Genomic DNA, 57,671 nt, shown 5'->3' on the forward strand with positions numbered 1-57,671 from the left:
TGGCTTCTATGTAAAAAGTATCTACTACTTAGTAATAAGTAATAGACGGTTATATGTATTGTATTGACATTTAGAAATGTCAGTCGAGCACCGCTCAACCGCCATCCCTGCTTAGTTTTCAATGATCGCAAACTCAAACTCTAAGCCTTAACTCAAGGCCTATCAGCGTTTGTGGACGGGAATTATAGGGGAAAATATAAACAATGTCAAGAGGTTTTCAAAAGAAATTCAAAAAAAATGGAAAAAACGTATTTTTAATTGTATCTGACCGATACATAACCCGTTTCAGGCTGAATGGTAATCGTGGCATTTCCATCACTTTCATGTTCCATTTCAAAAATGCACGGTTGTGTAAGATATTTAAAATATGGATCGTTCGGATTATAGGAGACATCGCCATAGGGTCTTCCGAAATGATCAAATGCAATTTTTCCTCCTTGACCAATTCTACAGTTTGGAGAAAAATCCAATGCAACAATTCTATATTTTTCAGTAATGCTGACATCCTGATTGCTTGGCAATCCAACCCCGACATCCCCATTACCTAAATTTCTCTTTGTTAGTGGGTCTATCGCTTCTTCATTCGCATCAGAATTAGTTTCTTGATCTCGATCACTAAAGACTTCATAATAATATTTCCCTCCACTAATGCGAAACCAAATTTGCCAATTCGATGCAAACCATGTTGAATTGGTATCATCAAATTTATCATCGCTCATCGCAAGATGTTGTGTATATCGAATGTGTGAAGCAACTTGCTCTGCCGCTTGCTGAAGCGGGCTGGTTCTCATGTTCGGCATTGCAAGTACCGCCAAAATCCCTATCACTATAATAACAAACACAAGTTCAAGCAGGGTAAAAGCAGAACGTTTCATCACTAAAACCTTTAAAAACTAAATTCGATAAAAGATGATTATAACAAAAGAATAGAGAAAAGAAAGTATAAAAAGGGATGGCCCCGCCTTAGCGGGGGAAAAAGAGAAGTTTAGATTTCGTCTGCAAGTTCGACGTTGTAAAGGATATCGTCGGTTGGGTGACGATACATCGGCATACCGAGACGTTTTTCATCCAAGATGTGACCGATAAACCCGATAGAGCGACCGACAACAAAGAAGGCATTCAATGCACCCGCTTCGATGAATCCGTCAATCTCGTCTTCAGAGTATCCGAGTGCACGCCACATATCAACCATCAAGATACCGATAGTACCGTCAACGTTCAAGATAAGGTTATCTTTTTTCGACGTCGTCAATTTCTCAACTTCGAGGGCAAAATCAAGCAACGGAGTGCTTGGGAAATGCTCGGCGGCGTATTTTTTGAGTCCCGATACACGAAGGTCAGGGTTACGAACCGATTTGATACGGTGACCGATACCGGAGATCGTTTTCCCCTCTTTTTTCATGTAATCGATAAACTCAGCCGGAGACATACCACGGTCATTCGCGTATTTGAAATATTTCGCCGCATCGTCAATCGCTCCGCCGAAACGCGGTCCGATTGTCAAAAGTCCCGTTACGAGAGAACTGATAACGTCTTTGCCCGCACGAGCGGTAACTTTGGCATTGTGCGCACCCGAAACTGCCGGACCGTGATCCGCAACCGTTTTAAGAACGGTTTCAAGATAATCGGTTGCCCATTTAGGGTAACGTTTTTTGAACCAAAGAAGTGAGATAACATCACCGATACCGAATCCGGTATCCGGAGTTGCAACCGCACTGATCGGATAACCTGCATAGGTTGCTTCATCTCCACGGTCATCGCTGATCGTACAAATGAACTCTTTTTTACGGCGTACTTTCGGTACGGTACGAAGTTCAGGCTCTGCAATTTCACCGATAACACCCTCTGCGCGAAGTTTTCCGTATACTTCGGCAATTTTGTGCGGAAGATCATTGAAGCTTGCAGGAACATAGATACCTGCTGCCGCCATCGCTTCGTTTTTCGCTGCTGCCGTTTCCGCATCCGCGTTTGCCGAAGCACCCGCGTGACCGAATTGAACACCTGAGCTGAAATGTTTCGCGATCGTACCGATACACCATGCGATGATCGGTTTTTTGATTTTGCCCGATTTAACCGCGTCGATTACTTTATACTCTTCGGTTCCACCGACTTCCCCGAGCAGAACCATGTATTTGACCTGCGGGTTGTTCTCCATGCGAAGGAGGTTGTCGATGAATACCGATCCGACGAAACGGTCACCACCGATCGCTACACCCTCGGCAATACCGTCAGCGTTAATGCTGATGATATTGGAAAGTTCGTTGAACAGACCGCCCGAGCGGGTTACGAGTCCGCACGAACCGGCACGGTGAAGTTTCGAGTTAATGATGTTTTCGATCGTTCCGCCGACGTTCGCGATTTTGAATGCGCCCGGAGCGATACCGCCGACCGTTGCCGGTCCGATAACGATAACGCCGGCTTCACGCGCCGCTACGTTCATTTTGCGCGCCATACGCTCAGGGATACCTTCTGCGGTAACCATGATCGTTTTGAACTGCCCTTTGAGTTCGAGCGCTTCCATTGTCACGTCATACGCCGTACGGAACGACGCGAAGTTGAGGAGAACGTCTGCGTTCGGGAACGCCGCCGCCGCATCTTTGGTGTTCCGGAATACGGGTACCATGATCTCTTCGGGACCATAGAAAAACTTCTCGAATTTGTTTCCCGACGTCGGAGCGACGATTGCCGCTACGGAAGGTTTGGCACGGTTGATGACATAGTCATAATCGAGCATACGCTGGATCGCGCTTGCGTTGTTGTTCCAAAAAATCGCTTGTGTATCTTTGGTAAATAGAGCACCCATCTTTTTCTCCTTACTTCTCAAGCGCCATGCGCACGATGTCGGTTACGTGTGTTTCCGGTCCGTATACTTCGATATACAGTCCGAGGCGGTCTGCCGCTTCTTTAATGTCTTTAAGACCTTTTTCGTAGTTCGGCCCGCCGCGACGAACGTAGATACGCGTGTTGTGTTCTTTCATCCGCTCGGCGTACGTTTCGAACGACTGGATAATCCCGGTAAACGTTTTCGCAACATCGGTAAAGTTTGCGATCGCACCGCCGATGATGAGAATTTTGTCACGCCCTTTGGGGTCTTTGTGACGGGTCATCAGGTCGAGGACCGTATCGGCATAGAATTTGGTTTCGCCCGTTGTCGGTCCGCCCGAATACTCACCGTAGTTGGCAAGATCGGCGACGTTGCCCGACAAGTCGGCGATGGTGTCGGCGTAAACGACCGATGCCCCGCCCCCGGCGACCATCGTCCAGATGCGCCCCATCGGGTTAAGGACGGTCAGCTTCAGTGAAGCGCCCGATTTTGAGTCCGCTTCGGCAATCGCTTTTTCTTCGGGAGACTGATCTTCCATTCCGAAAGCCGTAGGGTATTCGGCATCGCACCACGCGTCGCCCATCATGAATCCCGCAGTGTCATCCAGACGGGCAACCAGGTCGAGAATCGCCATTTCGTTGTTGGCAAGCATTACGATCGGGTTGATTTCAAGGTACGCGAAGTTGAGGTCGCGATAGAATTTGAAAAACTGAATCGCGAACGAAGCAAACGCCTCTTTGTTGCCGGCCGGGATATCGGAAGGGATGTTGGCGCGAACGGCATGTTCCATGTCGGCATCGCACATTGTAATGGGGATTTTGACCTCGACAACTTTGTCCCAGTTCTCTTCGACTTCCATACCGCCTTCGGCAGACATGTACAGAACATCGTCTTCACCGACCGTAGTAGCGGAGATGTAGTATTCCTGTTCCTGAGTGTGCGGAGTGAACGGCTCTACGATAAAATGGGTCAGACGGCCATGTTGTCCCGAAAGCAACGTAACGTCGTGAGACATTTTCTCGTCGATCCATTTTGCGGCATCGTCGAGCGTAACGTCACCCGGTTTGTTCGTTTTGAAAAGAACCAGGTTGTTTTTACCGCGTTTACCGAACAGCATATCGGGTTTTGCGACAAGCGGCTCTTGTTTGAGCCATTCAAAACCGTGTTCCTGTGCTTTTGCACGCAGTTCATCACCGCTGGTTACCATTACCGATTTGAAACCGTAGTGAAAACCGCTGAAGTATTTCTCCCAGTGTTTAGAGAAAATTGCTTTACCGTCGTATTCACGAATCGCTCTTTGAGCCATTGCAACTCCTTCGAAAATCTATTTAGGAGCATTATATCACCCGGGAGTCTATTTCATCGGCAGAAAACGGCTCTTTTCGTACGACAAAGCTATTTTTTGTTTACTTTGGTAACATATCCGACAAACACCGGTGTATTTTTGTAACTTATTGTAACTTTATCCGATCCGCCTTGCGGGGTCTCCGTCAGACGATACGTATCGCACTGAGTTATTCCGTAAAAACGCAGACGCAGTTGTAACTTCTCGTCACTTGTCTCAACGCACGCAATGCCGCGGTGTTTGAGACTTGCGGCAAGTTCTTTGGCCACGTGCATCGGGTAGGCGAAATGGCGGCTCGGTTTCTCGAGCGCCGGATAGATCCACTGGTTGAAAAAAACGACGAGCGCGTTGAGGACCAGCAATGAAAAAGCGGTGTAAAACAAAAGACGATACCGTCCGCGAAATTCACGCAACCGGACACGATAGGTTTTGAAGAACGTCTGCGCCGCCATCGGAAGTGCCAGGAGCAAAAACGGCGCGAAACTCTGTACGTCCACTTTTTGACGGAAAGAGAGGAGAAGCGATATCAAAAATGCGCTCATCGCAATCATCCAGATCAGATCCCGCTCTTTGGCGATCAAACGGCGATAGAGGACGTAAAAAAGATAGACGAACACGATGGGCGAAAAGACGGCCGAATAGACGCCCAGCAGGTCCAGGAAGCGGCTTTCGGGCGTTCCGCCGATTCCCGTACCGTACAAATAGAACGAAACCGCCAATGCCCCGATCCCCGCGAGACTCCAGCGCACGTCGCGACGGGAAAGCCCGAATACGACAATCGCGACAAACAAATAGGCGAATGCCGGGTCAATCCATACGAGAACCGGCAGCATCCCCAATGCGTAGAAGCCGAACCGGAGATAAAGATACCCGAACAAGAAAAGCGAAGCGATCACCAACCCCGCATTGTCGACGATCAACGCGGAGCTGATCACTCCCGGCAGCAACACGTAGATCAAAACGATCCACAACCGGTCGGAGTCGCGGACGACGTAATATCGGGCGATCCGGTAGAGTAACACTACCGACAGCAGATGCAGTGCAATCATGGGCAGGCGCAATGTCCAGTCGTTGTAACCCGCAAGAGCAAATGAAAGATTCAGCCAGTACTGTAAGGGGGAGGGAGCGCCGTAGACGATTTTGGCTTCGTGATAACCGATTGAAAGCCCCGGAATCTGTGCCAGAAGCAAGATCAGGTCGATCCCGATCAGCGCGGCAAAAAGGGCTTTGGTTTTCATAGTTTCAAAAAGTTGTCGATGATCTCGTGCCCATATTCGCTCATGATCGATTCGGGATGGAACTGAACTCCGTAAATGGGTTTGTCTTTAATTTGCAACGCCATAATCTCATGGTCGTCTTCGCTGTACGCCGTCGGTACGATCGTTTCGGGAAGCGTCTCTTTTTTGACGATCAGCGAGTGGTAACGCGTCGCGGTGAACATTTCGGGGAGTTTGTTGAAAATGGGGGTATCCCCCTCCCGCACCACCTTGGACGTTTTACCGTGCATCATCCGCTCCGCGCGGACAACCTCTCCGCCGAAGGCTTGGGCGATACTCTGGTGGCCCAGACAGATTCCCAGAATGGGAACCTTATCGGCAAAACGGCGGATCACGTCGAGGGTCACCCCCGCGTCGTCGGGCGTAGCGGGGCCGGGAGAGATAATGATCTTTTCGGGCTTCAGCGCCTCGATCTCCTCGACGCTCAGTTCGTCGTTCCGGATAATTTTCAGATCCGCACCCAGTTCCAGGCAGTACTGGACGATGTTGTAGGTAAAACTGTCGTAATTGTCAATCATTAAAATCATCTGGTCATCCTGTGCGGGCAATCGTAACGGCCATTGTATCCTGTCATGGCTTATACGCCCTTTTGGGTTTGCATTTGCGCGTGGAGACGGTGTACCCTCTCGAAATCGGCACGCATTTCTGCGATAATCATCGCATACTCCAAAGGGATACCCTCGTGCGAGCTTTTTTCGAGCCGCGACGCCAGATCGCGTATGGTCCCCAGGTGGAGATTGGCCGCGGCCCCTTTGATCGCGTGGGCCTGGGCTTCGATCTCTTTGAGATCGTCGCGTGCGACCGCTTGTTCCAACGCATCGAGTCTTCCCGGTACGCTGGAACAAAACGCATCGAAAAGTTTCACAATGATCTCTTTTGGGAGTTTGAGAAACTCCAGTGCGCCGGCATAAATATCCTCTTTTTTCCCCGCTTCGGCGAGCGGGAGGGTACCCGAATCGCCCTCTCCCAAAAACCGTTCGAGCGTCAACGCAAGATCGTCCGCATCGATCGGTTTGGTCAGATGTTCGTTCATCCCCGCTTCCAAGAAGCGTTCGCGATCGCCGCCAAGGGCGTTGGCGGTGAGTGCTACGATCGGAACTTCGCGGTTTTGCCGACGGATTAGGCGGGTCGCTTCCATCCCGTCCATTTCGGGCATGTTGACGTCCATGAGCACCAGATCGTACGCAGCAGTACGAACTTTCTCGACCGCATCTTTGCCGTTGTCGACAAAATCGGGTTCGATCCCGTGGAGCTTGAGTAGCGCTTCGATCAGCATCCGGTTAACGTCATAATCTTCGGCCACCAATACCCGCTTTTCCGGCCACTGTTTGTGCAGGGTATCGGCGGTACCGAAAGAAATCCCCTCTACACCGGCGGAGAGGAGCGTATTGTAGAGTTTGGAAGGGCAACGCTCATAATCGGGGATCACGTGAACGGTTTCGGGATAAGCGTCCGCAGCTTCGCCGATCAGCACGATCCGTCCGACCTGCCTCGGCAAATCGCGTAGAACGTTCTGTACGATCTCTTCGTCAAACGCAATCAGCACGTCGCATCGACGATCCATCCGGGCGACCGCTTCCAGTACTTTACCGTCGCAGCGGGTGTAATCGATTCCGAACGACTCGAGCTGACTGATTACGTGGGGGTGGCTGGGCGAATCGGAATCCATCACCCCGATTTTCGTGTTTTCAAGGTTCAGCGCCAGCACCGATCCCCGGTCGCACTCCATCACGTCGATTTCGAACCAAAAACGGCTCCCTTTCCCTTTTTCGCTTTCGACTTTCAACTCCCCTCCGAAAAGGGAAACGAGCTTCGAACTGATGCTAAGGCCAAGCCCGGTCCCACCGAACTGCCGCGTGGTGGAACTGTCTTCTTGAATGAACGGCGAAAAGATGCTGGCCACTTTTTCGGGCGCGATGCCGATCCCCGTATCGGTAACGCTGAAACGGAGCCTATCGGGATTTTCACCTTGGCCGATCCGTTCGATTTCAACCCTGATTTTTCCTCCCGCAGGGGTAAATTTCAGCGCATTGGAAATCAGATTCCCCATCACCTGTTTGATCCGAAGGCTGTCAAGGCCGATACATTCGCTGATTCGGCTATCCAGCGCGACGCTGTAGTCAATCCCTTTTTCCTGCGCCACTGGGGCGAAGAGGGAAAAGGCCATCTCGAATTCGACAAACGGATTGATCAGCACTTTTTCAAGTTCGAGATGCCCGCTTTCGATCTTGGAAAGGTCGAGGATATCGTTAATAATCCCCAATAGGGTTTTGCTCTGTTCGGAAATAATTCTGGCCTGGCGATGGTGTTCTTCGGCCAGGGGAGCGTTTTCGAGCAATTTAGCAAAACCCATAATTCCGTTAAGCGGGGTCCGAATCTCATGGCTCATGTTTGCCAGGAACTCCATCTTGGCCGCTTCGCTGCGCTGAGCCTGGAAGCGGAGTTGTTCTTCGCGCTGAAGCGTCTCGTCGAGTTCGGTGATGTCGTGATAGGAAAAGATGATGTATTCTTTTTCGGTCAGGGAAATCGCTGCAAACTCCACCGCGAGAATCCGTTCCTCCCCCCGCTTGTCCCGTACCAGCACTTTTCGAAACTCTTCGGAACTCTCGGCGAGACGTTCGAAGAATTCTTCGAACGAAGGAGCCGATATGTACCCTTTTCGCTCCAGAAACATTTCGCATACACATTGGTGCTGCGCCAGGAAAGCGTTCAGGTCCGGAAAATCGAAATAGTCGAAAAAGCGGCGGTTGACCATTTCGATCCCCCCCTCTTTCCCGGTAAAAACGACGATGCTTTTCTGATGCTGGAAAATGGTATCGAAACGCCGTTTTTCGTCTTCGAGTTTTTTGGCCGCTTCAACCAGTTCGGTCACGTCTTCGCGCAGACCGATGTATTCGACGATCTGGCCGTTTTCGTCGACGAGGGGGTAAATGGTACTTTTGACGTAATACGCTTCCCCCGCTTTGGTCCGGTTTTTAATCTCCCCTTTCCAGATTTTTCCCGCTTTGATTGTTTGCCAAAGCTCTTTGAACAACGCCGAAGGGGTATCGGGATGGCGGATGATGTTGTGTGAGCGGTTCATCAGCTCGCTTTCACGGTATCCGCTCACCTCCGCGAAACGGTCGTTGACGTACGTGATGATCCCTCGGGGATCGGTACGCGAAACGATCATCGTTTTTTCGATCGCGTCGCGATACTGCTCGAGAAAAACGGTAGAACGGTGGTACCGGAACACATACCACATCAACAGGGCCGACAGTACCGCGATTCCCAGCCACAACAGAATGAACTCGCGAATACGGTCTTCGAAAAACGCATGATTGCCGGTCAGCTCGACCATATAGGCGGCCTGATTACCGTTAAATTCGTAAACGGGTTTGAGAATCAGAAGCGAGTATTTTCCCTCATGGTACAGTTTGATCCCCTGCAACGTCCCGCGGGCGAGCGCTTTGCGTATGAGATCGCCGTTGGAGCCGATCAGGGCTGCGATCTCCCCTTTATCAAACCCTTCGGCACCGATTAACAGAGTATCTTTGCGGTCTTCGAGATATTCGTCACCGAATAGGGATGGGACGTAGTGGCGTTTCAGATCGCTTTGTTTCGCTTTTGTTTCCTGGATGTCCCGTTTAATCAAAAAGGTATATGCGCCCCGTTTTTGATGGATGGCCTGTTCTTTCAGAGCCGAAAACGTGTAGGCGATTTCAACCGTTCCGACAAATTTTCGATCCCGAAAAAGGGGGTAGACGGTGCGAAATCCGTCGAAGAGTTTGCCCGTTTCAAAGGCCGAAATTTTTTGCTTTGTCTCTTGCGCATGAACGATCAGAGGGCGGCTTTTGGCCAGGGAGTCTCCGAATTTATCCGGTTCATGCACCCGCAAAAAGCCGACGGCACCGGGAAGATGGAAAAACAGCAACCGGACATCGTATTCTTGGAGGGTATCGAAGGGTTTGGCGGAAAGTTCCAAAAGTTCACGGCGCAACAGCGCCTGTTCTGCCGCATCGGCGTCGGCAGAGCGCTCCATGATCCGCCCGATCCGGGGGGAACTGAGAAACATCTGCTGATAGTTATCGATCATTTTCTGCTGCATCGTCCGGTAACTTTCGATCCGCTGGTCGAATTCCCGGACGCTGGCGCTGATGTAATTCCCCGTCAGCGTCTGATGGCGGCTGGCAAGCACGAGCGTTACAACCCCCATAATGAGAAGGTAGATTGCAAGATAGGCGTATAAACGGCGCTTGAACAGAGTGAACATGGTTTGTCCTTGCTTAGGATCGCTTAGGGTTATTCTACTGTGCCGCGGCTAAATCCGCGCCGCGGGTTCACCACTCTTTGATCACGTTGTAGACGCTGTCGCGCTCGACCGGAACGAAACCGCTGTTTTTGATCAGTCCGACGAACTCTTCGAGGTCGATGCCGTTGGCGCTTTTGGCACCCGCGGCGGAATTGATCGACTCGCGTTCGATCGTCCCGTCAAGATCGTTGGCCCCGAATTCCTGGGCGACGAGAGCGAGATTCACCGTCGAAGTGACCCAGTAGGCTTTGAGATTCGGAACGTTGTCGAGAAGAATACGGCTGATGGCGTACGTTTTGAGAATCTCGTGCGCCGTAATGAACTCTTTGACGTTGAGATAATTGTTTTCGCTTTGGTAAACCAGCGGAATAAAACAGTTGAACCCTACCGTCGTATCCTGGAGATCCCGGATCCGGAGGATGTGGTCGATCCGGTGGGCTCGCGTTTCGACGTGTCCGAAGAGCATGGTAACATTGCTTTTCATCCCCCGTTCATGCCATTTCCGGTGGATTTCAAGCCATTGCGCGGAATTGACTTTCCCTTTGCAGATGTAATCGCGTACCCCTTCATCGAAAATCTCGGCGCCGCCCCCGGGCATCGAATCGACCCCGTTTTGGATCATCAGGTCCAGAATCTCATCGTAACTTTTGCCGTACTCTTCCGCGAGGAAATGGACTTCCGCGGCCGTCAGGGCTTTGACGTGGAGCTGCGGATGGCGTTCCTTGATCTTGCGGAAAACGTCCAGGTACCATTCCAGCCCCGTATCGGGATTGTGCGCCGATACGATGTGGACTTCGCGAATCCCCCGCCCCACGATGTCGTCGGTAATGGCGAGGATCTCTTCGTGGCTCATCGTGTAGGGATTGGGGTTTTTACGGCTTGCGCTGTAGGCGCAGAATTTGCAGACGTCCTTGCAGATGTTCGTGGGGTTGATGTGGCGGTTGATATTGAAAAACGTACGGCGGTCATGGAGCGCTTTGCGCCGCTCGTCGGCAAGTTCGCCCAGAGTAAAGAGATCCAGGTCGTACAATGCCACCCCTTCTTCGAGGGTGAGCCTTTCGTGCCGTTTTACTTTTTCGATCAGTTCCATCATCGCCGCATTCTTTATTGTTGTATATTTTTCGCGCATTATACCGAAAGAAAAACGACAATAATCGGTTACAATATTTTCAAAAAAGCGTAACGACCATGAGCATCACCGTCCAGATCGAAGACCTCATCGAAAAAAAAGCCAGCGACTTCGAGATTTCGAAGCTCTTCAAAGCCCATATACACAACTACAAAAATTCGCTCGGCGAACTTTTCGAACGCAATCAGGGGAAAGATTTCCTCGTCACCCACACCAAAACCCTCGATTCGATCATCGGCCTGATGTACAAAACCGTCCTGCGGCGGCTGTTCGGGAACTATCTTCCCATGCGCAGCAACATCCCGATCGTTTTCGTCGCGCTGGGGAGTTACGGGCGGGAGCAGCTGTGCGTTCACAGCGACATCGACCTGATGATCGTATACGAAAAAAACGACGGCTACAACACCGCCGCCATCATCGAAAAATTTCTCTATCTTGCCTGGGACGCAGGGTTGAAACTCGGGCACCGCGTCCATGAAGTCGGCGATCTGCTGGGAGCGTCGCGCGAAGACATTACGATCAAAACGGCGATGATGGAATCGCGGCTCATCATCGGTTCCCCCTTTACCTGGAGCGCCGTACAAAACCGTCTGACCGCGATCCGCCACGACAATCCAAAGGCCTTCATCCTCGCCAAAATCGAAGAAGCGGAGCTGCGCCGTAAAAAATTCCCCTCCTCGATGCAGCCGCACATCAAAGAGGGCGTCGGGGGGCTGCGCGATTCGCAGCTGCTGTTCTGGATTGCCAAAACCCTCTACGGCGTCACGACGCTCAAAGAGCTCTCCGGGACCCTTTTCAGCGAAGAACAGTACCGCGAGTACCGTATCGCGCTGGAACTTTTGTTCCGCGTCCGCAGCGCCCTGCACCTCCTCAGCGGCAAACAGCAAGACCAGCTCGTCCTCGATTACATGCCCCGCATCGCCGAAATGCTCGGCTTCGCGGACGAACGGCGGCTGGTGACGAAACTCCTCGAAGCGCAATGGCGGATCAACAATTTCACCCGCATCTACGTTAAAAAAATGGCCCGTCCCTATCAGCACGATGCGATCACGTTTGCAAAATTGCGGGAGGGACGGATTCAAAAAGGATTTTATGCGTTCGACGGTGTCCTCTACGCCTCTTACCGGATGCCGACGCCACCGATCCATACACTGCTGGAAATGCTCAGCGGACTCGAAGACCGTCCCTGGACGTTTGATGCGAGCGTGCTGTTCCATTTTACCTACGTTCCGATTTCCCATCCTCTCCGCTCGAAAACCTACGCCCTGCTGCGCAAAATTTTCGAGAGGGAGCACCTCTATGCCCCGTTGCAGCTTTTTTACGATGCGGGGATCCTCCACCAGCTCATCGGGGCGTTCAAAAAAGTGCTCCACCTCCCCCAGTTCGACGGATATCATCACTATCCGGTGGATCTCCATTCGATCAAGTGCATCGAAGCGCTCGAAACCATCGCCGACCCGCACGTCCAAACGCTGTACGCGCAGCTTCCCTCCGCGGACAGGGTACTGCTCAAAGCGATCATTCTGCTCCACGACACGGGCAAAGGCCGCAAACAAGACCACAGCGAAGTGGGCGCGAAACTGATCGTCCCTTTTATCAAAAACCTCAAACTCGCTTCCCACCAGTTCGAAAGGGCTGCGCTGCTGGTACGCCACCACGTCCTGATGAGCCACGTCGCCTACCGCGAAAACCTCTATCACGAAAAGACCCTCTATCAGTTCATGTCGAAAATCAAAACCACCGACAACCTGACGCTCCTCTACATCCTCACCTATGCCGACATTAACGGTGTAGGACCGGGAACTTACACCAGCTTCGGCGCGAACCTTCTGCACGAGCTCTACGAAGCCTCGCTGGAAATCGCATCCCAAAACGACCGGATCAGCGATGCGCTGAAGCGGCGCAACAAGGAAAAAAAACTGGTCAACGACCCCGAATTCGGAACCTTTTCGAAAATCGAACAGAAAAAGATCCTCTCCATCGAATCGGATCTTTTCTTCCTCAAGCACGCTCCCCATGAAATCCTTTCGGTCTCGAAACAGGCGTTCGGGTGCGGCGATTTTACCTACCGCCTCGAACAAAACGGGGGGCTTGTGATCCATATTTTCCGCAAAATTCCGCTGAATCTGGGATACCTGCTGGGCAAGCTGAGCTACCTCGACGTCGCCTCGATGGATATTTTCACCCTGTTCGACGGCATCAAATATTTCAAGATCGAATTCTTGCAGCATCCCCGGGAAGGGACCCTAGAGGAGGTCGAGAGGATCGTCCACGAGGCATTTGATATGTCCAAGACGATCGAGCTGCCCAAACCGCACATCAAACCGGGCGAAATCACCCTCGACTGCGACCATTCGATCCACTACGCCCAGCTCAATCTGACCACGGCGAACCAGCGGGGACTGCTGGCCTATTTCGTGCGACTTTTCGACGAAGCCGACATCAACATCGCCACCGCCAAGATCCATACGAACAAAAACGTCGCCCGCGACCACTTCTTAATAGAAAAACAAAACAGGATGTGCGATAATGCGCGCGAAATAATTGCCAAATTGGTAGGAGAGTAGTGAATGTGCGGTATCGTAGGATATATCGGGGCTAAACCGGTTAAGAAAATACTGATCGACGGGCTTCGGGAACTGGAGTACCGTGGATACGACTCCGCCGGTATCGCCGTACTGCAGCAGGGAGGTTTTTCTCTCTTCAAAGCGGTGGGCAAACTGATCAACCTCGAGGAAAAAGCCAAAGAGTTCGAGAGTGAGGGTTTCTCGGTCGGAATCGGACATACCCGCTGGGCTACCCACGGCAAACCGACCGAGCTCAACGCCCACCCCCATCTGGGTCAAAACTCCTACGTCGTCCACAACGGCATCATCGAAAACTACCAGGAACTCAAAGCGATGCTCACCGCGCAAGGGGCACAGTTCCTCAGCCAGACCGATACCGAAGTGATCGTCCATCTGTTCGAACATCACCTCAAAACGGCGGAATCCCCTTTCGAAGCGTTCCGGCAGACCCTCGCGAGACTCGAGGGGGCCTATGCCGTACTCCTCGTCAACGGTTCGATACCCGACACGATCTTTTTTGCCAAACACGGCTCTCCGATGATTATCGGACGCAACACGGAAAACGACGTGCTCTTCGGATCGTCCGACGCCGCGTTGATCGGCAAATGCAGCGAAGTGATCTACCTCGAAGACGGCCATTACGGATACGCGTCGAGTGAGAAAGTGGCCCTCTACGACGCGCAGGACCGCGAAGTCGCTTTGCGTTACGTCCCTCTCAGCGACAACAAGCTCTCCGCCCAGAAAGAAGGGTACCGCTTTTTTATGGAAAAAGAGATCTACGAGCAAAGTACCGTTTTGGCCGATACCCTGATGGGGCGCCTGCGTGATGCGAGCGTCTATTTCGAAGAGATCGATCCCTCGTTGTTCGAAGGGATCAACGAAATCAAACTCTGCGCCTGCGGAACGAGTTACCATGCCGCTCTCGTGGCCAGTTATCTTTTCGAACGCCACGCCCACATCCGTACGTCGGTCGAAATCGCGAGCGAATTCCGCTACCGAGAACCTTTCCTGACGACTGACACCCTTTTCGTCGTCATCAGCCAAAGCGGTGAAACGGCCGACACCTTAGAGAGCCTCAAGATGGCCAAAAAGTCGGGGCTTAAAACCATGGTCGTCTGTAACGTCGACAACTCCTCGATGGTCCGTCTCGCCGACGCAAGCATCCTGACCCGTGCGGGGATCGAAAAAGGGGTTGCCTCGACCAAGGCCTTCGCGACGCAGGTGAGCGTCTTGTGGATGCTCAGTCTCTACCTCGGAGAAACGCGCAAAACGCTTCCAAATGCCGAAATCCAGCGCCAGATACAGCTTTTGCGCACCCTCCCCTCCACCGTTGCCGTCGATCCTTCCACCCACGAGCAGCTGCGCCGTCTGAGCAAACGCTACCTCCACGGTCACGGGTTCTTCTTTATCGGCCGCGACGTGTTCTATCCGCTTGCGCTGGAAGGGGCGCTGAAGCTCAAAGAGATCAGCTATCTGCACGCCGAAGGATACCCCAGCGGGGAGATGAAACACGGCCCCATCGCGCTGGCGGACCCCGAACTTTTCACGATCGCCCTGCTGCCGCAGCACAAACTCTACGACAAGACCAAAAGCAACATCGAAGAGCTCAGTGCGCGCGATTCGACGATCTGTTCGATCAGTCCGCTCGATTTCGACAAAGCCGACGACCACATCCGCACCCGGGCACACGACGATTACATGCTCGAATTTTTCGAGATGATGGTCGTCTTGCAGCTCTTGTCGATGGAGATCGCAATCCGTCTGGGCAACGACGTCGATATGCCGCGCAATCTTGCCAAAAGCGTTACGGTCGAATAAGCCGTAACGTCCTCCGCCCCTTCCCGTTTCAAAATAATTTAAAATAATTTTAGATACTCTCATTACATATAATTTTTTCTAAAACGTCAATCCCCCTCAAGGCAACGGACCGAATGAATACAAACCGCAAAATTTTATTGATCGTCGCACTCATGCTCATGGGGCTTGCCCTCGCCACCATCACCAACGTCGCCTTGAACTTCAGGGAATATGGCTACAACAATGCCGTCGAAAAATCGAAAATGACGGCCGAAATCGTCCGCGACGGCCTCACCGCGCACATGGTCAACGGCATGATGGACAAACGCGATTTTTTCCTCGCCAACATCGCCAACATCAAAGACGTCCAGGCGCTGTGGATCGTCCGGGCCGACAAAGTCGTCAAACAATACGGCGAGGGGATGCAAAACGAGCGCCCCCGCGATGCGATCGACAACAAAGTTCTCAAAGAGGGGACAATCATCCGTGAAATCCGCGAAGACTCCAAAAACGCCGTTTTGCGCGTTACGATTCCCTACATCGCGACCGCCTACGGCAATCCCAACTGTCTTACCTGCCACAATGTCCAGGAAGGGGACGTCCTTGGGGCCATCAGTATGGAATTCAACATCAACGAAATCCGTCAGACCGGGGCGATGACGATCGCGAAGATTTTTGCGATCAACGTCGTGTTCATCATCATCGCGCTGTGGGTCACCAACCACTATTTCAAACCCTACATGCAACTCTTCGAAAACCTCCAGCAGGGGATCAAACGGGCGCGGACGGGCGATTTCTCGTTCCGTTTCAAAACCACCCTCAAAGATGCCGGAAGCGAAGTCGCCGAACAGATGAACACCCTCTTCGAAAAAATCGAAGAGACCTTCGAGGGGATCAAGCATAACCTCAACACCTTCGTCGCCCGCTCGAGCATCGCGTGCTCCGATCCGCTCAACACGACAGGGACCATCATCCAGGAGCTCTCGGACGTTTACAAATTCAAGAAAACGATCGAGCTGGACAAGGACAAAGAGGCCATTTACGAACGTTTCGTCTACGTTTTGAAAGAGAAATTCCATTTCGACCATTTCGCCCTCTACGAAGTCGACAAAATGTCCAAAGAGCGCAAACTGATCTACATCACCGATTCGAAAAGCTTCTGTATCCCCGTAGCGGACATCAATGCCCTCGAATGCCGTGCCTACCGGACGGCAAGTGACGTTTATTCGACCGAGTTCCCGAACATCTGCAACAACTGCGCCGATGGGAAGGAGTACTCGTGCATCCCGTTCAACATCAACGACGACCTTTCGCTGATACTCTCGTATTCGGCCCAAGACGCCGAGGCGATCGAAGTGATGAACCTTTCGATTCCGAGCATCAAAAACTATTTCGAAGCGGCCAAAGCGGTCATCGAAAGCCGTACACTGATGGACAAACTGCGCGACTCTTCCCTCCGCGACGGCGCGACGGGGCTTTATAACCGACGCTTCCTCGAAGAGTTTATCGACAAAAGCGCCGAACAGGCGCTGCGTGCGAATATTTCGTATTCCATCCTGATGATCGACGTCGACTATTTTAAAATGGTCAACGACACCTACGGCCACGATGCCGGCGATAACGTCATCAAGACCCTCTCGGGCATTTTGCAGGAAAACATCCGCAAATCGGATCTGGCGATCCGTTACGGCGGAGAGGAATTCCTCGTCCTGCTCCACAACGCGACCGATGAGGGGACGCTGGGAATCGCCGAAAAAATCCGCACGCGGTTCAACGAGCAGAAATTCTTTTTCGGAAACGATACGGTACAAAAAACGCTCAGTATCGGGATCTCGTACTTCCCCTCCCATGCCGATTCGATCTGGAAAGCAATCAAATTTGCCGACCTGGCATTGTACGAAGCCAAAAATACGGGCCGCAACCGCATCATTACGTTCGAGGAACACATGTTCAGCGGCGGGGACAAATACTAAAATCTCTCTACGCCCGGCATGCGGGCACTGAACAAAAAGCGACGTAAACGATTAGGGGAGCACGCCGTACTTTTAAATCGCCAAAAAGCCGCTGCTAGAGCGGCATCGATTTGGGATCAAACGCCACTACGCAGTTGCCGCCGCGGTGTTTTGCTTCGAGAAGTGCCCTCTTGGCCAGTTCGATCGCTTCTTTCATGTCGCCCGTCTGGGCCGGGAATAAAGCCATGCCGATGCTCACGGTTTTGAGAATCGCGTAGGTATTGACGCGGATTTTCTTTTTGAACGAAGCACGGATCGCTTCGGCGACCTGCTCGGTTTCGTCGTGTTCGTAATCGTACAAAACGACGGCGAACGTGTCGACCCCGTAACGGATCACCATATCCCCCGGACGGGTCAAATCCTGGATATTGCGCCCGATTGCCTTGATCACTTCGTTCCCTACCTGGAGGTCGTATGCCTGGTTGATGGAGTGGAACCCGTCCATATCGACGATGAGCACCCCATAGGGGATGGCGGTACGTTTGGACTGCGCGACGATCAGGGCGGCGAATTCTTCGAGGAATTTGCGGTTGTACAGCCCGCTCAGCGAATCGATCCGAACGCTCTCTTCGAGTTTTTTATTGATGATCTGCAACCGTGAGGCACTGATGTAGTTGCCCAGTTGTTCCAGAACCGAACGGATTTTCGGAACTTCTCGCACATCCTGCGTAACGATCGAAATCACGATGTCCAGATCGTCGGCAACGGGGTAGCTGCGGCATGCGTACTGTGCGGCGGGATCGATCATTTTCGGGCATGCCGCTTCGCATTCGGTCGAATCGATGATTCCCGACGTCCGGTCCGCACGGCAGCCGCTGTTGAGTGCGTCGCACAGCAGGGTTTTTTCACTGTGTACCAGACGGGTGTATTTGGTCATCGGGTTCATCTCGAAGAGATTGAAATCGTTCAGTCCCCACCGCATCCGGATCAGGGCGACCAGGCGTTCATACACCTCTTCGAGATTGCCGTCTTTTTCGATCGATGCGCGGAAACGGTCGATGTCGTGGAGCTGGTTTATCCCAACATGAAGGGTGTAGAGCGGATCGTTTTTGGGCTGATCGATCCGTATCATCGCACCGATTTTTTCACCGCTTTCGTTTAGCGTCGTATCCAGTTTTTCAAGGATCGCGTTCGTCCACATCACCGCATTGTAGCCGTCTTTGCTTTCGGGGGCTTCGATCCGATGACCGTAATCTCCCCCCTCGGCTTTTTCCATCGCCTCGGCGATCTGCTCCAGCGGTTCTTTGTACGACGCGACGAAACGGCGGACGTTGCGCAGTGTCAGGGCACCGAGGATCAAAAGCATCCCCGATGCGGCGACGGCCGCAAGGATTCCTGAACCCTTGATGTCGTTTATCTCCATCTCGATCGAGACGACACCGAGGATTTCGCCGTTTTTGGCTTCATGACAGCTCATGCAGTCGATTTTTCCGTTTTCGCGGGCGACATAGGGAATGCTCAGGCGATAGAGGGTATCGGAGAAAAGCGTTCCGGTGATGTCATGATAGGGTTTCCCTTCCCGCAGAACCATCCGGTCGATTTCGTCTTTGGACTCCTGCGGATGCAGCCCTTTACCGTACTGTCGGACGATGCTCTCCCCGCGAACGACCCATGCCGAACGGACCCCTTCGATCGATGCGATCTGCTCCAGCAGTTCATTCTGGTAATCGGCACTTCCCGCCTTCATGTGCGACGTCAGTGATTCTCTGACCAGTTCGGCGCTCATCTGCGCCCGCGCATCGGCCCCTTCGTACCCCAGGTACCGGAATAGTAGAAGCGTTGCGGCACCGACGAGGGCAATCATCCCCCCTATGCTCAGCGCCAACGTCCAAAATGTCTTCGTGTTTTTCATTCTTCCCCGCAAGCTCACGCGTATCGTCGTCAGGACATTAAATAGTTTTGATTATACTAAAAAAAAAGATTAAGAGGAAGGAAAGGTTGAAAGAAGCGGCTCTTTCAACCCGAAATGGGGAAAATTCGTTAATGACAACCGCATCCGGTGCCGCAGCCGCCGCCCGAACTCTGCTGCGGAGCCGCAGCCGTCGAACAGGCCGATACGCCCGGAGGGGTATTGGGCTGAATCGCCTGATTGTCGACGCCTCCCTCTTCGTTGATCTTCTCGATCGTTGCCCAGAGCTGCTCGGCTGCTTTCATGTAGCGTTTTGCCGTCTCGGAAGCAGGAGCGTAATAGGTGACCGGTTTCCCTTCATCACCCCCGGTGCGGATCGCGGGTTCGATCGGGATTTCGGCGAGGATACAGGTCTCGAACTGATCGGCCATCGCCTTGGAGGTCCCTTTTCCGAAAATGTCGTACTCGACACCGGTGTCGGGAGCGATGAAACCGCTCATGTTCTCTACGACGCCCGCGATGGGGATATGGAGTTTCTTGAACATATCCAAAGAGCGGCGCGAATCGTCCAGCGATACCATCTGCGGCGTCGTCACGGTCACACCGACGGTCACCGGAACGCTCTGCGCCAGGGTCAGCTGCGCATCCCCGGTCCCCGGAGGCATGTCGATGACCAGACAATCCAGATCCGACCACATGATGTCGCGCAGGAACTGCTCGATCGCTTTCATGATCATCGCGCCGCGCCAGATCAGCGACTGCCCCTCTTCCATCAGTGAGCCCATCGACATCATCTCGATTCCGTATGCTTTGATCGGCAATACTTTGTTTCCGACCACTTCGGGTTTTACCCCTTCAACACCGAGCATACGGGGGATATTCGGCCCGTAGATATCGGCGTCCAAAAGACCTACTTTTTTCCCTTGCATGGCCAAAGCGACGGCGAGGTTGACCGACGTCGTCGATTTGCCGACGCCCCCTTTGCCGGAGCTGACCATGATGAAATTTTTCACCTGGGGAGCGATGTTCTTCCCTTTGGATGAGCTTTCGCGCGGCATTTTCGGAGCCGTGATGTTGATCACGACCTCCGCGGCGCCGGCGCGTTTGAGTTCATCGGTCGCTTCCGCGGTGATCTGGTGCGCCACTTCGGGGGCGCTGGAGGTGATGTCGACGGTAACGCTGACATTGCTCCCCTCACATTTGATCTCTTTGACGAATCCGAACGTTACGATGTCTTTCGTAAATCCCGGATAAGTGACTTTGCTTAACGCTGATTTGACAATTTCTTCCGTCATAAAATTTCTCCTTAGTGAATTTTGTACTTAGCTTGCGTTGGCTTTGACTTCGGCCGCAATCTGGGCGATTGCATCGGCGTTTTCCATGATGTTCTGCGTAATCTTGTACGAACAGAATTTCGGTCCGCACATGGAGCAGAATTCCGCTTCCTTGAATACGTCCTGAGGAAGCGTTTCATCGTGATATTCACGGGCGCGTTCGGGGTCGAGGGCGAGTTCGAACTGACGGTTCCAGTCAAACGCGTAACGCGCGTCGCTCATCGCGTCGTCAATGTCACGCGCCCCTTTGCGTCCCCGGGCGATATCGGCTGCGTGGGCCGCGATTTTGTAGGCGATGATCCCCGCCCGGACGTCTTCGGCGTTCGGCAACCCCAGATGCTCTTTGGGGGTGACGTAACAAAGCATCGACGCCCCGTGCCATCCGCCGACCGCCGCACCGATGGCCGAACTGATATGGTCATACCCCGCCGCAATATCGGTCACGAGCGGCCCCAGAATATAGAACGGTGCCTCGTGACAGTATTCGCGCTGGATTTTCATGTTCCGCTCGATCTGGTTGAGGGGGACATGCCCCGGCCCTTCGATCATCACCTGGACGTTTTTCTCCCACGCCCGCAGCGTCAGTTCACCCAGTACCTTCAGCTCGCCCAGCTGCGCTTCGTCCGAAGCGTCGGCCAGACAACCCGGGCGGAGGGAATCGCCCAGCGACAAAGAGACGTCGTAGCGGGCGCAGATGTCGAGAATCTCATCGTACGCCGTATAAAACGGGTTCTCGCGGTGGTAGTGCATCATCCATGCCGCCATCAGCGATCCGCCGCGGCTGACGATCCCCATTTTCCGTTTGGCAACCTTGGGCATCGTCTCAAGGAGGAATCCGGCGTGGATCGTGAAATAGCTCACCCCCTGCTGCGCCTGGCGTTCCAGGACTTCGAGCATTTTTTCGATGGTGAGATCCTCGATTTTGTTATTCACGTCGTGGAGGATCTGGTAGATGGGGACGGTTCCGATGGGAATTTTGGAATTGGCGATGACCGCTTTGCGGATCTCATCCAGATCGCCGCCGGTCGAGAGGTCCATTGCGGTATCGGCTTTATAGTGCTGGGAAACCTGGATCTTCTCGATCTCCCCCTGCACGTCGCTGGCGATCGCGGAGGAACCGATGTTGGCATTGATCTTGCAGCGTGCGGCGATTCCGATCGCCATCGGCTCGAGGTTGGTATGGTTGACGTTGGCGGGGATGATCATCCGGCCGCGGGCTACTTCGGAGCGGACCAGTTCGGGGTCTAAATCTTCTATTTTGGCAACGTACGCCATCTCTTCGGTAATGATGCCCTGTTTGGCATAATACATCTGAGTACGGACGGCATCGTTTTCTCTTTTGGCGACCCATGCGCTTCTCATCGTGTGCTCCTTGCATTTCTCAAAGCTGTTTCGGACTTATAAATAAGACCCCCTAAAAGGGGCGTATCAGTTTGAATGTATGTTAAAAATTTCAAGATGGTTTAGGAAAAGAGCCTCTCTTCGCACCCTTGATTCTTCTAGAATTTAACACAAACAAGATAAAAAAAAGCTTTTTGAGTGTATAATTTCGTAACAGTTTTTCAAATAGGATACAATTTGTCTGATTTGACCCTGATTTTTCTTGCCGCGGGCAACTCGAGCCGTTTCAAAATTGCCGTAAAAAAACAGTGGCTTCGAATCGGGCACGATCCGCTGTGGCTTCATGTTACCAACCGTATCAAAGAATCCCTGCCGGGTGTCAGGATACTCATCGCCGCCCATCCCGAAGAGATCCCATTCATGCGCTCCATGTGCGATTTCACCCTCATCGGGGGAGGAGCAACCCGCCAGCAATCGCTCAAAAACGCCCTCGAGCATGTTGATACCCCTTACGTCATGGTCAGCGACATCGCCCGCTCCTGCATCGACCCCTCGCTCATCGGGCGGCTGCTCGACGCAAAAGAAGAAGCCGACTGCATCGTACCGGCGCTCGATGTCGTCGATACGGTCGTCTACGGCGGCGAAACGATCGAGCGAGACCGGGTAAAACGCATCCAGACGCCCCAGCTCTCCCGTACCGAAGTATTGCGGCATGCGTTGCAAAGCGACATCGAATATACCGATGACAGCAGCGCGATCGTCGCTGCCGGAGGTACGCGCCGTTTTGTCGCAGGGGATGAATCGGCGGCCAAAATCACCCATGTCTCCGACCTCGCGGCGGGAGAATGTCTCCCTCCCCCCTCTTCGGCCGTCTTTACGGGCAACGGGTTTGATGTCCACGGTTTCGAAGAGGGCAAACCGATGATGCTCGGCGGGGTCCGCATCGATTCCCCTTTCGGTTTCAAAGCGCACAGCGACGGCGACGTCGCGATCCATGCCCTGATCGACGCGCTGCTGGGTGCGGCATGCCTGGGCGACATCGGGATGCTTTTCCCCGATACCGACGACACCTACAAAAATATCGACTCCAAAGAACTTTTGCGCGAATGCGTCGCGAAACTTCACCGTTTCGGGTTTGTCATTCTGCACGCCGATGTGACGATCATCGCCCAAACTCCGAAACTTGCACCCTACAAAGAGGCAATGCGCCAAACTTTGGCATCATTAATGCTTCTCCCTCCTGCATGGGTCAACGTCAAAGCGACGACCACGGAGCATCTGGGGTTTGTCGGGCGCAAAGAAGGCGTCGCCGTCATGGCCACAGCATCGGTACACTATTTTGATTGGAAAAACGGATGAACGTATTAATTATCGAAAATGAGATCTATCTCGCCCAAAGCATCGCTTCGAAACTGAGCGACCTGAACCACAACTGCGACATCACCAGTTCGGTCAAAGAGGGGCTTCGCGGCGTCCCCTACGACGTTGTCCTTTTGTCGACCAACATCAGCGGGCAGGACATCTATCCCGTCATCGAGACGTACAAAAATTCCGTCGTCATCCTGATGGTCAGCTACATCAGCAACGACACGGTTTCCAAGCCGCTCGCCGCGGGGGCCAAAGACTACATCCTCAAGCCCTTCATGATCGAAGAGCTGATCCGGAAAATCCAGCATTTCCAGCAGCACGAACGGCTCAAACGCCAGAACCAGACGTACGAACGCTATCTCACCCATACGTTCAACGCCATCAACGTCCACGAAGATCTCGATAAAATCGAACTCCCCCTTTTCATCTGCAGCAGTTACCAAAAATACGCCGACGCGTTCGCGTTCCGCTACGCCGCCCATCACGACAAACCGATCCAGTTCATCTCCCTCTCTTCGGCCAAAGCATTCAGTGACATCGCCGCCATCGGGGAGGATTCGGTCCTCTACATCACCGATTTTCAGAACCTCAAAAAAAGCGAACACAAAGCGTTTTACGATCTGATACAGGAACGCTCCTGCATCATCGCCAGTACCGATCCGGTCGACCATCCCCCTTTCCGCGTCATCGAGATCGAAAGCGACAACCACCTCTTCGACCAGGGAGAGATCCTTCCGATCGAAGAGTACGTCAAATACATCATGATCCATTTCCAAAACCGGTTCCCCGACACCGAGCTGTCGAAGAAACTGGGAATTTCGCGCAAAAGCCTATGGGAAAAGAGAAAGAAATATGGCATCGTCAAGAAAAAATAGATCTCTCTACATCGACCAGGAAGCGGTCTCGGCCCTGACACTGCTCAAGGCGGGAAAACTCGACCCCGTCAACCGCCTTATGAACGAGGAGCAAAGCAAAGAGGTCCTCAGCAGCGGCATGTTCAAAGGGAAAACCTTCCCCTTCCCCCTCATCCTCTCCCCCAGCGGGCGGGTGAACGAAACGGTTCTCACCAGCGCCAAAAAAGGGGAACTCCTCGAGCTCGTATGCGACGGCTCGGTCGTCGGCGAACTGTGCGTGGACGAAGTGTTCCAGATCGATCCCAAAGAGCGTCTCCGGCAGATTTACGGCACCGACGATCTCTCCCATCCCGGGGTCAGCGCCACCTACAAACGTCTCGGGAAATACGCCATTTGCGGCGATTATACGATTGATCTCTCTCCCGTGGAAGCGCTGCAAACAATGATCGACGAAGCCAAAAACGAGATCGGCGCGCAGCACGCGACGGCGATGTTCATGGCGGCCAATCCGCTTCACCGTGCCCATGAACGGCTGATCCGCCAGACTCTTGAGGGGACGGACATGATCATCATTTTCCTCCTCAAACCCTACAACAACGCGAACCTCAGCTACGATCTGCGCTACGAAACGCTGAAGTTTTTCGTCGATAACTATCTCCCGCGCGGTCGCGTCGTCGTCATTCCGCTGGAGAGCAGTTATATCTTCGCGGGGTGCAACGAAGTGATCCTCGATGCGATCGTTGCCAAAAACTACGGGTGCGACCGCCTCATGATCGGCCAGAACCATGCGGGAATCGGGATGTATTACGACCACAACGCCAACAAATCGGTCGTCGACCGGCTGGTGGGCATCGACATCGAAGTGGGCGTTTCGAGCGAATACGTCTACTGCAACCAGTGCAAAACGCTCGTCAGCGTCCAAACCTGCCCCCACGGCCACCATCACCATATTTCGTACCATTCCGAGTCGATTCTCGAGCTGATGCAGCAGGGGCTTTTGCCTCCCGCCGTGCTGGTGCGCAAAGAGATCTCGTCGATGATCGTCGCGTCGCTCTATCCGGGACGGTTCAAAAACCTGGCCAAACTTTATTACGACATCATGCCGGTCAACGGGCTGCTCGAAGAACATACCGAAAAAGATTTCTACGTCGAGCTGATGCGGCTTTACCAGACAACGTCGCTGAATTAAAAGGAGTGGTATGAATTTTCGATGGTTTTTTCTGACGGGCGCCTACAGCGGTCTTTTCCCCAAAGCACCCGGAACCGCGGGAACCCTCGCGGCATTGCCCGCCGGTGTCGCGGTTCTCGCCTATTTCGGCTCCCAGACTCTTTTTCTCGCATCGCTTCTGATCACCCTCATCGCCCTCAAAGCGATCAACGCCTACGAAGCCCAAAGCGGTATCCACGACGATAAACGGATCGTCATCGACGAAGTCGTCGGGATGTGGCTGGCTCTTTCCATCGCGCCCGGTGCCACGTTCGCGTGGCCGGAACTTGCCCGGTGGGAGAACGGCCTGATGGTGCAAATCGTACTCGCGTTCCTCTTTTTCCGTCTCTACGACATTAAAAAACCTTCGGTCATCGGCCGTATCGACCGTGAAGCCAAAGGAGGATGGGGCGTCATGGGCGACGACATTCTCGCCGGTTTCGCCGCGGGAATCAGCTCGGCCATCGTCTGGCAGCTGCTCCTCAAAACACCCCTCTTTAGCTGACGACCCGGTTTCTTCCCCCCTCTTTCGCGGCATAGAGTTTTTCATCGACACGGTGCAAGAGGCTGTCGGAGGTCTCCCCGATATGCCATTGCACGACGCCGAACGAGCAGGTCAGACGTTCAAGCGGTGCGAAACGGTGCGCTTCGATCCGTGCGCGAAGCGTTTCGGCCAGTTTTGACGCCGAAGCAAGCTCGTTGTCGGGCAACAGTACGACCAGCTCTTCTCCCCCCCAACGCGCGACGATATCACTTTTCCGAACGCTCTGCGAGAGGAGGCGTGAGAGCTCTTTGAGCACTTCGTCGCCCACTAGGTGACCGTAACGGTCGTTAACGTCTTTGAAATGGTCCACATCGACGAGAATCAGCGAAAAAACTCTTCCGTATCGGCTGGACATATGGATCGAATGCTGCAGCGCCTTATCAAACTGAAAACGGTTGGCAAGCCCCGTCAAAATATCCTGCGTCGCCAGTTCGTTGAGACGTGTGATGTCGGTGAATACGACGACGTGGCGGACGTTTCCTTTGTATTCCATTTTTTTCGAGTTGACCCGAAAAATCGTGGTTTCCCCGTTGATCGTCATTTTCACCTGATTCTCTTTGTTCTCGTTCGCCAGCAGATAATCGGTCCAGATCATCCCCTCCATCACCGGCATCAGGTACTGTTCGGTCTCTTCCGATTCGAAAAAATTGCAGATGCACTGATAGGCCTTTTTGAATTCGGCCAGGGTTTTAAACCGGAAATAGTCGAAAAAGGCCCTGTTGGCGTAAATGATCTCTTTCCCGTCGGTGACGATGACGATGTTTTGCTGTGAATCGAGAATCGTATTGATGTAACGCTCCTGCAGATCCACTTTGCCGATCAGGGCGCCGAAGGTGTATTCGATGACCCCCCAAAGCAGCGCCACCATCGTCAATGTAACCAGCAGGCTCCCGATCAGTGCGTCCGAAATCGACTGATTCGCCCCCGTCACGTCGTTGATCGTCACGATCATCCCGAAGGTACGGCGTTTCGTATCTTTGAGAAACAGCGGTGTGACTTCGTATTCGCGGTGTTTGTAGCGGACGGTGCGGGGGAGAAGTCCCGGATTTTTCTGTGCAAAGAGCTGCATGATCTCTTTTTTCTCCGGGAGCACGCTGCTGTAATAAAAGCTGTCGATCCCTTGAGAATAGAGTTTGCGGTCCGCTGCCCCGAGCCATTCGCGGTGCAGCAATACGATACTCTCCGACCCGGTCGAATCTTTGATCTTTTTGACGAAGTAACCGCTGTCGACCCCGTATTCGACCGCACCGATGTATTTTCCCTGATCAAAAATCGGCATGATGACCCGGAATGCGATCCCTCCGAGCCCACCTTCGAACCCGGTGACCATTTTGTGTTCGCGGTGGATCTCCTGAAGCATCGGGCGGCGTGATGCGATGTCGTCGCCGTATTTCTCTTTCAGGTGGACCCGCAGGATGGAGCGCCCGTCGGCGGCATGAAACTGCATGATGTGCAGATAGGGGTTCTCTTCCTGCAGAGCTTTGTATCGGGGGAGAATGAGGCGGTAGAGCGTTTGCGTATCCCGCGCTCCGATCGCTTCCATCACGCCGGGTGTTTCAAGGGTGGCGCGGGTGCGGAACCGGTAAAGCTGTTCGGTGTCGTGTACGATCGAATCGAACGAAAGGCGGATGTTCTCCGAAGAGCGTTCGCTCCGTTCTTTGGCGAACTGTTTCTCCTGCGAGATATGGTAGAAAGTCAGTGTGGCCGAAACGACGATGACGATCAGCGCGATGATCAGTTGTACGCGTAACTTGAAATTCATCCGCCCTCCACCTTTTTTGGCACTATACGGTTTAGATCAACATCGGTTCGTCGGTCGGTTCGATCTCTTCGAAATCCTGAACGATCTGATCAAGCATCGCCTGTGTCTTTTTTATTTTACTGATATTTTCATCAAAAATCGACTTGGACGCGGGAAAAGCTTCCGAAAGTTCCTGATAAATGAGGATCCGCCCCCCGAAATGGCGGTTAAACTCGTCAAACGCCCTGCGGAGATACTCTTTGGACGTCGTATGGCGGAAAAGAGCTTTGATCATTTTTTTACGCTCTTTGATCGGCAGAGACTCGTCGATCGCTTCGGCGACACGCTTGATGTCCAGACGCGAAAAGTAAACTCCGCTGTGGTAGGGGGCCAGCAATTTGTCCGCGAGTTCATCGACGAATCCGGGGACCGGCTCTTCCACCTCTTCGTGTTCTTTGGTCGTATCGCAGCTGTCGCTGTCGCACTTTCCGCGTATAAACTGGTCGAATTCGGCTCTCAGATCGCTCAGGTCGTGTTGGTTCATTGTCGTTTCTCCTCTGTAATTAGATCGTAAAAATAACGGGTTGCCGCCATCAGGGCGACATCTTCGTCGAATGCTTCGGCGTATTTTTCCAGCGCCGTGGGAGTGATCAGATCGCCGATCAGCTGCCCCTCTTCGATGCGGATCAGATCGCAATACCCCTGCGCCTTTGCCGCATCGGTCGCACCGTCAAGCAGCGCGTACGCTTCTGCCTGGTACTCGTTGGCGATCACCGCGCCGCTGAGCTTGGACGAGCGCATCTGCGAAACGGTAAACGTTACGTCATCGGGGCGGATGTTCATCGGGATAATCATCGCGTTCATACCGTTTTCTTTAAACAGTTTGTTACTCACGGCCGCAAAGCGGCTGCTGTGGGCATTTTCGGCGATGTAGCCGAACAGTTTCGTCTCAACCGTAATCGAATTGTCGTTGTTCATCATGGTTTCAGTCCCCACAATTCCATAGCTTCTTCCTCTTCCAAGCGGCAACGGCGGCAGATTTTTTCTCCCCCCACCGAGCTGAACAGACCGCTGCATTCGTCGCATCGTCGGACCGAAAACGTCACCAGGTTCTGTACGGAGGGTTCGTACCACTCTTTGAGGTTGTATGACGTCGATACGCTGATCGCGCCGCTCTCGCACACATCGTGGCACAGATGGCATTTGACGCACAGAAACGGGTCGAAATCGATTTTGCTGTTGCGCAGGTCCGACGTGAGTGCTCCGGTAGGACAAACGCGGTAGCACATTTCACAAGCGGTGCATTTGGCTTCGTCGAGCAGTTTCTGCGACGTGAAACTCACCGCGTCGGCCGAAACGACATGGTACGTCTCCGGCCGTTCGGTTCGTTTGAGCGCCGTAAAAAAAAGTTTCCGACGGTCGGTGATTTTTTTGGTTCGCAGCCCCTGGGTATCGAAGCTCCCGATCGAACATTCGACGAATTCGTCGGTCGATTTCTGCACTTCTTTTTCAAAATCGGCTTTGACCTTGGCGATCCCTTTGAGATGGAAATGCCTGAAAAAATCGCGCCGCTGCGCTTCCCCCGGATCAGGTTCCGTCTCATCGACGTATCCCAGCGGTACAAGGGCGAGCGCGTTTTCCGATCCCACCGCTTCGAGCAGGTAGGCGACGTTTTCGACTCGCTGCTCAAGCCGCCGCAAAATCGCCTCGCCGATTTCGCACGCCCCGCAATGTCCCGTATCGAGCACGACGTTTTTTTTGAGTTGGGCCAATGCGATCAGATGTTCGTCGCTCAGCGCCCCCAGGCAGGGAACGTTCTTCTGGCACGATACCGTATTCCCCGGCTCGGCGGCAAACGAAAAGAAAAACTCGGTAGCGCTGAAATCTTCCAACGCAAGAGCTTCGGTCGGGCAGACGGCAGCGCACGCGTTGCATCCGACGCAAAGCGAATGGTTGATGGCGGGCAGACGCCCTTCCAGCGACACGGCATGCGTCGGGCAGACTTCGGCACAGCCGTTACAGGCCGAGTTGACGCTGAGGGCGCGAACGCATCGGGCGGGAGTCAGATGTAAAAGGCCCATATCATTCCGAAACGGTTTTACTCAGCATCTCGTTGTCCGAGAGGATGAATTCGAGCGCCATCTCCGCCGCATCGTAATAAAGCGGGGTACGTGCTTCGTATTTCATGTTGATCAGGTACATCGGCGCCCATTTGAGCAAGTGGGTGTTTAAAAATCGGTGCTGGATTTTCATCAGCTCCGCCGACGCCTCAAGATCGTCTTCGCCCAGGGCTTTTTTCTGCGCTTCGCACAGGTGGTGCATGAACTCCAATTCGATGCCGATGTGGTCGGCCGAAACGACGCGGGCGATCTCGTAATCGACGATAAAGCCGTACGCGCTGTACATGTCGGTAACCGGGTTCGCCCCGCCTGTTTCGATCATCTGGTCACTGCGGGTGTAAAAGGTCTCGTAGGGGACCAGATGCAGAATCGAGAGGTTGACGAAATCGGGGTTGAGATACTCATCCAAAAGCTGCTGGTTTGGGAGACTCAGACGCGGTTCCCACTCTTTCCAATGGGGAAGAAAATCCAAAACCGTTTCGTCGGTTTTAAACGTCTGAAGCGTCTGCGCGTCCAACTCTTGGAGAAGTACCCGTGACAACAGTCCGTAAATATTGCTTCGTGCGATGATTTCATCCATACGGTATTACCTTTAAAAATATACTGGTGGGATTTTAGCTTATCGGGCTGAAAAGCTCATAAGAAGAGGCGCCTACTCCCCGGAGGAAGCCTCCGGGGAAGTTTGGCTTAGCCTTTGATGGAAACGTCGTACGCGGTTGGGTCAAGGCGGACCCAAGGACGTTTAATGTGGCGTGGACGACGGATGGTCGATCCCGCATCCAGACCGCGGCTGAGCTGGTCACGCCACGCCTGGTAGACTTTGAGATTGTTTTCGTAGTTGACGAAAATATCCCCGATTTTGTCTCCCGCCTGCGCCGGTTCGAGGAGAACCTTGTGGTGCCAGCAGTGCATGCCCGATACCGGGTCCGGATGGGCCGCAGCCACGGCATTTTGCCATGAGCCCGAAAGACCGTCCCACCATACGTTGACGGAGTCTGCGTTGTACTGACCGAAACGTTTCGTTTCGAACGGCTTGATCCCTTCGACGTATTTGAGTTTTCCGACTTTTCCGTCCATCTGAACTTCGGCGACCGGAACACCGAAGCTGTTCAGACCGGTGGTGCCCTCGTAATCGTCGATGACCGTCTGGGCACCTGCACGTCCGGCATTTTCCGGAGACTCTTTGAGGAACTCTTTGTTGTTCAAATCGCGCGGTGCCGTACCGGTAGCGACCTTACCGTCGGAAACCCCGTTGGGAACCGCAACGGCGTTGGTCAGTTTCCAGCGTCCGCCGTGGTGGGAACATGCGAGAGTACCGGGGAGAACGCCCTCGGTCGGAACCGCCATCGCAACGAAGAATCCGCTCTCAAGACCCGAAACGGTGTCGACGATTTTGACACGGATCGCGTCACCGCGTTTGAATCCGAGACGTTTCGCGTCGACGGTATTGATCCAGATCGGATCGTGGTTCTGGCTGATCTCCATCAGGTGTTTGGAGTTCGCCGAACGGGTGTGAATGTTGTACGGCAGACGGAAAACGGTGTTCAACGCGAACGCGTTTTCTTCTTTCATGTACATGTGGTTGACGTGCGATACGATGTGCTCCATCTCCGCTTTCTCTTTGTCGTTACGCGGATAGAACGGTACGGCGTATTCCGCCCATTTCCACTCGGCAAACCACTGAGAATAGAACTCGAGTTTTTTCGACAGCGTCGCAAAACCTTCGACTTTTTTGCCGTCGACTTCGACCCCGATCGCCGAGCGGTGACCGTGGTGATCCGCAGCGGTGATGACGCCGCCCGCACCCACGCTCATCGACGCCGCGTCGAATTTGTGCCCGTGAGCGCTTACTTCGCCGTTTTCAACTTTGAGTTCGCGTTCCATCGCATGGTAGATTTTATCCTCTTCCATCCAGACACCGTGGTCGCGCAGATAGGCATAAACCGGGAATTCCTCGTTCATGTAGCGAGGATCGTTCGTTGCCGTCTCTTTGAGTTTCGGGAGGTTATCCCCGAATGCCGCGTCGTACCACTCGGCAATCGTAACCGGTTTGCCCGGATGGCGTTTGGATTCCCACATTTTTCGGACACCGAGGCTTCCGTCGGGATCGACGTAGTTGACGCACAGGTCAAACCAGAACTCGTTCTCTTCCCATACTTCGCCCAATCCGGCTTTGATGTGCGCTTCGAGCGTCGCACGGACCGGATTTTTCGGTTTCCAGCCCGATTTTTCGAGCGCTACACGCAGTACCGGCTGGCGGAACGACGTCCAGCGTGCCGGCATCGTCGCTTCGGAGTGCTGGTCGTGACGTTCGCCTGCCAGACCGACGGGGAGAACATAGTCCATGTACCAGTTCGACTCGGACCATACCGGAGAGAGGTTCATGGTGAGTTCCATAATCTCTTCGTTTTTCAGCACTTCGATCCAGCGGAAACCGTCCGGGTTGATCCACACGGGGTTGTACATACGCGGGATATAGACGGCGAGCTTGCTCGGAACGTTCAATCCGCGGTCGTTCCATTTTTTCTGCCACTCTTTATCGCTCAAAAGGTGCGGCAGCAGGTAAGAGAGTTCGTACGTCGACAAAGGCCATTCCGGCGGCCATGTCAGTTCGTTCCACACTTTGACCTTCGGTACGTCCGCACCCGCGACACCCTGTCCGACGGTTGCGCTTCCGCCCTTGCCCGAAACAGAGATAACGTGCCAGTGGTGGAAGAAAGTTCCCCCTTCCGTTCCGATACCGCCGCGCAGGGCGATCGCCAGATACGCCGCCCGTCCGCTCATCCATCCGCCGCGGTTCCCCGCTGCGGTCGCACGCCAGATGTACGTCGAAATCGCGTCTCCGGCCCAGATGAACATTTCGTAGAGTTTCTCGAGTTTGTACGCCGGTACATGGGTCTCTTTGACCGCAAATTCAAGCGTATACGGAGAGTAAAGCTCTTTCATCAACTCCATGTAGCTTTCGAAGCTTTTGTCCGCCGGTAATTTAGAGATATACCCTTTTTCGACCATCAGGCTCAGCTGGCGGTCGTCGTTCATCAGAACGTCCCAGTTGAACCATTTTTTGACGAATTTTTTATCGGCTTTCCCTTCCTGGAGGATGCGGTTGACCAGATAAAGGTAAACAACGGGCTCGGTTCCCGGCCATGCCGCGATCCAAAGGTCCGCCATCCCCGCCGAGTTCGACATACGCGGGTCCATAACGACCATTTTCGCACCTTTTTTGCGTGCGTCGGCGATAAAAGCCGCAGACTGCGCAAAATAGTGTCCCGCATCCGCTGCGTGCGACGAGTTGAGGAAAATCAGTTTGGCGTTCGCCCAGTCGGGGCTCGTACGGTCGTCGTTCGCCCACTGGATCGTCGGTGTACGGCCGTTGGATGAACAGATGTTCGTGTGGGAATTGTACGAGTCAACCCCGAGCGTTTCCCAAACCTGCGGAACGAAACCGTTTTCGTTCGGGCGCCCGACGTGGTACATCACCGATTTGCGCGAGAGGTCGTCCCCTTTGCGGAGGGTGTCTCCCATTTTTTTACCGATGGTGGTCATCGCTTCGTCCCAAGTCGTACGGATCCATTTACCTTCTCCGCGCTTGGAACCCGGAGCACGTTTGAGCGGGAACGGGATACGGTCGGGATCGTACATCTGCGACTGAACCGCGTACCCTTTACCGCAGTTACGTCCGCGTGATGCCGGGTGGAGCGGGTTACCCATGTATTTTTTGACGACAAAAGTCTTTTTGTCGATCCATGCCGTCAGACCGCACGAAGCTTCACAGTTCGAACACGCCGTAGGGACGATCATGTAATCGTTGACGTAGATACCTTCGGGGTTCTCTTCGCTCTGAACGCCGTGGCGGTCGATACCGCCCCGTTTCCAGTCGACGCCGTCAAGCTCCTGGAAATGGTTCCACTGATCCAGCGGCGGATAGAACGAGAGGCTGTCCGGCGTATTGGTAAATTTGCTCTTTTCGACCGATTCGGCGACCGCGTCGGCGGTAAACACCCCTTTCGCGATCGCGGCGCCCGTTACGGTTAACGCGGCGCCTTTTAAAAATGTTCTTCTACTTTCCAAATACATCATAATTTGACCCTCTTTAGCTCATTGGTAACAATTGGGGGATAACCAGCCAAACGTGTTTGCTGACCCACAATCCGATCAATGCCGATACGGCAGCGATTTTCAACAGATAATACGACTGGTTTTTAATGCTCAGGCATACGAGTACCATCGGTACGATGAATGCCATCACCTGCCCGATCCAGAACATTACGGTGTACTCGCCGCCTTTGACGTAATGGAGCACCGCAGCGACCTCTTCGGCTTTCATCGGTCCGAAAATCAGTTCGGCCATGTAAAGGATAAACGCTGCCGCGGCGCTGAGTCCCAGGACAACGGCGAGATCTTTTTTGATCGCGTCGGAAAACTTGTTTCCGCCCAGCAGCAGCATCGTTGCCGATCCCGCCAGCAACGCGGCGAGGATCATCTGCGCCGACTCAGTCGGCATCTGCCAGATTTCACGCGCCGTCGACTGTGCCATCAGACCCGCGGTATACAGGGTGACGGGAACCGCCAGAAGGGTTGTCCATCCGAGCAGTTTGTCGTAGAGCGCTTCGTCTTTTTTCAGATAGATCGCGTACGCCATACCGAAAAGCAACCCGACGAAACCTGTCGCCATCCATGCGCCGATCGTAATCGCCGACGTAAGGTGCGGGTAGAAAAAGATGTGCCAGAAGCGGAACATCTGGTGCAGGTCGATCACCGTAAAGAACAGGAAGATATGGATAAAGACGATCGAAATCGCCACTACCGGGAAACGGATGAACCCTGTCTGCTCCGGGTGTTTTTTCAACAGGTAAAACGCAAGGAAAATAATACCGGTACCGATACTTTTCGCCCACATGTTCATCGTGATGATCCAGCCCCACACGATACCGGGAAGGGCCACGTCAAGAACTACGACCGCATTGGTCGCTGCAATTGTTTCATGTACCATTAGTGCCCTCCGACGGGAAGATGTGTGATGTTGTTGAAGAGGTTATGCCCCTCTTCGCGTACCGACGCCAGAGGATTGAGCGTCACATTGCCGCCGCCGACGTAGTAGTGGTGCGGGAACGTTCCGCGCTCAGGCTTACGCACCTGTACGTTGCCCTGATGCGACTGGATGTATTTGCTGATGTTCGAGGTCGGATCGTCGAGGTCTCCGAAAATGTTCGCTTCGACCGGGCATGCGACGACACACGCCGGCATCATTGCGCTGGCGATACGGTGGGCACAGTAAGTACATTTGTCGGCAGTTTGGGTTTGCGGATCGATGTAAATCGCACCGTACGGACACGCCATAACACATCCGGCACAGCCGATACAACGCTCTTTGTCGATATTGACGATGCCGTTTTCGAGGTAGTGCAGCGCACTGACCGGACAGATGCGTTCACACGGTGCGTTGGCACAGTGGTTACAGCGAAGCGGCGTAAACGTCCGTTTTGTTTCGGGGAAGGTCCCTACGTCGACATATTTAACACGGAGGCGCCATGTAGAGAGCGGAACTTCGTTTTCCACTTTACAGGCGATCTCACAGCCCTTACAACCCATACAGAGGCGAAGGTCTACCAAGAAACCCAATTGCATATATTCTCCTTATTCCTGATTCACGTCCTGTCGTCCGCATCATTACCTGAGCGAATAACATTTATAATATGCCGTGATTACAGGCATTTGACGGCATTACTGCTGGGTTGATGGTAGCCAAAGTTGCTTTAACCGAAACTAAATGGGTCCGGGATTTTGCTATAACTTTTTGATATGTGTAACCAAACGGGATTCCCCCGCGGGAAGGGAAATTTTATTGAAGATTATGTGCAGTTTTTTTGATCAATCGTCCAAACGGACGCGGACCGATGCTTCGTGTGCTCCGAGCCCTTCGGTATGGGCGATCAGGGCGCACGCACCCCCGATTTCGTTGATCGCGGCGCGCGAAAACGCGATGATGGACGATTTTTTCATAAAGTTCTCGACTCCCAGCGGAGAGTAGAACCTTGCGGTTCCTCCCGTGGGAAGAGTGTGGTTGGGACCCGCAACGTAGTCGCCGATCGCTTCGGGGGTATAGTGTCCCAGGAAAATCGCCCCCGCATGCTTGATGGAGGGGAGAAGCGCGAAAGGGTTGTCGGTTGAGACTTCGAGGTGTTCCGGGGCGATCTCGTTCATCAGCTTAACCGCCTCTTCCATCGTTTCGGTCACAATGATCGCCGCACGTTCATCGATTGATTTGCGTGCGATCTCCTCACGCGGGAGCTTGGACAACCAACTTTCGATTTCCGCGGCGCAGGCGTCGGCAAACGCACGGGAAGGGGTGATCAAAATCGAACTGGCCATTTCGTCGTGTTCGGCCTGTGATAGCAAGTCGATCGCGATGTGGTTCGGATTAGCCGAATCGTCGGCCAATACCCCGATCTCGCTGGGGCCTGCGATCATGTCGATGTTCACTTCGCCGAAGACCATCTTTTTGGCCGTCGCGACGAAAATATTCCCCGGCCCCGTGATGACGTCGACTTTGGGAATCGTTCGGGTTCCGTACGCCATCGCCGCGATCGCGCTGGCCCCTCCGACTTTGAATACCTGGTTCACGCCGCACAAATGGCAGGCGGCGAGGAGCAGCTCGTTGGGCTCGTTGTCCGGGGTGGGCGTCGCGACGACGATCTGCTCCACCCCCGCGACCTGAGCGGGGATGACGTTCATGAGCAGCGAGCTCGGATAGGCCGCTTTGCCGCCGGGGATATAGAGCCCCGCACGATCGACCGGCGTCACTTTCTGCCCCAGGATCGTTCCGTTGGCTTCGGTATCGAACCAGCTCTTGGGGAGCTGCTTTTCATGGTAGGCGCGAATACGGTCGTACGCGAGGTGGAGCGACGCTTTGAGATCGGCGTCGAGGGCATCGTACGCTTTTTTCATGTCGGCGGGATCGATCCGCAGCTCTTCCCCGCTTTTGGGGGTCCAGCGGTCGAATTTGGCGATGTGACGGATCAGGGCATCGTCATTGTCCGAGCGGATCTCGTCGATCAGCCCCTTCACGATCGAAGAGACGTGCTCCATGTCCATTTTACCCCGTCCCAGGAGTTCCTCGAAGACGGCGGGGAACGTCGAATCGTTTGCGTTGATAAGGGTCATTGCTATCCTTTATTTTTTTGATGCCGGAGCGGCGTACTCTTTTTTGACGGTGTCGAGCGCGTACAGAAAATCTTCGACGCCCACCGCCCCCATAACCGGTTCGAACATCGGGGTTTTCCCTTTGATAAACCATGTCGCGGGGGTACCGGGGGTCATGAGCGACTGCGGGACTCCGCCCTCTTCCATCACCCCTTCGTACGCGACAAAATCACGGTTCACAATCGCTGAAACTTTGGGGTTTTTCAGGGTCTCTTTTTTCAACACGTCGCACCATTTGCACCCGTACTTTGTCACCACGACCATCAGGGGTTTTTTCTCTTTCGCGGCGCGTTCAATGGCGCCGGAAAGGTCTTTTTCCCATTTGATCTCACCGCCGAACAATACCGCCGAACCCAGTAAAAGCGCCGCTACGATCTTAATCATCTTTTTTCACCTTTTTGAGAATTTCCTTGGCGATCTGGGGGATCTCTTTTTCGCTCACGTCGATCACGATATCGGCCGCTTTTTTGTACAGCGGCGAACGCTCTTCGTAGAGCTTTTTGGCTTTCTCGATATCCTGGAACAACGGGCGTTTGCGCAGTTTCTTTTCCGCGTTGGGGTGTTCGAGGATACGGCCGTAAATCGTCTCGAACGGAGCGTACAGATAGACCACCGTCCCGATTTTCGAGAGATTGGGCACTTTAAAAAATCCCCCGCCCGTCGAAATCAGGGTACTTCGCACCTCTTTTTGAAGCCACAGGGCCACTTTACGCTCGAGGGCGCGAAAATACTCTTCCCCTTCCTCGGCGAAGATTTTTTTGATTTTACGGTTTTCCATGCTTTCGATAATATCGTCCGTATCAAGGGCGATCATATCGGAGAGTTTGACGATCTCGCGTGCGACCGAGCCTTTGCCCACTCCCATAAAACCGATCAGTACAATATTTTTCATCTTCCGTCTTTATTCTATGGCTTATAATAGCGAAATCATATCACGCATTAACTTAGGAGTGTTTCTTGATACGTCCGTCCAATCTTTTTGAAGGGCCCGTGCCGCCCGAAAACGGCGAAGTGTTTACCCCTGTGTTCGAAACCTCCGGTCTTCGGATCGAAGCGATACGCTCCCGTCTTAAAACGCCCGGCGAATGGTACGATCAGGTAGAAAACGAATGGGTAATGCTCGTTTGCGGGGAAGCGATGCTCGAGATTGCGGGCGAGGTGCTGCGGCTGCGGGGGGGAGACCATCTCCTGATCCCCGCCCGTACCCCGCACCGGGTGTTGTCGACGGCCCAAGACACCTATTGGATCGGTGTCTTCAGCTCTTGAATTCGTTGATGCGCGCCGAAAGTGACTGCGCCACTTCGAGGAGCTGACGGGAGTCGTTTTCGATCTGTTCGACACTGTGGCGGTTGTTTTCGGAAACGACGTTGATCTGCGAAATTTTCTCGATGATCCACTCGATGTGACCGACCACCTCGATCGAGTCGTTGTACGAACGCTGCGCCACGGCGACGGAGCGCTCCATTTCTCCGGACGTTGCCGAGATTTTCTCTTCGACTTCATTGGAAATCGCGGTCAGTTCATTCATGTTTTTGGCATTTTCGCCCATTTTGTCGCTGACGTCGTTGATCGCCTGAACGATCGTACCGACGCTGATCTCGATTTCGGTGAGGCTTTTCTGGGTCCGTTCGGCCAGCTTGCGCACCTCATCGGCAACGACGGCAAACCCGCGCCCGTGTTCCCCAGCCCGTGCCGCTTCGATCGCGGCGTTAAGCGCAAGGAGGTTTGTCTGGTCCGCGATGTCCTTGATGACGCCCAGAACGTTTTTGACCTGGTCGGCATCCTGGCGCAACGAGATCAACTGCGACGCCATGTCGTGTTCCGTTTCGATGTAACCGTCCACTTCGCTGACGAGTTTGTACAGGGCATCTTTGGCGGTCACCAGCTCTTCGTTGGCGTTGGCGACGTTTTTCTGTGTCTGTTCGGAGATGGCGATGGCACCCGAGAGGATCTCTTTGATCGAATGGCTTTTTTGGGTAGTCGCCTCGACGATTTGGCGCTCTTGTTCCACACCGGCCGAAATTTTGCGGGTAGCGTCGGTGATGGTCGTGGCGATCGTCGAGTTTTGACGTCCGAGTTCCTTGACCTCGTTCACGGTCTCCTGTACCATCCCTACGAAACGGTTCACCGCAAGGGCCGCTTCGGAAAACTCGTCTTCTTTGGTCACTTCCAGCCGCTTGGTGAGGTCTTTGTCGCCGCTGACCAGCGATCCGATCCGGTTTCGCAGCCCTTCGAGCGGATTAAGAACCTCTTTCCCGAAAAAGATATTCAGTACCGAGACGAACGTAATCACGACGATCCCCAGCGCGATGAGGAGGATCGTTTCGGTCTTGCTGATCTCCGCATCGTTTTTCTCGAGCGAAATAACCAGATCCATGACCCCCAGCACGTCCCCGCTTTGGATATTGGTATGGCACGCCAGACACCGTTCCTCGGCGACAAGCGGCTGCAGAAGGCGGATGGTATGCGAACCGTTCGTGTTTTCGGTCACGACCGGCTGTTTGTTTTTGAATATCTCCTTGACCATCGGCTCATTCGTGAATTTGGCATCGAGCCCGAACAGATCGATGACGGCCTGCGATTTCTCGACTTTGAGTTTTTCGATCCCTTCGATCGTCTGTGCGTTCTTGATCGCCTCTTCCACGACTTTGGGATCACCCGCGAGCATGCTTTGCGACAGGGTCTGGAAAATCGACTGGCTCAACATGTTCAGCGAACGTTTTGCCGTTTCGTTCGAAAAATCGTGAAACGTCGTCGTCAGGTACCAATAAATGGCACCCAACCCCATAAAACTGAACAGAAGCGTCGAAAAGATGATTTTGGACTTGACGGTTTTAAGCATACGTACCCCATAGTGTGATTCTCATGCGTTTATTGTACCGTATATCTGTCCCCTTTTTGTGGCAAAGTCACAATTCCTTCTCGGGTTTGAATTTTTACCGGAAGGTTCATCGGGCGGCGCATCGTCACCGGGTCGACTTTGCTGATGCTAAAATGCAGATGCGGCCCGCTGCTGTAGCCGGTGTTGCCCGAATAGCCGATCAGGTCTCCCTGCGCCACTTTCTGCCCGATGCGCACGGCCGCTCCCCCCCGCTTCAGGTGGTAATAATTGGCCATCGTCCCGTCGCTGTGCTCGATGATCACGTAATTGGCGTACTGGCGAAAATCGGGACTCAATCCTCCCCTGTCGTGCGATCCTTCGGCACCCACGACCGTTCCCTCCCGGGCGGCATGAATCGGCGTCCCTATGGGAACGGGAAAATCGATCGCGTAGGCCGAAAGCCCCTTGTGAGTGATCCCGCCGTGGTACCCTTGCGAAACAACGATGTTCGACCCTTTCGCAAAAGGGAGCGCGTAACGGTAATGGTCGTCATGAACGGCGAACGCCGAACCCCGCACCCACCCGTATGCCGCACGGTAATTGACTCCCTGCGCGGCAGAAAGTCGCGCGAGGGCAAGTACTTTTTTCCGGCTGTTTCCGGGGATTTCGATGAAAAAAGGGATTTTCGAGGAGGGCTTGAGATTCTCGATCGAAGCAAAATCGATGTTCAGCGTTACCGTGTAGGGATTAAGATTTTCGGCTTCGAATTCGAATCCCCCCTTCCCGTCGGATTCGGCACTGAGGATAACGCTGTTACGCGATCCGATTTGGGCCGTTTTTTTGACGGCGGCCGCCTCGGAGCGTTTGAGAATCTTCAGATGCTCTTCGTATGCCTGTTCCTGCTCCAGGGCCATCTGAATGCTCCGGTTTTCCAGAGCTTCTTCTTCTTTGAGCTTTTCGAGGGGAGGAAGCGATTTTTTCGGATAGTTCCGATCGTAAAACGCTATCGCTTCGGAACGGATGCGGGGATGGTGGAGCGGCTCGAGAGGGATCGAAACCAGCTGTTCGAAACCGTTCTTGTCTTCGCTCTCCATCGCGCGCAGCAGCGACTTTCGGTAGAGGGAGTCGATCGATTCCTTGCTGCGGGCAAGCTCTCTCAATTCCCGCAGATATGCGGCAAGACGCTCCTTTTCAGGTTGCGGTAGACGGGCGATTCGGGAACCCTCCGCCAGGGTCGAGCGGATTTTTTCGACAAACTGCCGCAACGAAGCGCTCTCTTGTTCCATCACCGCTTTTCGGCTCAACCGTTCGACCGACTCCGCGTTTTTCTCCAGCGGCCCGGCAAGGGTGTAATAGGGAAGCGTATCGCCGTTTCCGGCAGCCAGAACGAACGAAAACAACACCATCAGAACCGTCCGCACGCCGACACCGCCCTTTTGCTTTTTGATTAATTGTATCATTATTGCTCTGAGGCTATAATATCGTCTATTTTAACTGTGAGGTCAAGGCATGTCCAAACGTATTTTAGAAGTGATCAAGCCGGGCGTCGTGTTCGGCGACGATGTCCAGAAACTTTTCGAAATCGCCAAAGAAGAAGGGTTCGCCCTCCCGGCGGTCAACGTCGTCGGAACCGATTCGATCAACGGCGTCCTCGAAGCGGCCAAGCTGGTCAATTCCCCCGTCATCATCCAGTTCTCCAACGGGGGAGCGAGCTATTACGCGGGGAAAGGTCTGAGCAACGACAATGAAAAAGCGGCGATTGCGGGAGCGATCAGCGGTGCGATGCACGTGCACATGATGGCCGAAGCCTACGGCATTCCCGTCATTCTCCATACCGACCACGCGTCGCGCGAACTGCTCCCGTGGATCGATGCCCTTTTGGATGCGGGGGAGAAACACTACGCCCAGTACGGCAAACCTCTTTTCAGCTCCCACATGCTCGATCTTTCCGAAGAGAGCCTCGAAGAAAACGTCGCAACGTGTGCCCTTTATCTCAAGCGGATGGACAAAATCGGCATGACCCTCGAAATCGAGCTGGGCGTTACCGGGGGTGAAGAAGACGGCGTCGACAACACCAACATCGACAACGCCCTTCTCTATACCCAACCCGAAGACGTGGCGTACGCGTACGAAAAACTGAGCGCCGTGAGCAAACGTTTCACCGTTGCCGCCTCTTTCGGTAACGTCCACGGGGTATACAAGCCCGGAAACGTCGTCCTAACCCCCATCATCCTCGACAACTCGCAAAAATACATCAAGGAAAAATTCCACACCGCTTCAAACAAACCGGTCGATTTCGTCTTCCACGGCGGTTCGGGTTCAACCCTCGAAGAGATCCGCGAAGCAATCAGCTACGGCGTCATCAAAATGAACATCGACACCGACACCCAGTGGGCCACCTGGGAAGGGGTCAAAAACTACTATGAAAAGTACAAAGACTACCTCCAGGGACAGATCGGAAACCCTGAGGGTGAAGACAAACCGAACAAAAAATACTACGACCCGCGCAAATGGCTCCGCGACGGCCAGAAAACCCTTGTCGAACGGGTCAAACAAGCATTCAGCGACCTCAACGCGATCGACCGCAACTAACGTTCCTCCGCTTCTGGGCGGAGAGGTTGGATCTTCGCCGCTTCCGGGATAGAAATGTTTCCCGCATAATTCAATCGATTGTTTTTACCATTGCAGTACTTCCCCCGCTGGAGGAAGAGAAGAAAAGAAGCTTTATTTGGTGTAGGTAATTTTGGCTTTTTCGCGCAGGGAGTTCATTTTTTTCTCCATGTGCGCTTTGAACTTGTCCATTTTCAACCGCTGCTCGATAAAGTTTTTCACTTCATCGAATCCGAGTTTTTTCGCCGCTTTTTTGTCTTCGATGTAGATGACATGGTATCCGAACTGGCTTTGGACCGGAGTCGCCGACATTGTCCCTTCTTTCATCGCGAACGCGGCATCGTTAAACGAAGGAACCATCTGCCCGCGCGGGAAATATCCGAGGTCTCCGCCTTTTGCCGCGCTCGGTCCCGTCGACTTCGATTTGGCCTGGGCGATGAATTCGTTGCGCAGTTTGTCGCCGCTGAGCCCTTTCATGCTTTTGATCACCGCTTCGGCTTCCGCTTTGGATTTGACCAGGATATGACGCGCGCGGATTTTTTCTTTATCGATGAACTCGTCGGCGTTTTTGTCAAAATATTCTTTGACCTCTTTGGGATCGACTTTGATCGAATCGAACTGCTCTTTCTCCCAGATTTTGGCCGCGAGCTGTACCCGAAGACGGCTCATCAGCGCTTCGAGCTCTTGCTTGTACTCTTTGGATTCGAGGACCCCGGTACGTTTGGCATCGTCGTATACCAGTTCCTGCGCGATCATCCCTTCGATGATCCGCTGCCGCAATTCGTTTTGTTTCTCTGCCGGGAGTGAGTCAAACCGCCCCTGGGTCCCTTCCATCAATACCTTGTTGACTTCCTCGGAGGTGATTTCGTCACCGTTGACCGTTGCCAAAACACCCGCGGATGCCATCGGAGCACCCAACAACAAACCCAAAACCCAAGCGGCATAAAAACGCTTCATTGCTTTCCTTATATTCCCTGTCTGCACAGGGATTTTGATTTCGGCATTATAATACATTTGAGAGTATAGTACGCAAAAAATAACCGAAATTAAACGGCGTTCTCCAGCCGTTGCGATTGGGCCGTTTTGAGATAGCGTTCAATCGTCTGGAGAAGGAAATGTTTGTCGATCGGTTTGGCCAGGTGCGCGTCGAGCCCGGCCGCGACGATCCGTTCGCGGTCCCCGATGAGGGCGTGTGCGGTGAGGGCGATAACGGGGACGAATCCCCGCTGGTCGCGTTTGTCGATCTCTTTGATCAGTCTCGTCGCCGTCAGACCGTCCATGACCGGCATGTCGATGTCCATCACGACGAGGTCGAAGGGTTCTTTGAGATAGGCATCGACCGCTTTTTGGCCGTTATCGACCGCAACCACCTGGAAACGTTCCTGTCGCAGAATCGTTTCGAGCAGCTTCAGGTTGATCAGGTTGTCTTCGGCGATCAGGATCTTGATCTCTTCCTGCCGCGGAATACTCTGCACCTCGGGACTGCGGGAGATATATTCTTTGGGCATTTTGTTCCACACGACCGCGAGCGTTTTGTGCAACGCGCCGGGCAGAATGGGGAGCGTGACGATCGATTCGACCGATTCGACGATCGCATCGGCCTGTTCACCGTATTCGAATTTCATGATCGGAACGACCTGAAGGTTCGGGTAGGTCGATTTGATCGCATCCACCTGCGACGGGGAGAGATGGGGAACGTCCAAAAACAGGACGTCGCTTTCGTGCAGCGCCGTATTGACCAGATCGTGTATCCCCTTGACCCGCACTTTGAAGAGTTCAAGGTATTTGTACAGCAACGCTCCCTGGGTCGAAAAATGGTGGTCGTGGGTATAGATGAGAGAACGGGTCCCCTCGACAAAATCGAACGCCCCCGCTTCGGTAATCTCGTGCACGATCCGGAACGAAAACCGTGACCCTTTGCCCGGTTCCGAAGCGAGCATCAGATGCGAATCCATCATATCGACGTATTTGTGGCTGAGGCTCAGCCCGATCCCCATGCCGTCTTTTCCGCGACGCTGGTTCTCCCACGCCGATGCGAAGGGACGCAGCAGGGTTTTGATTTTTGCGGGTTCGATCCCGATCCCGGTGTCGCTGACCGCGTACTCCACTTCAATCCGCCCGGCTTCTTCCTGAACGATCAGAATCTCGACGAGGACCTGTCCCCCTTCTTCGGTAAATTTGATCCCGTTTTGGATCAGGTTTCGCATCACGGTCAGGATCTTGTCCTGATCTCCCACCATCTTTTTGGGGAGATGGGGATCGATCAGGAACATCAGCTGGATCTCTTTGGCCGATGCAAGGTCTTCGAACTGCATCGAGAAGTTCTCGTATATCTCCAGCGGACTGAAAGGGGAGAGGTTCATGTAAATGCTTCCGCTCTCAACCTGCATCAGTTCAAGGAGATTTTCGATGTTGCGCATCATCGAAAGGGCACTTCGACTCGTCATATCGACGTATTCCTGCTGCCACGATCCCAGAGGGCTGTTTTTGAGCAGATCGGTAAACCCGATAATGGCATTCATCGGCGTACGGAATTCATGGGAAATGTTGGTGAGAAATTTCTTTTTGAAATGTTCGAAATAACGTTCCGCGGCTTTGGCCCTCTCGAGCACCGTCGTATCCTGAAAGACGACCCCGATGATCGGCGTGCGTCCGATCATGATCACTTCGGATTTGACCGCGACGCTGTATTCGGCTTCCCCGGCTCTCATTTTCCCGCGATATCGCCCCGGCTGGGACAGCAAAAACGATATTTCGACTCCGAAGGGTTCAAACCACTCCAGCAACGATGGGAGCGAAGCGACATCCTTTCCCCCCAGCAGATCGAGCAGCTGGGCGTTGCACCCGACAACCCCGCCGGACATATCGGCATACATCATCGGGTCGGTATGCAGTCTGGCGCAGGAGGTCAGCAATTCGATGGTTTCCGGATAAGCTTGATGAAAACTCTCGATGTAGTGCATGGTTGCTCCTTACAACGGATCGTGCAGATATTTCCGGAGAACGTACTCCAGTTTTTCGCGCGTGAGCGGTTTGGAGAGGTAGTCGTCGAGTCCCCGTTCGAGGATGTATTCCCGGTCTCCTTCCATCGCGAGGGCCGTCAGGGCGATGATGGGCATACGGCGCAGGGGGCTCTCTTCGGCTTTGATCTCCTGCGTCGCCAGAATGCCGTCTTTGATCGGCATATCGATGTCCATGAAAACGATGTCGTAACGGTGGGTACGACACGCTTCGACTGCTTCGTCGCCGTTGGACACCGCGGTGACCGCAATGCCGTACTCGCGCAGCAGCAGTTTGATCAGCCGCTGGTTGATCAGATTGTCTTCGACGACCAGCGCGCCGACCCCGCGCTGAAGTTGTGTGGGTGCCGCGACCGCGGGGCGCGGCAGGTTCAGGACTTCGGATAAGTGTGCATACAACATACCGGGGAGTAACGGCTTATGCAGCGCCTTGTCGACGACGTGCAGCATTTTGGCCTGCAGCCGTTCGTTCGCTTCGAGCACCAAAACGGTCTTGCAGGTACGGTTCAGCCGCTCGAGCTTCATCACCCATTCCCCTTTCTCCTGCGACGCAATCAGGTAAATCACCTCGGCGTTCTCGAACAGCGTTTCGTCGATCAATTGTACTTTGGTCACACTGACACCGAAACTGCGGAGATAGTTGGTAAGGTGGTTGGCATCGTCGAGCCGCTTTTCATCGATGAGCACCACCTTGACGCTGTGGGCGTTGATCATCGAAAGAGCGTGATCGGACGAACCTTCCATCGTCAGGGCGAAGCTGAAAGTGGACCCTTTCCCCTCCTCGCTGGCGATTTTGAGATCGCCGCCCATCAGGGCGATCAGGCCATGCGAAAGGCTCAGCCCCACGCCCAGCCGATTGTCCGCATGATCCCCCGAAACAAACGGACGGGTGATGTTCCCGAGCTCGGATTTGCTGATCCCTTTGCCGGTATCTTTGACGCTGAAACCGACGTTACAACTCCCCGACGTATTACGTTTGAGCAGCTTTACCTCAACCGTAATACGCCCTCCCGAAGGGGTAAATTTGAGGGCGTTGACGTAAAGGTTGTTCAGAACCTGCCTGATTTTGCGGATATCCCCGATCAGGCGGCTTGGAAGTTTGGGATCGATGAAAAACGACACGTTGATCCCCTTGTCGCTTCCGGTCGAAACGCAGTTTTTCCCCAGTTCCTCCATCTCGGCGATGACGTCGAATTCGCTGTCGTTGAGGCTGAGACGGCCGTTTTGCATCTGGGCCAGGTCCAGAAGGTTTTCGATGTTGGACATCAGGTTGCGGGCGGAGCTTTGAACCGAACGGATGTACTCGGCCTGCGTTTCGCTCGGCGACGTTTTGGAAAGGAGTTCGACGAATCCCAGAATGCCGTTCATGGGGGTTCGGAATTCGTGCCCGATGTTCGAGAGAAACTTGCTTTTGAGCTGTTCGGTCCGTCTTACCTCTTCTTGGAGATCGGTCTCCGCGGTTCGGTCCTGAAGCCGCAGGAGATAGAGTTCGGCCCCGTCTCCTTCCAGCAGCGTCGCGGTCGCCGAGAACGAACGGGATTTCCCCGAACGGTCGGTAATCCCGACGCCGTATCCGAGGGGGCAATGGGTACGGATGTAATCAAGCCAGCTTTTGTCGTATTCGGTAAAGACCTCTTCGTCTTCATGATCGAAAAGTTCGCGGATGCTCTCGTAGCCCGAGCGGAGCTGTTCGATGTTTTGCAGGGGAACCAGATTGAAGAAAGTTTTGTTCGCTCCGATCCAGCCCCCCTCTTTCGTAAAAAAGAGGACGGCGGAAGGATCGGCATCGAGGATTTTGTAAAACAGCGATTTATTGATGATTTGTTCGTTCTCTTGCGCAAAGCGGCTCTTGCCCGCACCTCTTAGTTTCCGAAACCAGCCCGTCAATCCCAAAACCTGCTCCCTTTCCCGAATACACCGCGTGTGGATTGGTATGAAAAGCAGCTATTGTAACACAAAAACATCGTGGTTCATGTTTTTTTTTCGATCATGCTACAATACGCCCCAAAAACGGAATCGGACGATGAAAAAAGCGACCAAAAAAGAGATAGAAGCGATCCACTCGGCTCTTTTGGAGCGCTATCCCGAAGCGGTAACGGAACTCTCCTACGCCAACCTCTATGAACTCGTCGTCGCCGTCGCCCTCTCCGCCCAGTGCACCGACAAACGGGTCAACCTCATCACTCCCGCCCTGTTCGACGCCTACCCCACCCCGGCGCACCTCGCACGCGCGAATCTCGAAGAGGTAAAACAATTGATCCGGAGTTGCTCGTTCTTCAACAACAAGGCGATCAATCTCGTCAAGATGGCGCAGCGTGTCGTCGACGTGTACGGAGGAGAGATTCCCCTGGATGAAAAAGAGCTGACGACCCTGGCCGGAGTAGGCCAGAAGACGGCCCACGTGGTCCTCATCGAATACACCAATGCCAATCTGATGGCCGTCGACACCCACGTTTTCCGGGTCAGCCACCGGCTCGGTCTCAGCGACGACGCCACCGCGATCGCAACCGAAGAGACACTGGTCAAAAAGTTTAAAACCGATCTGCACCGCCTCCATCAGGCCCTGGTACTCTTCGGGCGCTACATCTGCACCGCCAAAAATCCCAAATGCGATACGGAGTGTTTTTTGAAAGCCTATTGCAAAAGTACGGAGGGATTTAAACCCAGATGAGTTACAATGCCCGCATGAAGAAAAAACTGCTTCTTTTTTTGCTGCCCTTCGTCGTGGGCGGATGTTTCAACGAACGGGGCGTCAGTCTCCGCTACTACAACGAATGCGAAGAATACTACGACGTACAGGGTTATTACCATAAAGAGTGCGACAAAAACATCGTCGACTACTCCGACGTCAAAGAGGCTTTCCGCAATCCGATACGCGGAAGCGTCCGCTGACGCTTAACGGATCGCGATGAACGTCGCGAAATTGGCCCAGCGGAACAGGACATCGCACGTTTTGAATCCGCTGTTTTTCGCCATGGCGACGTTTTCGTTCATCGTGTAGGGGATAAGGACGTTCTCGAGCGCTTCGCGTTTTTGCATGATTTCATACTCGCTGTATCCCTGCGTCTTCTTGAAATCGTAATAACAGTCGATCAGCTCCTTGTTGAGCCGCGGATCGTCGCTGACCACTTTTTCGCTGAACAAGAAGACCCCGCCCTCTTCGAGCGCATCGGCAATCGTTCGCAACAGTCCTTCGCGTTGCATCGGACGGATGAACTGGAGGGTGTAATTGCTGATGAACACCCGCGCCTTTTCGTAAGGATAGGTCAAAATATCCCCCTCTACCAGCTCGACCCGGGACCCGAACGCTTCGGTCTTTTTGCGGGCATGTTCGATCATCGCCGAAGAGTTGTCGATACCGACAAGCCGAACCGCACCGTCTTTGGGGAGGAAACGTTCGATTTCAAGCAGCATCGATGCCGTCGAGCATCCCAGATCGTACACAGTCCCCCCCTCGGCAAGGGCGTTGGCGGCGAACCGGCGGGTCAATGCCTGGGACTCTTTGTAAAACGGGACGGAGCGGACCAGCATGTCGTCGAAAACGGCCGCAACATCGGCATCGAACTCAAACTGCTTGGAAATCGGCTTGGTAAAAAGGGTATCGGTATTCATGCTGAAATTGTAGCGTAAAGCGAAGCGGTTTCGAGGGGCGACTCACGAGACGACGAAACAAAACTCAACGGCCCCTCCCAAGAGAAAAAGCATTTTCCGATCCACTTTAAAAGAGGGTCGGAACGTTGTTCTCCTCGTTTTTTTTGCTTTTGGCGGGCAACGGTTTGGTCTCCCCGAAAAACGTGAGTTCGTTTTCGCGCAGGATACGGATGACGTTCGTCGTACCGGGCGTGCCGATGGGGTATCCCGCCGTAAAAATGTACGTGTTGTTTTTATCGATAATGTTGCGTTTGAGCCCGCTGTGAATCACATCGCTGAGCATCTCTTCCAGACGCCCCTTTCGCGTCAGGTACGCGGGGACAACCCCCCAAACCATCGTCAGAAGCCGTGCGACCCGTTCTTCGTGCGTCGCAGCGTAAATGGTCATTCTGGGGCGGTAACGGGCAAGTTTTTTCGCCGACTGACCTGACGTCGTCATGGCGATGATCCCCTCGGCGCTCAGCGAATCCCCCAGCCGAACGGCCGATTCGTTGACGACGTCCATCGCGTCGTCGTATCCGAAATCGAACTTCCCGTACGGATAGATCTCTTCGATCGAACGGATCGTGTTGACCATCGTCTCCACCGCCAGAACGGGATTTTTCCCGACGGCGCTCTCCTCGGAGAGCATCACGGCATCGGTCCCGTCGAGGACGGCATTGGCCACGTCGCTGATCTCGGCCCGGGTGGCCGATTCTTTCTCCGTCATCGACAGCAACATCTGCGTCGCGGTGATAACGGGTTTGGAGTGTTCGTTGGCTTTGCGGATCAACATTTTTTGGATCGTCGGGACGCGGTGATAGGGGACTTCGATCCCCAGATCGCCGCGGGCGACCATCAATCCGTCGGAGTGGCGGAGAATCTCGTCGATGTTTTCAACCGCGTCGAATTTTTCAATTTTGGCGAACAGCTGCACCTCTCCGCCGCATTCGCGAACCACCTCGCGCGCCTGGATCATGTCACGGGCGTTCTGGACGAACGAAATCGCCATGAAATCGACACCGTGCCGAACACCCCAGGCCATGTCGGCCTTGTCCTTTTCGGTCAGAACATCGATTCCCAGGGCCGTATTGGGAAAATTCACCCCTTTGTTGGAGGAGAGCTTCCCGTGGTTTTCAACGGTCGCACTGACGTACTGGGGCGTACATTCGACGATTTTGGCGCGGATGTTTCCGTCATAAAGGTAAATGGCATCCCCGACGTTGAGCATTCCGAGGATATCGGGCTGGTTGATCGACAGGCGGTAATGTTTGGGGCCGATTTTTTCCCCTTCGATCCGGTCGTAATAAAAATCGATCCGGTCGTCGCTTTCAAGCGAAAAATCCTCGCGCAGCGTGCCGACGCGGATCTTTGGTCCCGAAATATCCTGAAGCACGCCGACGATCAATCCCGTTTCGCGCATCGCCGTACGGATGTTCTCCAGTACCCCGGCGTGGTACTCGTGGCTGCCGTGCGAAAAATTCATACGAAAGACGTTGACGCCCGCACGGATCATTGCCGAGAGCGTCTCGACCGTATCGGACGACGGTCCCACGGTGGCTAAAATTTTGGTTCGTTTTTGCATGCTGGCCTCTCTTCGGGGATTTTTCGGAAATGGTAACACATTTCGGTAACATTCCCCGCCCCATCGTGCCGAAGTTTTGAACATCTCAGCCGTTTTAGACTACAATGACGCAAATCTTTCGATCCAAAGACACACCGCATGACACAGCATCCCATCGAGACCGATCTCGTTCTGATCGACATCATCGATTTTTCCCGTCTTCCGATGACGCGGCAATTGGAAATCATCTCCTATCTTTCGAACACGTACCGGAAAATGCTCCGGATGATGCTCAAATCGTCCGGAATCCCGATGAAACGGATGCTGCTGGGACTCATTCCCACCGGAGACGGCTTCTACTGCGTCCTGCACCCCGACCTCAAAGGGTTCGGACCGATCCTCGGGCTCTCCCTGCTCCATTTTTCCGATTATATCGCCAAAGAATACCCTTATTTTCAGGGGATCCGGGTCGCCGTCCACACCGGCAAAATTTTCCGTTTCGAAGACATCCTCGGCCAGGACAACTACGTCGGGGACGGGCTGAACGAATGCGCCCGCTACATCGAGATCAAAAACCTCCTCGTCAATACCGTGATCATCTCGGACGATGCCTACCGTTCTTTGGAAACGTTTTTGCAACACAACCCCGATTTCCATACCCTCCTCAAACAGTGCGAATTCCGCCATAGCTCGCTCCATACCTTTTCAGACAAACACAAAATCGAACGCCACGCCTACCTCATCTGGATGCGCCAGGGAGCCATCATCCCCCCACCCAAGCTCCACGGCGCCCCTTCGCACCCCGCGAAAGAATAAAGGGGAAAAGAATTTTTCGCTAAGATAACGGATACGATACCCGCAAGGAGCACGGCATGCGTTTTACGATCGACGAATACGCCAAAACATTCAAAATGTCCAAAGAGATGATTCACAGCAAACTTCGGACGAAACGCCTCAACTACATCATCGAAGGGGGCGTGACCTATATCATCGTTCCCAAAAGCTCCCTCGACGACGAGAAAACGGCCGCATCGCCCAAACCTGCCGCGACAGCTCCCCAGGCGCCGAAAACGACGGTCGGAATGATTATCTCCCTCTATCAAAAAGAGAATCAGCAGCTTAAACTCAGGATCAAAGAACTCGAAGCCAAGATCGACCGCCTCGTCAACGACAAGGAGCAGATGCTGATCGCCGAACGCCAGCGGATCGAAGAGATCTACACCGCCAAAGACGAGCAGCTCAAAAGCATCCTCGAAGTGATCAATACCAAGCTTCTCCTTGCCCACGACGCGAACGTTCACGACGTCGACATCACCTCGCCTTCCCCCCAGCCCGCGCCGATCGCCAACGGCCTCATCGAACTCAAACGCTACCTGAAGTTTATCGGCATGGATTCCGAAGAACGCAAACAGGTCCGGCGCCGTTTCGAAGCCGCATTCGGCAGCGACCCGCGCATCATTCAAAAAGAGGGGGATTTTTACGTCGACCTCTCCCGATACGATTACACCGATTTCCTCTCCTGAGCGTTGATCCCCTAACACCGTTTCTCCCTTTTTTTCTTTCGCGCAGAAGGCTCCCCTAAGCCCCTTCGCCTTTCCCAAAGCCCGCTGCCAAAACGCTATCCGCATTCCCCCCCGCCACACCCGCACCGATTTCGTTTGCGTTCAGACGTCCATCTGCGTGCAAATATTATACGGTTTTCTTCGCATTAAATACGTTTTTATAAATAAAAAATATGGAATAGTAAATGCTTTAATTGTTTTATTGTGTATTAACTACATTAATCAATGCATTTAGTATATTTTTTTACATTTTTTATACGGTTTTATGTTCAATTTAAGAAAAGGATATTACAATGGAGCGATGGAAATGAGTGATCTTTTTAATCTTCTACACAACGCCGTAGAAGCACAGCGCAACGGCAAGAAGATTTCCCAAAAGGAGATGGCTCAGGAACTGGGTATTTCGATGCGCACCTATCAGGACTGGAGGCTGGGAAACGCCAAACCCCAGGCCGCCAAAGCGGTGATCGAAATGCTGGGGATGCTCGAAGACGATGAAATCATCCGTGTCGTGCGGAAAATCAATAAACTTGGGGAGAAATCATGAGCAGTTTGACGGAACAAGAACGGATCGGTCTCGAAGAGGTCTTTTTGTCCATCTCGGCTTCGCCTAACGTGTTTCAGCGTTGTTCGCTCTGGAGCAAAAATTTATCTCTTCTTATAAAGGGAAAACATCCGGTCCTCCCCGCAATCCTCAGCGGCAGCACCGTTTTCGGGCAAAAAAACAATCGAAAACCGAACAAAATCACAAAACTTCTCAATAAAATACAAAAAAGAAGAAAATTTTAAGCCAAGAGATATTAAAGTATTCGCGGCTGAAACGCTCACCCTGCCGTTTCCTCGCAAACGCTGGGGTTTGAGTAGGATTCACAGATCTATATTAAGGGCAATAAATGAATAAAGCGCAATTCGTAGAATTGGTTCAAAAAAGCGGCGGCTACAAAACAAAAGTTGAAGCGGAAACAGCGATCAAAGCTTTCACTGAAGCGGTAACTGCTGCACTCGTAGCAAAAGAAGAAGTCGCGCTCGTCGGTTTCGGCAGCTTCAGCTCATCTTTGCAAAAAGGTAAAAGCGGTAAAGTACCGGGAACGTCTAAAACGTACAGCACAAAAGACAAAATGGTTCCAAAATTCAAACCGGGCAAAAGTCTTAAAGACAGCGTAGCTGCCGGCAAATAATCACCCCTTAATGCCTGGAAGGTTCCCCCTTCCGGCTTTCTCTTCCCGTTAATAATCTTTCACTATACTTTCCGTGCTCAAGATTGGTTATAATCGTTTTTTATTATGGGTCTGCCATTTGCCGTGGCAACGTCGTCAAATCAGGGAAAGGGTTCGAGTGTTCGTACAGTTACTGAAGCGTTTTTTCTCCTCAAACCCTTCTTCGGACCCCATAGCAGAGCCGTCCAAACCTTCCGACACCTTTGTTTTTTCGGATGTCGTACGCGCGGGGGAAGGGCATTTTTTTGCCGATTACACCCTTTATCTCCACGAACGCGCGGTTCCCGTCGATATTCTCTTTTTTCTGCCCCGTCGCGGTCTGTATTACGGAGAGAAGATCCCCTGGACCCTCGATGACGTTAAGGAAGCCACCCTCTCGAGGGCTACGGCTCGGCGCAAACAAGATGCATCGACCCGTTTTGATTCGGTCGAATCGGCCATCCGCCGAAAAATTGCCGACGTCGTTTCGTTCGATTCGACCCCGCTCACCCGTTTTATCTGGATGGAAAATCTCACTCAGGAGGAATACGGGTCGCTTGATCCCTCCTTTCACGAACTGCTTCCCCGATCGCGCATCGTTTTCGCCGACGACACTCCCGACGACGCCCTATCCAAACTCGAAGCGCTCTGCGAAGAGGCGGACGAGCCCTATTCGGCTCTCAGAACCATCGGATCCCTGAACGCCCATCGCCTCCTTCTCCCGACGCCGAAGGAACCCTTTGGTGCTTTCCTTTCGGACGAGCAGAATCTTTTTTTGGATACCCCTTTCGAAAATACCTTCACCACCCTCTACGGGGCTTCCGGAAGCGGCAAAAGCACGCTGCTTCTGCGAAGAGCCGTCGCGGAGGTCTTGCGCAATCGCGGCTGCGTCGTGCTCATCGTGACGCCGACATCCCTGGCGGGGGAACTTTTACGCGACAAATGGATCTCTTTGATGGAATACGGGGCCTTCACCCTTCCGCTCGATTCCATCCGTTTCTGCACACCCGAAGAGTTCGACGGTGCCGGCGAAAGCGCGGAGAACGCGAAGATCATCATGTGCGACGATACCGACCGGATGAGCGAACCGTTTCTCGAAAAGCTCAAGGAAACGCGGGGGGAACGCTGGCTCCTTTTTTCGACGATGAGCGAGCCCGATACGCTGGAAAACACCTTTTTTCTCCTCAACCGCTACCGCTATTCGGACAGCGTAGCGATTCTCAACGCCACTGCCGCACAGGCGCTGTTCCTCCTGTTAAGCGAATTGCGCCGTCGTCTTCTGGATACGGAGGCACAGGAAGTGATGGTCGTTCTGCCCCGACCGGAAATGCTGATCGAATACAAAAAAGCGATCGACGAATACCTCGGCCTCAACTGCCGCATGCTGCAGCCGGGGTTCAGCCTCCAATACCAGAATCTCGACAATCTCCTGCTCGCGACCCCCGATATGATCAGCGGCATCCGTATTCCCCATCTTTATCTCGTTTCTTCGGCCGAAACATCCGATTGTACCTTTGAACTAAGCCGTGCATCAGATACGGCGACTATAATCTTGGTTTCAAATTCCGACGCCCGGAGCATTTAAACGGCACCATCCGTTTCTCTGGGCGTTTGTATCCAAACCGCAGGAGTCTTCAGTGCGTATTTTATTTGCCTTTCTTATTGCCGCCGTTACGCTTTTCGGCGCAGCCAACCCCCGCGTTGTGCTGCAAACGACACAGGGGGAGATCACCCTCGAACTCTACCCCTCGGTCGCCCCTTTGGCGGTAGAGAATTTTACCACCCACGTCAAAAACGGCTATTACAACGGTCTAAGTTTCCACCGTATCATCAAAAACTTCATGATACAGGGAGGCGATCCCACCGGTACCGGTACAGGCGGCGAATCGATCTGGAAAAAACCGTTCAAAGACGAGTTCAAATCGGGGGTTGTGTTCGACCGTGCCGGAATTCTCGCGATGGCCAACGCCGGTCCCCGGACGAACGGAAGCCAGTTTTTCATCACCACCGCCCCTACTCCGTGGCTGAACGGCTATCATACGATCTTCGGACGGGTTGTCGGGGGGATGGATACGCTTGCCAAACTCAACAATGTCGCGACGAACGGCCAGCGCGGGGGAGACCGTCCCCTTCAGGCCCAAAAAATTCTCAAAGCGACCCTTCTTCCCTGACCCTCTGGGTGTCATCCCCCCTGCCGGGGCGACGTAACCGTTTTGTAACATTCACGTAATCGTTATGTAATATAATTACGTTTTCCATACCTAAACCAACGGAGCTTTAATGTTCTCTCGCGACAACCTCTTTTTCGGCGGTATATTTGTCCTTGCCACCGCCTTGTTCATGGTCTGGGGTTTTGATTACCTCCAAAACCACCACACCCTCTTTGTCCTGGCAACGCTGTTCGGGATTTTCATGGCGTTCAATATCGGAGGAAACGATGTGGCCAACTCCTTCGGAACGAGCGTCGGTGCCAAGACGCTGACCGTCAAACAGGCTCTCATCATCGCCGCCATTTTCGAACTCAGCGGTGCCATGCTCGCGGGAGCCGAAGTTACCAATACGATCCGAAAAGGGATCGTCGATCTCTCGGCGATGGATTTCGATCCGATGCTCCTCGTATTCGTCATGATGGGATCGTTGCTCTCCGCCGCGACATGGCTGCTGTTCGCATCGATGAAAGGATACCCCGTCTCGACGACCCATTCGATCGTCGGCGGGGTCCTGGGCGGTTCGATCGCACTGGGATACGCCACCATGAGTCAGGGGGAGAGTGTCTTCGATCTTGTCCACTGGGATCAGATCACCAAGATCGCGATCAGCTGGGTTGTCTCCCCGGTTCTTGGCGGTATGGCGTCGTACGCCATTTATTGGTACCTGAAAAAATACATCCTCGATTACAACGATACGGTTCAGGCTCATATCGATTCCATTAAAGAGCAGCTTGCGTCGCTCAAAGCCGATTACGACGAAGCGACCGCATCGGTCGAAGAAAAAGCACGTTACGAAGAACAGGTTCAGGAGCTCAATCGCCTCAAAAAGAAATCGAACGCCTTTTACGCCCTGCGTACCCACGCACCGCTTGTTGCGGCGTTCGGGGTTGCCATGATTGCCAGCATGCTCCTGTTCAAAGGGCTTAAACACGCCAATCTGGGTTTCAACGATGCCCAAATCTTTCTGTTAATCGCCACTTTTTCGACGTTGACATACGGCATCGTGTATGCGATTATCAAAGTGATGCACAAAGATACTCCGCATAAAGCGACGATGCGTCTTTTCAGTATGCTGCAGGTTCTGACCGCTTCGGCGTTCGCGTTCAGTCACGGTGCGAACGACATCGCAAATGCCATCGGGCCGTTTGCCGCGATCATCGACATTCTTGCCACCGGGCAGATCAATGCCGAATCCGCCGTTCCGGTTGCGGCAATGGCGACGTTCGGCATTGCCCTTGTCGCGGGACTCTGGTTTATCGGAAAAGAGGTAATTGATACGGTCGGAAGCCGCATCACCGAGATTTTCCCCGTCACCGGTTTCGCCGCGGAGCTTGGGGCAACGTTTATCATCATGCTCGCGACCGTGCTGGGGATCCCCGTTTCCTCGACGCACATCCTCGTCGGCGCCATCATCGGGATCGGTATGCTCAACCGCAATGCCAACTGGACTTTGATGAAACCGATTGCGCTCGCGTGGGTCATCACACTTCCGGCTGCCGCTTCGATGGCGGCACTGTTCTTTTTCCTCCTCAAACTCGCGTTCGGCTATTAAGCCGGACGGACCCCTTCTTCTCTTAGCCATCATCCCGACATCCCTTATCCCTTTGGGCACATCGCACTGCGGCATACGCTCGGATCGTATCCCGACGTCGCAACCGCAACGAGGCGTTCTCGTCGATGCCAAAACGCGAACGAGCACGGGAGACGAGCCAGCGGTGGAGAAAAAGGAGAAGAAACGAATGGGGAGGAAGCGTTCCCGTTCCGAAGGGGACGGGATTATTTCTGGAGCTTGCCCAGGGCGTCGAGAATGCTTTGCTGTTTGGCCGTGTCGACCGGGGTTTCGTTCGAAATGAACATATACAGTTCCACCCGGCGGTTTTTGGCCCGGTTGGCTTCACTGGTGTTAGGAGCGATCGGCTGGGCGGAGCCGAATCCTGCTGCCGAGAGACGTTCGGCGGCGACACCGTTCTCGATCAGCGCCCGTACGACCGACTCGGCTCTCCGGCTGGAAAGTTCGAGGTTGTCGCGGTGATTCGTCCCTTTGGGGACGGGGAGGTCATCGGTATAGCCCCGTACCGAGATATGAACGGTAGGAGGAAACATGTTAAGCAGATCGGCAATGCGTTTGATAAAAAGTCTCATCTCTTCGTTATCGATCGTCGTGCTCGATCCCCGGAAGGGAACCGTCGCGGGGAGTTTCAGGAGAACGCCGTCCATTGCCTGATCGAGCGCCCCCTCTCCCATCGACGCTTTTT

47 protein-coding genes (1 of these 47 running past the window's edge) are annotated in these 57,671 nt (G+C 53.5%); 18 read left to right on the forward strand and 29 right to left on the reverse strand.

Translation table 11 applies throughout. From position 1 onward, the window contains the following. Positions 1-254: 254 nt before the first annotated feature. The 7 genes from AB1763_00265 to mqnE form a co-directional block, all read right to left on the reverse strand. Entirely contained in the window at positions 255-875 is a 621-nt protein-coding gene (locus tag AB1763_00265; protein ID MEW5831254.1) for a type II secretion system protein, read from the reverse strand. Positions 876-985: 110 nt separating this feature from the next. Further along, complete coding sequence (locus AB1763_00270) at positions 986-2,803, reverse strand: citrate/2-methylcitrate synthase (GenBank protein MEW5831255.1); 1,818 nt, start codon at positions 2,801-2,803, stop codon at positions 986-988. A gap of 10 nt (positions 2,804-2,813) precedes the next feature. Then, positions 2,814-4,130, reverse strand: a complete 1,317-nt coding sequence (locus AB1763_00275) for an ATP citrate lyase citrate-binding domain-containing protein (GenBank protein MEW5831256.1) — start codon at positions 4,128-4,130, stop codon at positions 2,814-2,816. 89 nt (positions 4,131-4,219) lie between these two features. Further along, on the reverse strand, positions 4,220-5,407 hold the full coding sequence (locus AB1763_00280) for a hypothetical protein (GenBank protein MEW5831257.1): 1,188 nt from the start codon (positions 5,405-5,407) through the stop codon (positions 4,220-4,222). Beyond that, positions 5,404-5,973 (reverse strand): aminodeoxychorismate/anthranilate synthase component II, encoded by a 570-nt coding sequence (locus tag AB1763_00285; GenBank protein MEW5831258.1) that lies wholly within the window; start codon positions 5,971-5,973, stop codon positions 5,404-5,406. Before AB1763_00285 ends, AB1763_00280 begins: the two co-directional genes overlap by 4 nt. Before the next feature lie 50 nt (positions 5,974-6,023). Beyond that, complete coding sequence (locus AB1763_00290; protein MEW5831259.1) at positions 6,024-9,698, reverse strand: ATP-binding protein; 3,675 nt, start codon at positions 9,696-9,698, stop codon at positions 6,024-6,026. A 67-nt stretch (positions 9,699-9,765) separates the two neighbouring features. After that, positions 9,766-10,827, reverse strand: a complete 1,062-nt coding sequence (gene mqnE, locus AB1763_00295) for an aminofutalosine synthase MqnE (GenBank protein MEW5831260.1) — start codon at positions 10,825-10,827, stop codon at positions 9,766-9,768. Positions 10,828-10,925: 98 nt separating this feature from the next. Here mqnE and AB1763_00300 point away from each other — a divergent pair, with 98 nt between their 5' ends. The 3 genes from AB1763_00300 (at position 10,926) to AB1763_00310 (ending at position 17,203) form a co-directional block, all read left to right on the forward strand. Then, complete coding sequence (locus tag AB1763_00300) at positions 10,926-13,433, forward strand: HD domain-containing protein (protein ID MEW5831261.1); 2,508 nt, start codon at positions 10,926-10,928, stop codon at positions 13,431-13,433. Positions 13,434-13,436: 3 nt separating this feature from the next. Further along, positions 13,437-15,251 carry a glutamine--fructose-6-phosphate transaminase (isomerizing) gene (gene glmS / locus AB1763_00305; protein MEW5831262.1) on the forward strand — a complete coding sequence of 605 codons (1,815 nt, stop codon included), beginning with the start codon at positions 13,437-13,439 and terminating at the stop codon, positions 15,249-15,251. A 113-nt stretch (positions 15,252-15,364) separates the two neighbouring features. Next, on the forward strand, positions 15,365-17,203 hold the full coding sequence (locus tag AB1763_00310) for a GGDEF domain-containing protein (protein ID MEW5831263.1): 1,839 nt from the start codon (positions 15,365-15,367) through the stop codon (positions 17,201-17,203). Between the two features lie 94 nt (positions 17,204-17,297). Here the strand turns inward: AB1763_00310 and AB1763_00315 are convergent, their stop codons facing one another. From AB1763_00315 to thiC, 3 genes are all read right to left on the reverse strand, one after another. Next, positions 17,298-19,094, reverse strand: a complete 1,797-nt coding sequence (locus AB1763_00315) for a GGDEF domain-containing protein (GenBank protein MEW5831264.1) — start codon at positions 19,092-19,094, stop codon at positions 17,298-17,300. A 128-nt stretch (positions 19,095-19,222) separates the two neighbouring features. Beyond that, positions 19,223-20,386 carry an Mrp/NBP35 family ATP-binding protein gene (locus AB1763_00320; protein MEW5831265.1) on the reverse strand — a complete coding sequence of 388 codons (1,164 nt, stop codon included), beginning with the start codon at positions 20,384-20,386 and terminating at the stop codon, positions 19,223-19,225. Between the two features lie 27 nt (positions 20,387-20,413). Then, the gene (gene thiC / locus AB1763_00325; protein ID MEW5831266.1) at positions 20,414-21,787 is read right to left on the reverse strand and encodes a phosphomethylpyrimidine synthase ThiC; all 1,374 of its coding nucleotides are present in this window, start codon (positions 21,785-21,787) and stop codon (positions 20,414-20,416) included. A gap of 216 nt (positions 21,788-22,003) precedes the next feature. On the opposite strand from thiC, the gene AB1763_00330 reads away from it, so the two are divergent. The 4 genes from AB1763_00330 to AB1763_00345 are packed head-to-tail and all read left to right on the forward strand — an operon-like array spanning position 22,004 to position 25,700. Then, a complete protein-coding gene (locus tag AB1763_00330) occupies positions 22,004-23,125 on the forward strand; it encodes a bifunctional 2-C-methyl-D-erythritol 4-phosphate cytidylyltransferase/2-C-methyl-D-erythritol 2,4-cyclodiphosphate synthase (protein MEW5831267.1) in 1,122 nt (373 codons plus the stop codon). Continuing rightward, positions 23,122-24,009, forward strand: a complete 888-nt coding sequence (locus tag AB1763_00335) for a response regulator (GenBank protein MEW5831268.1) — start codon at positions 23,122-23,124, stop codon at positions 24,007-24,009. Before AB1763_00330 ends, AB1763_00335 begins: the two co-directional genes overlap by 4 nt. Further along, positions 23,987-25,177 (forward strand): sulfate adenylyltransferase, encoded by a 1,191-nt coding sequence (locus AB1763_00340; protein MEW5831269.1) that lies wholly within the window; start codon positions 23,987-23,989, stop codon positions 25,175-25,177. Before AB1763_00335 ends, AB1763_00340 begins: the two co-directional genes overlap by 23 nt. A 10-nt stretch (positions 25,178-25,187) precedes the next feature. Beyond that, a complete protein-coding gene (locus AB1763_00345) occupies positions 25,188-25,700 on the forward strand; it encodes a phosphatidylglycerophosphatase A (protein MEW5831270.1) in 513 nt (170 codons plus the stop codon). On the opposite strand, the gene AB1763_00350 is transcribed toward AB1763_00345, so the two are convergent. The 11 genes from AB1763_00350 to AB1763_00400 all read right to left on the reverse strand — a co-directional run bounded on the left by AB1763_00350 (position 25,693) and on the right by AB1763_00400 (position 37,695). Further along, positions 25,693-27,501, reverse strand: coding sequence for a diguanylate cyclase (locus tag AB1763_00350; GenBank protein ID MEW5831271.1), 1,809 nt, complete (start codon positions 27,499-27,501; stop codon positions 25,693-25,695). The genes AB1763_00345 and AB1763_00350 overlap by 8 nt on opposite strands. 31 nt (positions 27,502-27,532) lie before the next feature. Continuing rightward, entirely contained in the window at positions 27,533-28,024 is a 492-nt protein-coding gene (locus AB1763_00355) for a hypothetical protein (protein MEW5831272.1), read from the reverse strand. Then, entirely contained in the window at positions 28,021-28,461 is a 441-nt protein-coding gene (locus tag AB1763_00360) for a hypothetical protein (protein ID MEW5831273.1), read from the reverse strand. The genes AB1763_00355 and AB1763_00360 overlap by 4 nt, the downstream gene beginning before the upstream one ends. Then, positions 28,458-29,561 carry a 4Fe-4S binding protein gene (locus AB1763_00365; protein MEW5831274.1) on the reverse strand — a complete coding sequence of 368 codons (1,104 nt, stop codon included), beginning with the start codon at positions 29,559-29,561 and terminating at the stop codon, positions 28,458-28,460. Before AB1763_00365 ends, AB1763_00360 begins: the two co-directional genes overlap by 4 nt. Before the next feature lies 1 nt (position 29,562). Then, positions 29,563-30,180, reverse strand: coding sequence for a molecular chaperone TorD family protein (locus tag AB1763_00370; GenBank protein MEW5831275.1), 618 nt, complete (start codon positions 30,178-30,180; stop codon positions 29,563-29,565). A gap of 107 nt (positions 30,181-30,287) precedes the next feature. Next, positions 30,288-33,677 carry a molybdopterin-dependent oxidoreductase gene (locus AB1763_00375; GenBank protein MEW5831276.1) on the reverse strand — a complete coding sequence of 1,130 codons (3,390 nt, stop codon included), beginning with the start codon at positions 33,675-33,677 and terminating at the stop codon, positions 30,288-30,290. A 16-nt stretch (positions 33,678-33,693) separates the two neighbouring features. Further along, a complete protein-coding gene (nrfD, locus tag AB1763_00380; protein ID MEW5831277.1) occupies positions 33,694-34,593 on the reverse strand; it encodes an NrfD/PsrC family molybdoenzyme membrane anchor subunit in 900 nt (299 codons plus the stop codon). Next, complete coding sequence (locus AB1763_00385; protein MEW5831278.1) at positions 34,593-35,228, reverse strand: 4Fe-4S dicluster domain-containing protein; 636 nt, start codon at positions 35,226-35,228, stop codon at positions 34,593-34,595. Before AB1763_00385 ends, nrfD begins: the two co-directional genes overlap by 1 nt. Positions 35,229-35,471: 243 nt before the next feature. Further along, positions 35,472-36,764 carry a histidinol dehydrogenase gene (gene hisD, locus AB1763_00390; GenBank protein MEW5831279.1) on the reverse strand — a complete coding sequence of 431 codons (1,293 nt, stop codon included), beginning with the start codon at positions 36,762-36,764 and terminating at the stop codon, positions 35,472-35,474. 9 nt (positions 36,765-36,773) lie between these two features. Then, on the reverse strand, positions 36,774-37,187 hold the full coding sequence (locus AB1763_00395) for a thioredoxin family protein (protein ID MEW5831280.1): 414 nt from the start codon (positions 37,185-37,187) through the stop codon (positions 36,774-36,776). Continuing rightward, positions 37,180-37,695 (reverse strand): shikimate kinase, encoded by a 516-nt coding sequence (locus tag AB1763_00400; protein ID MEW5831281.1) that lies wholly within the window; start codon positions 37,693-37,695, stop codon positions 37,180-37,182. The genes AB1763_00395 and AB1763_00400 overlap by 8 nt, the downstream gene beginning before the upstream one ends. A gap of 65 nt (positions 37,696-37,760) precedes the next feature. Here AB1763_00400 and AB1763_00405 point away from each other — a divergent pair, with 65 nt between their 5' ends. Beyond that, positions 37,761-38,069, forward strand: a complete 309-nt coding sequence (locus AB1763_00405; protein MEW5831282.1) for a cupin domain-containing protein — start codon at positions 37,761-37,763, stop codon at positions 38,067-38,069. Here AB1763_00405 and AB1763_00410 read toward each other — a convergent pair. Together AB1763_00410 and AB1763_00415 are read right to left on the reverse strand one after the other, a co-directional pair. Next, entirely contained in the window at positions 38,059-39,645 is a 1,587-nt protein-coding gene (locus tag AB1763_00410; GenBank protein MEW5831283.1) for a methyl-accepting chemotaxis protein, read from the reverse strand. The two genes, AB1763_00405 and AB1763_00410, sit on opposite strands and share 11 nt — an antisense overlap. A 29-nt stretch (positions 39,646-39,674) precedes the next feature. Further along, positions 39,675-41,084, reverse strand: coding sequence for a M23 family metallopeptidase (locus tag AB1763_00415; protein MEW5831284.1), 1,410 nt, complete (start codon positions 41,082-41,084; stop codon positions 39,675-39,677). Between the two features lie 49 nt (positions 41,085-41,133). Between AB1763_00415 and fbaA the strand changes: the two genes are divergently transcribed. Further along, entirely contained in the window at positions 41,134-42,216 is a 1,083-nt protein-coding gene (gene fbaA, locus AB1763_00420) for a class II fructose-bisphosphate aldolase (protein MEW5831285.1), read from the forward strand. A 132-nt stretch (positions 42,217-42,348) separates the two neighbouring features. Here fbaA and AB1763_00425 read toward each other — a convergent pair whose 3' ends face one another. The 3 genes from AB1763_00425 to AB1763_00435 all read right to left on the reverse strand — a co-directional run bounded on the left by AB1763_00425 (position 42,349) and on the right by AB1763_00435 (position 47,141). Beyond that, on the reverse strand, positions 42,349-43,191 hold the full coding sequence (locus tag AB1763_00425; GenBank protein MEW5831286.1) for a peptidylprolyl isomerase: 843 nt from the start codon (positions 43,189-43,191) through the stop codon (positions 42,349-42,351). Positions 43,192-43,280: 89 nt separating this feature from the next. Further along, the gene (locus AB1763_00430; GenBank protein MEW5831287.1) at positions 43,281-45,197 is read right to left on the reverse strand and encodes a response regulator; all 1,917 of its coding nucleotides are present in this window, start codon (positions 45,195-45,197) and stop codon (positions 43,281-43,283) included. A gap of 9 nt (positions 45,198-45,206) precedes the next feature. After that, positions 45,207-47,141 carry a response regulator gene (locus tag AB1763_00435; GenBank protein ID MEW5831288.1) on the reverse strand — a complete coding sequence of 645 codons (1,935 nt, stop codon included), beginning with the start codon at positions 47,139-47,141 and terminating at the stop codon, positions 45,207-45,209. A gap of 136 nt (positions 47,142-47,277) precedes the next feature. On the opposite strand from AB1763_00435, the gene nth reads away from it, so the two are divergent. Next, positions 47,278-47,925 carry an endonuclease III gene (nth, locus tag AB1763_00440; protein MEW5831289.1) on the forward strand — a complete coding sequence of 216 codons (648 nt, stop codon included), beginning with the start codon at positions 47,278-47,280 and terminating at the stop codon, positions 47,923-47,925. A 14-nt stretch (positions 47,926-47,939) separates the two neighbouring features. Further along, positions 47,940-48,146 (forward strand): hypothetical protein, encoded by a 207-nt coding sequence (locus AB1763_00445; protein ID MEW5831290.1) that lies wholly within the window; start codon positions 47,940-47,942, stop codon positions 48,144-48,146. Between the two features lie 3 nt (positions 48,147-48,149). Here the strand turns inward: AB1763_00445 and cmoA are convergent, their stop codons facing one another. Then, the gene (gene cmoA / locus AB1763_00450) at positions 48,150-48,866 is read right to left on the reverse strand and encodes a carboxy-S-adenosyl-L-methionine synthase CmoA (protein ID MEW5831291.1); all 717 of its coding nucleotides are present in this window, start codon (positions 48,864-48,866) and stop codon (positions 48,150-48,152) included. A 106-nt stretch (positions 48,867-48,972) separates the two neighbouring features. Further along, the gene (pyk, locus tag AB1763_00455; GenBank protein ID MEW5831292.1) at positions 48,973-50,469 is read right to left on the reverse strand and encodes a pyruvate kinase; all 1,497 of its coding nucleotides are present in this window, start codon (positions 50,467-50,469) and stop codon (positions 48,973-48,975) included. Between the two features lie 138 nt (positions 50,470-50,607). On the opposite strand from pyk, the gene AB1763_00460 reads away from it, so the two are divergent. The 7 genes from AB1763_00460 to AB1763_00490 all read left to right on the forward strand — a co-directional run bounded on the left by AB1763_00460 (position 50,608) and on the right by AB1763_00490 (position 56,968). Then, positions 50,608-51,264, forward strand: a complete 657-nt coding sequence (locus AB1763_00460) for a hypothetical protein (protein MEW5831293.1) — start codon at positions 50,608-50,610, stop codon at positions 51,262-51,264. A 56-nt stretch (positions 51,265-51,320) separates the two neighbouring features. Next, on the forward strand, positions 51,321-51,971 hold the full coding sequence (locus AB1763_00465; GenBank protein ID MEW5831294.1) for a hypothetical protein: 651 nt from the start codon (positions 51,321-51,323) through the stop codon (positions 51,969-51,971). A 340-nt stretch (positions 51,972-52,311) separates the two neighbouring features. Beyond that, on the forward strand, positions 52,312-52,557 hold the full coding sequence (locus tag AB1763_00470; GenBank protein MEW5831295.1) for a helix-turn-helix transcriptional regulator: 246 nt from the start codon (positions 52,312-52,314) through the stop codon (positions 52,555-52,557). A 346-nt stretch (positions 52,558-52,903) separates the two neighbouring features. Beyond that, the gene (locus AB1763_00475; protein MEW5831296.1) at positions 52,904-53,188 is read left to right on the forward strand and encodes an HU family DNA-binding protein; all 285 of its coding nucleotides are present in this window, start codon (positions 52,904-52,906) and stop codon (positions 53,186-53,188) included. A 157-nt stretch (positions 53,189-53,345) separates the two neighbouring features. Then, the gene (locus AB1763_00480; GenBank protein ID MEW5831297.1) at positions 53,346-54,791 is read left to right on the forward strand and encodes an ATP-binding protein; all 1,446 of its coding nucleotides are present in this window, start codon (positions 53,346-53,348) and stop codon (positions 54,789-54,791) included. A gap of 52 nt (positions 54,792-54,843) precedes the next feature. Then, positions 54,844-55,377, forward strand: coding sequence for a peptidylprolyl isomerase (locus AB1763_00485; protein MEW5831298.1), 534 nt, complete (start codon positions 54,844-54,846; stop codon positions 55,375-55,377). Between the two features lie 109 nt (positions 55,378-55,486). Next, positions 55,487-56,968: an inorganic phosphate transporter gene (locus tag AB1763_00490; protein ID MEW5831299.1), complete on the forward strand. Its 1,482-nt coding sequence runs from the start codon at positions 55,487-55,489 to the stop codon at positions 56,966-56,968. 224 nt (positions 56,969-57,192) lie between these two features. Here AB1763_00490 and motB read toward each other — a convergent pair whose 3' ends face one another. Continuing rightward, a protein-coding gene (gene motB, locus AB1763_00495; protein ID MEW5831300.1) for a flagellar motor protein MotB crosses the window boundary here: on the reverse strand, positions 57,193-57,671 show its 3' portion. 364 nt of this gene lie beyond the right edge of the window; the window shows 479 of its 843 coding nt (coding positions 365-843); the start codon falls outside the window, past its right edge — the gene reads right to left on this strand; the stop codon is at positions 57,193-57,195.

The organism is Campylobacterota bacterium, from assembly GCA_040752835.1.
Lineage (GTDB): Bacteria > Campylobacterota > Campylobacteria > Campylobacterales > Sulfurimonadaceae > Sulfuricurvum.

Coding starts and splice junctions, on each gene's coding strand:
- AB1763_00265 (MEW5831254.1), bottom strand. CDS start 875: ATGAAACGTTCTGCTTTTACCCTGCTTGAACTTGTGTTTGTTATTATA.
- AB1763_00270 (MEW5831255.1), bottom strand. CDS start 2,803: ATGGGTGCTCTATTTACCAAAGATACACAAGCGATTTTTTGGAACAAC.
- AB1763_00275 (MEW5831256.1), bottom strand. CDS start 4,130: ATGGCTCAAAGAGCGATTCGTGAATACGACGGTAAAGCAATTTTCTCT.
- AB1763_00280 (MEW5831257.1), bottom strand. CDS start 5,407: ATGAAAACCAAAGCCCTTTTTGCCGCGCTGATCGGGATCGACCTGATC.
- AB1763_00285 (MEW5831258.1), bottom strand. CDS start 5,973: ATGATTTTAATGATTGACAATTACGACAGTTTTACCTACAACATCGTC.
- AB1763_00290 (MEW5831259.1), bottom strand. CDS start 9,698: ATGTTCACTCTGTTCAAGCGCCGTTTATACGCCTATCTTGCAATCTAC.
- mqnE (MEW5831260.1), bottom strand. CDS start 10,827: ATGGAACTGATCGAAAAAGTAAAACGGCACGAAAGGCTCACCCTCGAA.
- AB1763_00300 (MEW5831261.1), top strand. CDS start 10,926: ATGAGCATCACCGTCCAGATCGAAGACCTCATCGAAAAAAAAGCCAGC.
- glmS (MEW5831262.1), top strand. CDS start 13,437: ATGTGCGGTATCGTAGGATATATCGGGGCTAAACCGGTTAAGAAAATA.
- AB1763_00310 (MEW5831263.1), top strand. CDS start 15,365: ATGAATACAAACCGCAAAATTTTATTGATCGTCGCACTCATGCTCATG.
- AB1763_00315 (MEW5831264.1), bottom strand. CDS start 19,094: ATGAAAAACACGAAGACATTTTGGACGTTGGCGCTGAGCATAGGGGGG.
- AB1763_00320 (MEW5831265.1), bottom strand. CDS start 20,386: ATGACGGAAGAAATTGTCAAATCAGCGTTAAGCAAAGTCACTTATCCG.
- thiC (MEW5831266.1), bottom strand. CDS start 21,787: ATGAGAAGCGCATGGGTCGCCAAAAGAGAAAACGATGCCGTCCGTACT.
- AB1763_00335 (MEW5831268.1), top strand. CDS start 23,122: ATGAACGTATTAATTATCGAAAATGAGATCTATCTCGCCCAAAGCATC.
- AB1763_00340 (MEW5831269.1), top strand. CDS start 23,987: ATGGCATCGTCAAGAAAAAATAGATCTCTCTACATCGACCAGGAAGCG.
- AB1763_00345 (MEW5831270.1), top strand. CDS start 25,188: ATGAATTTTCGATGGTTTTTTCTGACGGGCGCCTACAGCGGTCTTTTC.
- AB1763_00350 (MEW5831271.1), bottom strand. CDS start 27,501: ATGAATTTCAAGTTACGCGTACAACTGATCATCGCGCTGATCGTCATC.
- AB1763_00355 (MEW5831272.1), bottom strand. CDS start 28,024: ATGAACCAACACGACCTGAGCGATCTGAGAGCCGAATTCGACCAGTTT.
- AB1763_00360 (MEW5831273.1), bottom strand. CDS start 28,461: ATGATGAACAACGACAATTCGATTACGGTTGAGACGAAACTGTTCGGC.
- AB1763_00365 (MEW5831274.1), bottom strand. CDS start 29,561: ATGGGCCTTTTACATCTGACTCCCGCCCGATGCGTTCGCGCCCTCAGC.
- AB1763_00370 (MEW5831275.1), bottom strand. CDS start 30,180: ATGGATGAAATCATCGCACGAAGCAATATTTACGGACTGTTGTCACGG.
- AB1763_00375 (MEW5831276.1), bottom strand. CDS start 33,677: ATGTATTTGGAAAGTAGAAGAACATTTTTAAAAGGCGCCGCGTTAACC.
- nrfD (MEW5831277.1), bottom strand. CDS start 34,593: ATGGTACATGAAACAATTGCAGCGACCAATGCGGTCGTAGTTCTTGAC.
- AB1763_00385 (MEW5831278.1), bottom strand. CDS start 35,228: ATGCAATTGGGTTTCTTGGTAGACCTTCGCCTCTGTATGGGTTGTAAG.
- hisD (MEW5831279.1), bottom strand. CDS start 36,764: ATGACCCTTATCAACGCAAACGATTCGACGTTCCCCGCCGTCTTCGAG.
- AB1763_00395 (MEW5831280.1), bottom strand. CDS start 37,187: ATGATTAAGATCGTAGCGGCGCTTTTACTGGGTTCGGCGGTATTGTTC.
- AB1763_00400 (MEW5831281.1), bottom strand. CDS start 37,695: ATGAAAAATATTGTACTGATCGGTTTTATGGGAGTGGGCAAAGGCTCG.
- AB1763_00410 (MEW5831283.1), bottom strand. CDS start 39,645: ATGCTTAAAACCGTCAAGTCCAAAATCATCTTTTCGACGCTTCTGTTC.
- AB1763_00415 (MEW5831284.1), bottom strand. CDS start 41,084: ATGATACAATTAATCAAAAAGCAAAAGGGCGGTGTCGGCGTGCGGACG.
- fbaA (MEW5831285.1), top strand. CDS start 41,134: ATGTCCAAACGTATTTTAGAAGTGATCAAGCCGGGCGTCGTGTTCGGC.
- AB1763_00425 (MEW5831286.1), bottom strand. CDS start 43,191: ATGAAGCGTTTTTATGCCGCTTGGGTTTTGGGTTTGTTGTTGGGTGCT.
- AB1763_00430 (MEW5831287.1), bottom strand. CDS start 45,197: ATGCACTACATCGAGAGTTTTCATCAAGCTTATCCGGAAACCATCGAA.
- nth (MEW5831289.1), top strand. CDS start 47,278: ATGAAAAAAGCGACCAAAAAAGAGATAGAAGCGATCCACTCGGCTCTT.
- AB1763_00445 (MEW5831290.1), top strand. CDS start 47,940: ATGAAGAAAAAACTGCTTCTTTTTTTGCTGCCCTTCGTCGTGGGCGGA.
- cmoA (MEW5831291.1), bottom strand. CDS start 48,866: ATGAATACCGATACCCTTTTTACCAAGCCGATTTCCAAGCAGTTTGAG.
- pyk (MEW5831292.1), bottom strand. CDS start 50,469: ATGCAAAAACGAACCAAAATTTTAGCCACCGTGGGACCGTCGTCCGAT.
- AB1763_00460 (MEW5831293.1), top strand. CDS start 50,608: ATGACACAGCATCCCATCGAGACCGATCTCGTTCTGATCGACATCATC.
- AB1763_00465 (MEW5831294.1), top strand. CDS start 51,321: ATGCGTTTTACGATCGACGAATACGCCAAAACATTCAAAATGTCCAAA.
- AB1763_00470 (MEW5831295.1), top strand. CDS start 52,312: ATGGAAATGAGTGATCTTTTTAATCTTCTACACAACGCCGTAGAAGCA.
- AB1763_00475 (MEW5831296.1), top strand. CDS start 52,904: ATGAATAAAGCGCAATTCGTAGAATTGGTTCAAAAAAGCGGCGGCTAC.
- AB1763_00490 (MEW5831299.1), top strand. CDS start 55,487: ATGTTCTCTCGCGACAACCTCTTTTTCGGCGGTATATTTGTCCTTGCC.